General features: G+C 70.5%; 51 protein-coding genes and 1 pseudogene (1 of these 52 running past the window's edge). 35 read left to right on the top strand and 17 right to left on the bottom strand.

Features of this window, described 5'->3' with window-relative positions:
• The 4 genes from ACT3T9_RS14660 to ACT3T9_RS14645 form a co-directional block, all read right to left on the bottom strand.
• On the bottom strand, positions 1-223 hold the 5' end (the start) of the coding sequence (locus tag ACT3T9_RS14660) for a YwaF family protein (protein ID WP_441444293.1). 632 nt of this gene lie to the left of the window's left edge; 223 of the gene's 855 nt are visible here — the first part of the coding sequence; it begins with the start codon at positions 221-223; the stop codon falls past the left edge of the window.
• Between the two features lie 237 nt (positions 224-460).
• Positions 461-2,533, bottom strand: a complete 2,073-nt coding sequence (locus ACT3T9_RS14655; RefSeq protein ID WP_444606884.1) for a PTS fructose transporter subunit IIABC — start codon at positions 2,531-2,533, stop codon at positions 461-463.
• A 64-nt stretch (positions 2,534-2,597) separates the two neighbouring features.
• Complete coding sequence (locus ACT3T9_RS14650) at positions 2,598-3,554, bottom strand: 1-phosphofructokinase family hexose kinase (RefSeq protein ID WP_444606883.1); 957 nt, start codon at positions 3,552-3,554, stop codon at positions 2,598-2,600.
• The gene (locus ACT3T9_RS14645; protein ID WP_444606882.1) at positions 3,551-4,312 is read right to left on the bottom strand and encodes a DeoR/GlpR family DNA-binding transcription regulator; all 762 of its coding nucleotides are present in this window, start codon (positions 4,310-4,312) and stop codon (positions 3,551-3,553) included. Before ACT3T9_RS14645 ends, ACT3T9_RS14650 begins: the two co-directional genes overlap by 4 nt.
• 294 nt (positions 4,313-4,606) lie before the next feature.
• On the opposite strand from ACT3T9_RS14645, the gene ACT3T9_RS14640 reads away from it, so the two are divergent.
• Positions 4,607-5,119, top strand: a complete 513-nt coding sequence (locus ACT3T9_RS14640; RefSeq protein ID WP_441444297.1) for a phosphoribosyltransferase — start codon at positions 4,607-4,609, stop codon at positions 5,117-5,119.
• A gap of 179 nt (positions 5,120-5,298) precedes the next feature.
• Here ACT3T9_RS14640 and ACT3T9_RS14635 read toward each other — a convergent pair whose 3' ends face one another.
• Positions 5,299-6,354 carry a DUF808 domain-containing protein gene (locus ACT3T9_RS14635; protein ID WP_444606881.1) on the bottom strand — a complete coding sequence of 352 codons (1,056 nt, stop codon included), beginning with the start codon at positions 6,352-6,354 and terminating at the stop codon, positions 5,299-5,301.
• A gap of 225 nt (positions 6,355-6,579) precedes the next feature.
• Between ACT3T9_RS14635 and ACT3T9_RS14630 the strand changes: the two genes are divergently transcribed.
• Both ACT3T9_RS14630 and ACT3T9_RS14625 read left to right on the top strand, forming a co-directional pair.
• Positions 6,580-7,227, top strand: coding sequence for an SDR family oxidoreductase (locus ACT3T9_RS14630; protein WP_444606880.1), 648 nt, complete (start codon positions 6,580-6,582; stop codon positions 7,225-7,227).
• 270 nt (positions 7,228-7,497) lie between these two features.
• Positions 7,498-8,679, top strand: coding sequence for an MFS transporter (locus ACT3T9_RS14625; protein ID WP_444606879.1), 1,182 nt, complete (start codon positions 7,498-7,500; stop codon positions 8,677-8,679).
• Positions 8,680-8,751: 72 nt separating this feature from the next.
• Here the strand turns inward: ACT3T9_RS14625 and ACT3T9_RS14620 are convergent, their stop codons facing one another.
• Entirely contained in the window at positions 8,752-9,051 is a 300-nt protein-coding gene (locus ACT3T9_RS14620) for an acylphosphatase (RefSeq protein ID WP_444606878.1), read from the bottom strand.
• A 195-nt stretch (positions 9,052-9,246) separates the two neighbouring features.
• Between ACT3T9_RS14620 and ACT3T9_RS14615 the strand changes: the two genes are divergently transcribed.
• The gene (locus ACT3T9_RS14615) at positions 9,247-10,119 is read left to right on the top strand and encodes a GNAT family N-acetyltransferase (RefSeq protein ID WP_444599640.1); all 873 of its coding nucleotides are present in this window, start codon (positions 9,247-9,249) and stop codon (positions 10,117-10,119) included.
• A 16-nt stretch (positions 10,120-10,135) separates the two neighbouring features.
• Here the strand turns inward: ACT3T9_RS14615 and ACT3T9_RS14610 are convergent, their stop codons facing one another.
• Positions 10,136-12,601: a phosphoketolase family protein gene (locus tag ACT3T9_RS14610; protein ID WP_444606914.1), complete on the bottom strand. Its 2,466-nt coding sequence runs from the start codon at positions 12,599-12,601 to the stop codon at positions 10,136-10,138.
• Positions 12,602-12,862: 261 nt separating this feature from the next.
• Between ACT3T9_RS14610 and ACT3T9_RS14605 the strand changes: the two genes are divergently transcribed.
• Together ACT3T9_RS14605 and ACT3T9_RS14600 are read left to right on the top strand one after the other, a co-directional pair.
• Entirely contained in the window at positions 12,863-13,585 is a 723-nt protein-coding gene (locus tag ACT3T9_RS14605; RefSeq protein ID WP_441444303.1) for a PepSY domain-containing protein, read from the top strand.
• Positions 13,586-13,796: 211 nt separating this feature from the next.
• Positions 13,797-14,159, top strand: coding sequence for a GNAT family N-acetyltransferase (locus ACT3T9_RS14600; protein WP_441444304.1), 363 nt, complete (start codon positions 13,797-13,799; stop codon positions 14,157-14,159).
• 24 nt (positions 14,160-14,183) lie between these two features.
• Here ACT3T9_RS14600 and ACT3T9_RS14595 read toward each other — a convergent pair whose 3' ends face one another.
• Positions 14,184-15,356, bottom strand: a complete 1,173-nt coding sequence (locus ACT3T9_RS14595) for an amidohydrolase (RefSeq protein ID WP_444606877.1) — start codon at positions 15,354-15,356, stop codon at positions 14,184-14,186.
• A gap of 85 nt (positions 15,357-15,441) precedes the next feature.
• On the opposite strand from ACT3T9_RS14595, the gene ACT3T9_RS14590 reads away from it, so the two are divergent.
• The 4 genes from ACT3T9_RS14590 (at position 15,442) to ACT3T9_RS14575 (ending at position 18,328) form a co-directional block, all read left to right on the top strand.
• A complete protein-coding gene (locus ACT3T9_RS14590) occupies positions 15,442-16,338 on the top strand; it encodes a polyphosphate kinase 2 family protein (protein WP_444606876.1) in 897 nt (298 codons plus the stop codon).
• 87 nt (positions 16,339-16,425) lie between these two features.
• A complete protein-coding gene (gene tpx / locus ACT3T9_RS14585; RefSeq protein WP_444606875.1) occupies positions 16,426-16,923 on the top strand; it encodes a thiol peroxidase in 498 nt (165 codons plus the stop codon).
• 120 nt (positions 16,924-17,043) lie between these two features.
• Positions 17,044-17,424, top strand: a complete 381-nt coding sequence (locus ACT3T9_RS14580; RefSeq protein ID WP_444599635.1) for a DUF488 domain-containing protein — start codon at positions 17,044-17,046, stop codon at positions 17,422-17,424.
• Between the two features lie 79 nt (positions 17,425-17,503).
• Positions 17,504-18,328, top strand: a complete 825-nt coding sequence (locus ACT3T9_RS14575; RefSeq protein WP_444606874.1) for a sulfite exporter TauE/SafE family protein — start codon at positions 17,504-17,506, stop codon at positions 18,326-18,328.
• A 137-nt stretch (positions 18,329-18,465) separates the two neighbouring features.
• On the opposite strand, the pseudogene ACT3T9_RS14570 reads toward ACT3T9_RS14575, so the two are convergent.
• The 4 genes and pseudogenes from ACT3T9_RS14570 to zupT all read right to left on the bottom strand — a co-directional run bounded on the left by ACT3T9_RS14570 (position 18,466) and on the right by zupT (position 24,058).
• Positions 18,466-19,182: pseudogene (locus ACT3T9_RS14570) on the bottom strand (alpha/beta fold hydrolase).
• 285 nt (positions 19,183-19,467) lie between these two features.
• Positions 19,468-21,696: an NADP-dependent isocitrate dehydrogenase gene (locus ACT3T9_RS14565; protein WP_441444310.1), complete on the bottom strand. Its 2,229-nt coding sequence runs from the start codon at positions 21,694-21,696 to the stop codon at positions 19,468-19,470.
• Between the two features lie 143 nt (positions 21,697-21,839).
• A complete protein-coding gene (locus ACT3T9_RS14560) occupies positions 21,840-23,054 on the bottom strand; it encodes a hypothetical protein (protein WP_444606873.1) in 1,215 nt (404 codons plus the stop codon).
• A 176-nt stretch (positions 23,055-23,230) separates the two neighbouring features.
• Positions 23,231-24,058, bottom strand: a complete 828-nt coding sequence (gene zupT / locus ACT3T9_RS14555; protein ID WP_444606872.1) for a zinc transporter ZupT — start codon at positions 24,056-24,058, stop codon at positions 23,231-23,233.
• Between the two features lie 102 nt (positions 24,059-24,160).
• On the opposite strand from zupT, the gene hisD reads away from it, so the two are divergent.
• Positions 24,161-25,498 (top strand): histidinol dehydrogenase, encoded by a 1,338-nt coding sequence (gene hisD, locus ACT3T9_RS14550; RefSeq protein ID WP_444601367.1) that lies wholly within the window; start codon positions 24,161-24,163, stop codon positions 25,496-25,498.
• Positions 25,499-25,597: 99 nt separating this feature from the next.
• Here hisD and ACT3T9_RS14545 read toward each other — a convergent pair whose 3' ends face one another.
• Positions 25,598-25,990: a DUF3054 domain-containing protein gene (locus ACT3T9_RS14545; RefSeq protein ID WP_441444314.1), complete on the bottom strand. Its 393-nt coding sequence runs from the start codon at positions 25,988-25,990 to the stop codon at positions 25,598-25,600.
• A 207-nt stretch (positions 25,991-26,197) separates the two neighbouring features.
• Here ACT3T9_RS14545 and ACT3T9_RS14540 point away from each other — a divergent pair, with 207 nt between their 5' ends.
• The 7 genes from ACT3T9_RS14540 to ACT3T9_RS14510 all read left to right on the top strand — a co-directional run bounded on the left by ACT3T9_RS14540 (position 26,198) and on the right by ACT3T9_RS14510 (position 31,217).
• A complete protein-coding gene (locus ACT3T9_RS14540; RefSeq protein WP_441444315.1) occupies positions 26,198-27,331 on the top strand; it encodes a histidinol-phosphate transaminase in 1,134 nt (377 codons plus the stop codon).
• Entirely contained in the window at positions 27,328-27,966 is a 639-nt protein-coding gene (gene hisB, locus ACT3T9_RS14535) for an imidazoleglycerol-phosphate dehydratase HisB (protein ID WP_441444316.1), read from the top strand. The genes ACT3T9_RS14540 and hisB overlap by 4 nt, the downstream gene beginning before the upstream one ends.
• Positions 27,966-28,598 (top strand): hypothetical protein, encoded by a 633-nt coding sequence (locus tag ACT3T9_RS14530; RefSeq protein ID WP_442332018.1) that lies wholly within the window; start codon positions 27,966-27,968, stop codon positions 28,596-28,598. Before hisB ends, ACT3T9_RS14530 begins: the two co-directional genes overlap by 1 nt.
• Positions 28,595-29,290 (top strand): imidazole glycerol phosphate synthase subunit HisH, encoded by a 696-nt coding sequence (gene hisH / locus ACT3T9_RS14525; RefSeq protein ID WP_441444318.1) that lies wholly within the window; start codon positions 28,595-28,597, stop codon positions 29,288-29,290. The genes ACT3T9_RS14530 and hisH overlap by 4 nt, the downstream gene beginning before the upstream one ends.
• Complete coding sequence (locus ACT3T9_RS14520; RefSeq protein ID WP_441444319.1) at positions 29,287-29,445, top strand: hypothetical protein; 159 nt, start codon at positions 29,287-29,289, stop codon at positions 29,443-29,445. The genes hisH and ACT3T9_RS14520 overlap by 4 nt, the downstream gene beginning before the upstream one ends.
• A 153-nt stretch (positions 29,446-29,598) precedes the next feature.
• Complete coding sequence (gene priA, locus ACT3T9_RS14515) at positions 29,599-30,333, top strand: bifunctional 1-(5-phosphoribosyl)-5-((5-phosphoribosylamino)methylideneamino)imidazole-4-carboxamide isomerase/phosphoribosylanthranilate isomerase PriA (RefSeq protein WP_441444320.1); 735 nt, start codon at positions 29,599-29,601, stop codon at positions 30,331-30,333.
• A complete protein-coding gene (locus ACT3T9_RS14510) occupies positions 30,330-31,217 on the top strand; it encodes an SseB family protein (RefSeq protein WP_442332017.1) in 888 nt (295 codons plus the stop codon). Before priA ends, ACT3T9_RS14510 begins: the two co-directional genes overlap by 4 nt.
• Before the next feature lie 200 nt (positions 31,218-31,417).
• On the opposite strand, the gene ACT3T9_RS14505 is transcribed toward ACT3T9_RS14510, so the two are convergent.
• Both ACT3T9_RS14505 and ACT3T9_RS14500 read right to left on the bottom strand, forming a co-directional pair.
• Entirely contained in the window at positions 31,418-31,726 is a 309-nt protein-coding gene (locus tag ACT3T9_RS14505; protein ID WP_441444339.1) for a DUF1844 domain-containing protein, read from the bottom strand.
• Positions 31,727-31,928: 202 nt separating this feature from the next.
• Positions 31,929-32,915, bottom strand: coding sequence for a hypothetical protein (locus ACT3T9_RS14500; protein WP_442332016.1), 987 nt, complete (start codon positions 32,913-32,915; stop codon positions 31,929-31,931).
• A 307-nt stretch (positions 32,916-33,222) separates the two neighbouring features.
• Between ACT3T9_RS14500 and infC the strand changes: the two genes are divergently transcribed.
• Genes infC through ACT3T9_RS14475 form a run of 5 tightly spaced genes read left to right on the top strand, consistent with a single transcriptional unit; the run spans position 33,223 to position 37,608 of the window.
• Entirely contained in the window at positions 33,223-33,849 is a 627-nt protein-coding gene (gene infC / locus ACT3T9_RS14495; protein WP_442332021.1) for a translation initiation factor IF-3, read from the top strand.
• A gap of 25 nt (positions 33,850-33,874) precedes the next feature.
• Positions 33,875-34,069, top strand: coding sequence for a 50S ribosomal protein L35 (gene rpmI, locus ACT3T9_RS14490; protein ID WP_441444323.1), 195 nt, complete (start codon positions 33,875-33,877; stop codon positions 34,067-34,069).
• A 58-nt stretch (positions 34,070-34,127) separates the two neighbouring features.
• On the top strand, positions 34,128-34,508 hold the full coding sequence (gene rplT, locus ACT3T9_RS14485; protein ID WP_096802603.1) for a 50S ribosomal protein L20: 381 nt from the start codon (positions 34,128-34,130) through the stop codon (positions 34,506-34,508).
• Positions 34,509-34,537: 29 nt separating this feature from the next.
• Positions 34,538-35,482 carry a TrmH family RNA methyltransferase gene (locus ACT3T9_RS14480; protein ID WP_442332015.1) on the top strand — a complete coding sequence of 315 codons (945 nt, stop codon included), beginning with the start codon at positions 34,538-34,540 and terminating at the stop codon, positions 35,480-35,482.
• A complete protein-coding gene (locus ACT3T9_RS14475) occupies positions 35,479-37,608 on the top strand; it encodes a cytochrome c oxidase assembly protein (RefSeq protein WP_442332014.1) in 2,130 nt (709 codons plus the stop codon). Before ACT3T9_RS14480 ends, ACT3T9_RS14475 begins: the two co-directional genes overlap by 4 nt.
• A gap of 480 nt (positions 37,609-38,088) precedes the next feature.
• Here the strand turns inward: ACT3T9_RS14475 and ACT3T9_RS14470 are convergent, their stop codons facing one another.
• Both ACT3T9_RS14470 and ACT3T9_RS14465 read right to left on the bottom strand, forming a co-directional pair.
• Positions 38,089-38,709: an MBL fold metallo-hydrolase gene (locus ACT3T9_RS14470; RefSeq protein ID WP_441444326.1), complete on the bottom strand. Its 621-nt coding sequence runs from the start codon at positions 38,707-38,709 to the stop codon at positions 38,089-38,091.
• A complete protein-coding gene (locus ACT3T9_RS14465; RefSeq protein ID WP_441444327.1) occupies positions 38,706-39,806 on the bottom strand; it encodes an S-(hydroxymethyl)mycothiol dehydrogenase in 1,101 nt (366 codons plus the stop codon). The genes ACT3T9_RS14470 and ACT3T9_RS14465 overlap by 4 nt, the downstream gene beginning before the upstream one ends.
• Before the next feature lie 210 nt (positions 39,807-40,016).
• Between ACT3T9_RS14465 and pheS the strand changes: the two genes are divergently transcribed.
• The 12 genes from pheS to tyrS all read left to right on the top strand — a co-directional run bounded on the left by pheS (position 40,017) and on the right by tyrS (position 55,127).
• Positions 40,017-41,123 (top strand): phenylalanine--tRNA ligase subunit alpha, encoded by a 1,107-nt coding sequence (gene pheS, locus ACT3T9_RS14460; protein WP_441444328.1) that lies wholly within the window; start codon positions 40,017-40,019, stop codon positions 41,121-41,123.
• 1 nt (position 41,124) lies between these two features.
• Positions 41,125-43,728 carry a phenylalanine--tRNA ligase subunit beta gene (gene pheT / locus ACT3T9_RS14455; protein ID WP_444606871.1) on the top strand — a complete coding sequence of 868 codons (2,604 nt, stop codon included), beginning with the start codon at positions 41,125-41,127 and terminating at the stop codon, positions 43,726-43,728.
• The gene (locus ACT3T9_RS14450; protein ID WP_441444330.1) at positions 43,725-44,195 is read left to right on the top strand and encodes a hypothetical protein; all 471 of its coding nucleotides are present in this window, start codon (positions 43,725-43,727) and stop codon (positions 44,193-44,195) included. Before pheT ends, ACT3T9_RS14450 begins: the two co-directional genes overlap by 4 nt.
• Positions 44,196-44,312: 117 nt before the next feature.
• The gene (argC, locus tag ACT3T9_RS14445) at positions 44,313-45,437 is read left to right on the top strand and encodes an N-acetyl-gamma-glutamyl-phosphate reductase (RefSeq protein WP_441444341.1); all 1,125 of its coding nucleotides are present in this window, start codon (positions 44,313-44,315) and stop codon (positions 45,435-45,437) included.
• A gap of 94 nt (positions 45,438-45,531) precedes the next feature.
• Positions 45,532-46,701, top strand: a complete 1,170-nt coding sequence (argJ, locus tag ACT3T9_RS14440; protein ID WP_441444331.1) for a bifunctional glutamate N-acetyltransferase/amino-acid acetyltransferase ArgJ — start codon at positions 45,532-45,534, stop codon at positions 46,699-46,701.
• Complete coding sequence (gene argB, locus ACT3T9_RS14435) at positions 46,698-47,714, top strand: acetylglutamate kinase (protein ID WP_444606870.1); 1,017 nt, start codon at positions 46,698-46,700, stop codon at positions 47,712-47,714. The genes argJ and argB overlap by 4 nt, the downstream gene beginning before the upstream one ends.
• Positions 47,707-48,954: an acetylornithine transaminase gene (locus ACT3T9_RS14430; protein WP_444606913.1), complete on the top strand. Its 1,248-nt coding sequence runs from the start codon at positions 47,707-47,709 to the stop codon at positions 48,952-48,954. Before argB ends, ACT3T9_RS14430 begins: the two co-directional genes overlap by 8 nt.
• 1 nt (position 48,955) lies before the next feature.
• The gene (gene argF / locus ACT3T9_RS14425) at positions 48,956-49,939 is read left to right on the top strand and encodes an ornithine carbamoyltransferase (RefSeq protein ID WP_444606869.1); all 984 of its coding nucleotides are present in this window, start codon (positions 48,956-48,958) and stop codon (positions 49,937-49,939) included.
• A complete protein-coding gene (locus ACT3T9_RS14420; RefSeq protein WP_444606868.1) occupies positions 49,936-50,553 on the top strand; it encodes an arginine repressor in 618 nt (205 codons plus the stop codon). Before argF ends, ACT3T9_RS14420 begins: the two co-directional genes overlap by 4 nt.
• 129 nt (positions 50,554-50,682) lie before the next feature.
• Complete coding sequence (locus tag ACT3T9_RS14415) at positions 50,683-51,921, top strand: argininosuccinate synthase (protein WP_444606867.1); 1,239 nt, start codon at positions 50,683-50,685, stop codon at positions 51,919-51,921.
• The gene (argH, locus tag ACT3T9_RS14410) at positions 51,918-53,450 is read left to right on the top strand and encodes an argininosuccinate lyase (protein ID WP_444606866.1); all 1,533 of its coding nucleotides are present in this window, start codon (positions 51,918-51,920) and stop codon (positions 53,448-53,450) included. Before ACT3T9_RS14415 ends, argH begins: the two co-directional genes overlap by 4 nt.
• Positions 53,451-53,858: 408 nt before the next feature.
• Entirely contained in the window at positions 53,859-55,127 is a 1,269-nt protein-coding gene (gene tyrS, locus ACT3T9_RS14405; RefSeq protein ID WP_444606865.1) for a tyrosine--tRNA ligase, read from the top strand.
• Positions 55,128-55,850: the final 723 nt, after the last annotated feature.

Here is a 55,850-nt window from a genome sequence, read left to right as displayed (position 1 = left end):
AGCCCCACGACGTCCAGAACACGGCGTTGGCGAGCAGCACCCAGCCTGCGATGCGGAGCACCTGGTCCACGCGCTGCGGTGCTGAGCGGCGGGCCCAGAGGACCAGCGCGAAAGCGGCGAGCACGAGCAAGGCGAGCATGGTCAGGTGGGCCGCGCCGTAGGCGGGCATGTGCCCGAGGGGCCCCGCGGCCAGCAGAGCGCCTGAACTGTGGCTCTCCGGCATCTCTGCTCCTTGCGCTCCGGCGAGTGCTCCGGCCGCTCTCGAGGGCCGACGTCGTCGGTCTGTCGTCTTCGCTCCGCCACAATGGTGGGCCAGCACAGGCACTCTGTTCGAGCATACGGAAGCTCCCCGCCGCGGCGGGGAGCTTCCAGTCGAGAGAGGTGTGCACCGAAGGTCATGCTCGGTGGGCGTGCTCGGAAGAGGGGAGGAGTCCGGCTCAGCCGGGCATGGCCCGGAGGATTAGGCGGCAGCGCCCTGTCGGCGGCTGCCGAGCTCCTTGAGCACGGTGACCAGCGCCGCGGAGACCAGCGTGCCGGCGAGGATCGCCACCAGGAATCCCCAGATCGGGGAGATCGCGAAGGCGACGAAGATGCCGCCGTGCGGGGCCTGCGAGCCGACGCTGAAAGCCATGATCAGCGCACCGGTGACGGCGCCGCCGGCCATCGAGGAGGGGATCACGCGCAGCGGGTCCGCCGCGGCGAAGGGGATCGCGCCCTCCGTGATGAACGCCGCCCCGAGCAGCCAGGCAGTGGCGCCGTTCTCCCGCTCCACCGGGGAGTAGAGCTTCCGGCGCACCACGGTGGACAGGGCCATCGCCAGCGGCGGCACCATGCCCGCGGCCATCACGGCCGCCATGATCTGGAAGGATGCCTCGGTGCCCTGGGAGAGGCCGGCGGTCGCGAACAGGTAGGCGGCCTTGTTGACCGGTCCGCCCAGGTCGAAGCACATCATCAGGCCGATGATCACGCCGAGCAGAATCGCGGAGGAGCCGGACATCCCGGTCAGCCCGTCCTGCAGGGCGGTCATCAGGGAGGCCAGCGGGCGGCCCAGGAACAGCAGCATCAGACCGCCCACGATGAGGGTGGTCAGCAGCGGGATGATCACCACGGGCATCAGCCCGGCGAGCCACCGCGGCGGCTTCAGGGTGGTGAACCACAGGGCGACCAGGCCGGCCAGCAGGCCGGTGATCAGGCCGCCGAGGAACCCGGCACCGATCGCCAGGGACACGGCGCCGCCGATGAAGCCGGGGGCGATGCCCGGGCGTCCCGCGAGGCCGAAGGCGATGTAGCCCGACAGCGCTGCCACCAGGAAGCCCATGCCGAGGTTGCCGAGGGTGAACAGCACTGCGCCGAGGTAGAGGGCCAGACCTGCCCGATCGGTCTGCATCGCCCCGGTCGCACCGTCATAGGTCTGGTGGTCCGGCAGGGAGCCGAGCGAGAAGGTGGTCGCGACGTCCTGCGCGACGAAAGCGACGTCGAAGCCGGCGATGAGGAAGCCCAGCGCCATCAGCAGGCCGCCCGCGGCGACGAAGGGGATCATGTAGGACACGCCGGTCATCACGGCGCCCTGGATCCGTCGCGGCCAGGACTGCCGCGTCCCCGACTGCGAGGAGTCAGCAGAGCCGCTGCCGGACGCGCCAGCGGCCGGGACGCGCCGGGCCGACGGGTCCGAGGAGGCGGCGACGGCCTCGTCGATCATCTGCGGGCCGTGGGAGATGGCCCGCTTGACGGGATGCTCCACCAGCGGCAGTCCGGCGAAGCGCTCACGACCGGAGATGTTGACATCTGCGGCGACGATCAGTGCGCTCGCCGCGGCGATCTGCTCCTCGGTGAAGGGGGTGATCCCGCCCGAGCCCTGGGTCTCCACGTGCAGCTCGACGCCCTTCTCCTTCGCGGCGTTCTCGAGCGACTCGGCGGCCATATAGGTGTGGGCGATGCCGGTGGGGCAGGAGGTGATCGCCAGCAGCACCGGAGCTGCGTCGGCGTCGGGCTGCGCCACCGGTGTGGCCTCCGCAGTCGTCCCTGCGCCTGTGCTGGCGGCTGTCCCTGCTGCCGTCGCCGGGGCCGCCACGGGCTCCGGTGCGGGCTCGAGCACGGCCATGACCAGGTCGGAGACCTCATGGGGCTCCTTCACAGCACGCAGGTCCGCGAGGAACTCGGGGCGGATGAGCGCGCGCGAGAGCTGAGCGAGGAGCTTCAGATGCTGGTCGTCGGTGCCCGCGGGAGCAGCGATACCGATGATCAGATCAGCGGGCCCATCGGCGGAGCCGAAATCCACGGGCTCTGCGAGGCGCAGGAAACCCAGCGCCGCCTCATGGACCGCGTCGGTGCGGCAGTGGGGGATCGCGAAGCCGCCGGGCATGCCGGTGGCGAAGGACTCCTCGCGCTTGAGCAGCCCCGCCTCGAGGCCGTCGCGATCGGCGCGACCGGTGGCGGAGATCAGATCAGCCATCAGGCCGATCACCGCGTGCTTGTCGCCGGGAGGATCGACCTCGAGGCGGACCAGCTCTGGGGTCATCAGGGGAGCGGACATGAGTTCTCCTTCGAACGGGCTCCTCCGCGACTGCGGAGTGAGGGCGTGCAGGGTGAGGGCAGGTTCAGAGACGGACGACGCCGGTGGCGTCGATGCGCACCTGGTCCGGCCGGGGGATGGTGGTGCCGGGCAGGCCGACGGCGGCCGTCCCGTAGGCCAGGGCGCGGGCCAGGCGCTGTGCCGGTCCCTCCCCGAGATCGCGGCCGATCAGGTAGCCCGCGGTCGCGGAATCGCCGGCGCCGACGGTGGAGACCACCGGGCCCGCTGCGGAGGGGCAGTACCAGGCGGAACCCTCGGTGGCGAGCAGTCCGCCGGCTCCGCCGAGGGTCACCAGCACGGCGCCGACGCCGCGGTGGTGGAGGTCCAGGGCCGCCTCGTGCACTCCGGTGAGGTCACCGGCGGCGGCCTGCTGCTCGAGGGCATCGCCGTCGGTGCCGACGATCTGTCCGAGCTCCTCGGCATTGGGCTTGAGGAAGTCTGGCGCGACCTGCGGCAGTGCGGCGGCGAGCGCCATGAGCGGCGCGTCTGAGGTGTCGACCCCGACCCGGGCCCCCTGCGCGTGGAGCTGCTGCACCAGACGCACATACTCGTCGACCGGCAGGCCCGGCGCCAGCGAGCCGGAGAGCATCACGGTGTCCTGCGGACCCGCGGTTCCCAGCAGGAGCTGTTCGAGCGCGGAGACCTCGGAGAGGGACAGGGTCGCCCCGGGCTCGTTGAGCTTGGTGGTGAGCTGCGGGCTGGAGAGCACGGTGAGGTTCGTGCGCACCCGGCCCGAGATCGGGCTGGAGCGGACCGTCAGCCCTTCCGCGGCGAGCAGCGCGAGCAGCGGGTCCGCCGGTGCTGCCGGGAGCACCGCGGTGACGGGCAGGCCCGCCCGGAGCACGCCGAGCGCGACATTGATGCCCTTGCCGCCGGGCTGGGTGTGGTCCGCGCCGATGCGATGTACGCCCCCGGGGGTGAGGGGGCCACCCAGGTCGACCGTCCGATCCAGTGAGGGATTCGCGGTGAAGGTGATGATCATGCGCAGATCACCTCCACGCCGGCCTCAGCGAGGAGGGCGCGGAGCTCGGGAGGCGGTGGTCCGTCGGTGACCAGGGTGTCGACGTCGGTGAGGGTGGCGAACGTGATCAGGCGCGTGATGCCGAACTTCGAGGAGTCCGCGAGGACCACTCGCCGGTCGGCCGACGTCACCATCGCCGTCTTCACGGCGGCTTCGTCGGGGTCGGGGGTGGTGAATCCCTCGGGCCCCAGGCCGTTGCAGCCGAGGAACACGACCTCCGGGTGGAGCAGACGGATCGCGTCGACGGTGGTGACACCGACAGCTGCCTCGGTGGCGGGACGCACCCTGCCGGGAAGCACGTGCACCGCCAGATCGGTATGGCGCAGGGCGCCCTGCGCGATCGCGGGAGCGTTCGTGATCACGGGGCCACGGCGACCGTCGAGGTGGGGCAGGAGCTCACCGACCGTGGTGCCGGCGTCGAGCAGCACGGCGGCGTCGGGGTCGGAGGGCAGCAGACGTGCGGCGGCGAGGGCCAGGCGCCGCTTGGCCTCGATGTTGGTGATCCGGCGGGATTCGAGGTCCGGTTCCACCTCGCCGGGGTGACGCGTGACGGCCCCGCCGTGGACGCGATCCAGGAGCCGCTGTTCGGCGAGCTGGTCGAGATCGCGGCGGATGGTCTCGGTGGCCACCTCGAACTGTGCGGCGAGATCGGTGACGGTGACGCGGCCGGATTCGGTCAGCGCATCCAGGATCCGATGTCGGCGTTCTGGGGCGTACATGCATCCACCTGCTTCATCGACGGGGCGGGAGCGGAGAGCTCGGGGAGCCGTACCGCGTGAGGATCACAGTAGCCGGGAAAGCCACACAAAACAACAGTGGGAGTGTGTGGGTTTTTCTGGGTGTGCGGTGGGTCGAGCGTTGAATCTCGGAGCTGCCTGCCTGCGCAGCACCGGGCGTGAGAGAGCGAGCTGTGAGGAAGAGAGCAGACCCACGGCTCCAGCACCCGAGCGCAGGGCCAGGGGCGGCTACCATCGGAGCACTCTGCATCGCCCCTCCCGAGGAGAACCGAACCGATGTCCCAGGCCTTCCACGCCGATTCCTCCGACCTCGTCGTCAAGGAGGTGCTGAGCTGGGAGCTGTTCGGCACTGCCTCGCGCGAGTTGGCACAGAACATCGCTGACTCCGACTTCGAGCCCGAGATCGTGATCGCCGTTGCCCGCGGCGGGCTGCTGCCCGCAGGCTCGCTCTCCTACGCCCTCGGCCTCAAGCTGGCCGATGCGATCAACGTCGAGTTCTACACCGACGTCCACGAGACCCTGCCCGATCCGGTGCTGCTCGCGCCGATGCTCGACACCGAGTCGATCAAGGGCAAGCGCCTGCTGGTCGTCGACGATGTCGCCGATTCCGGCCGCACCCTCGCCCTGGTGCTGGACCTGCTGCGTGAGATGGGCGCCGACGCCCGCAGCGCCGTCCTCTACGCGAAGTCCGCCTCCGTGGTCTCCCCGGACTACGTGTGGCGCCGCACCGATGAGTGGATCGTCTTCCCCTGGTCCGCCGAGCCGCCCGTGACCCCGGCCGGAGCCTGACCCAGCGCCGGTTCCCCTGCCTGCGCTGGTTCCCCGGCCAGCGCCGGGACCCCGGCCGGCAGGGTCGCGATAGGACGAAAACGAGCCAGAATCCGTGAGGATCTGGCTCGTTTTCGTACGATCCTGCGTTGCCTGCGTTGCCTGCGTCCCGACGGGCGCGGTGGGGCCCGCGGGGCGCCTCAGCGCTGGGGCATGGGGGGCGTTGGGTTCCCTGAGTCGGTGGAGGAGCCGACGGCGGCATCCGTACCGGGGGTGTCGTCGGCGCTCGCCGCGGCGTGCTTGCCCTCGTCGTCGCCGTGCTCGTCGTCACCGTGATGCCCGAAGGGCAGGAAGTGCATGATGACGGCAACGATGCCGCCGACGATCAGGCCGAGCACGAACGAGAAGAAGGTGTTGATCAGCCAGGCGAGCACTCCGCCGACCCCGGCGACGCCAGCCACCAACCCCTCGAGGTGGTGGACGAAGCCATAGGGCTGGGCGAGCCCGAGCTCGTGGGTGCCGACCAGCAGGATGTGACCGCCCACCCAGAGCATCGCGACCATGCCCACATAGCTGATCACGGTCATGACCTTCGGCATCGCCTGGACCAGGCCGTTGCCGAACTTCTGCTTGAACTCCGAGTCCTTGTCGGCCGCCATGGCCAGGCCCACGTCATCCATTTTCACCAGGATGCCCACGGCCCCGTAGACCAGCACGGTGATGCCGATCGCGACCACCACGAGCACGGCGGCACGCGCCCACAGCGAGTCCGCCTCGATCGAGTTCATGGAGATGACCATGATCTCTGCGGAGAGGATCAGGTCCGTGCGTACCGCGCTCGAGACGATCTTGTCCTCGGCGTCGGCTCCCTTAGCTGCGGCCGGCGCCTTCTTCGGCTTCCCGCTGACCAGCTCCCAGATCTTCTCGGCGCCCTCGAAGCTCAGATACAGGCCACCGAGCATCAGGATCGGCGTCAGTGCCCAGGGTGCGAAGATGCTCAGCAGCAGCAGGACTGGCAGGATGAAGATGAGCTTGTTGCGGAAGGAGCCCTTGGTGATCCGCCAGATGATCGGCAGCTCGCGCTTGGGCTGGAGCCCCTTCACGTACTGGGGCGTCACCGCGGCATCATCGATCACCACGCCCATGGCCTTCGAGCTCGCCTTGACGGAGGCGGCGGCTATGTCGTCCGTGCTGGCTGCGGCCAGGCGCGCGATTGCGGCGACGTCATCGAGCAGTGCAGCGAGTCCACCGGCCATGCTGAGGTTCCTTCTCTCGAGGAGATTGCCGCACGCGCGGCGGTCCGGCTCAGGATAACGGGCGTGTGCACAGTGAGCCCGATGCCCGGCAGCACCGTGATGCGATCCGCAGGGCGTGACGTGCGCACGGCGTGCGTCCGGCGGCAGCGGAACCCGATGTCCACCCGCGGCGAACACCGCGAACAAGGCTCGACTCCTGGGGGCAGTGGTGACAGTGTGATGGGTATGGATATTGCACTTATCGGAGGACATGGAAAGGTCGCGCTGCTCGCGGCCCCGCTGCTCGTGGAGGCCGGGCACACGGTCCACTCGGTGATCCGCAACCCTGCCCATGCGGCGGAGGTCGAGGCCACCGGGGCCAAGGCGGTGCTCAGCGACATCGAGAGCCTCGACGCCGGAGGCTGGGACGAGCTGCTGCGCGGCAAGGACGCAGTGGTGTGGTCCGCTGGCGCCGGCGGCGGGGACCCGGAGCGCACCATCGCGGTCGATCAGCGGGCGGCGATCGCATCGATGGACGCCGCGCAGCGCGTCGGAGCGAGCCGCTATGTGATGGTCAGCTACTTCGGCGCGAGCCTGGAGCACGGCATCCCTGAGTCGGAGCCCTTCCACGCCTATGCGGAGGCCAAGGCGCAGGCCGACGCCCACCTGCAGGGAACCGAGCTGGCCTGGACGATCCTCGGCCCCTCGGGCCTCACCCTCGAGGAGCCGACCGGACGAATCGATCTCGGCGCGCCCGAGAGCGGCACCGTCTCGCGCGCCAACGTGGCCCGCACCATCGCGGCCGCCATCGAGCGTCCCGGCACCGCCGGGAAGTTCCTCCAGTTCAACGATGGGGAGCAGGAGATCGGCGCAGCTTTCGACACCGTGATCTGACGCGTGATCTGACGCCGCGAGCTGATCCCGCGAGGTGACGCCGCGAGGCGGAACTGCGGGATGGCCCCGCGGGAGATGCCGCCCCAGGCGGGCCCCGGTTGCCCCGACGCGACCGGGGCCCTCGTGCGTCGCAGGGGTCGGAGGGCATCCATCGGTTCGTCCGACCTGCGGTGATCGCGCGACCTGCGGTGTTCGTGCGACCTGCGGTGATCGTGCGACCTGCGGTGATCTATCGTGAGTGGACCGGACCGAGAACGAGGAGCAGCAGCAGTGGACAGCGCACGCCGTTGGGCCGGGATCGTGGCCCTCGCGGCCGGGATCTTCGTGCTCATCACCATCGAGGAGCTGCCCATCGGGGTGCTCAGCGTGATGGCACCGGATCTCGGGGTGAGCGAGGGCATGGCCGGCCTCACGGTCACGGTGCCCGGTGTCCTCGCCGGCATCGTCGCCGTCCTCACCCCCGTGATCGTGCGCGGGATGGATCGCCGCCTCGTGCTGGTCCTCGCCCTCGCCTCCGTCGTCGTCTCCAGCGCTCTGAGCGTCATCGCCCCGACCTTCGCGGTGCTTCTGATCTCCCGCCTCTTCGCCGGCATCTCGATCGGCCTGTACTGGGCGGTGATGGCGATCGTTGCCCTCGGCCAGGTCGGGAAGGAGCATGCCGCGCGGGCGCTGACCATCGCCTTCAGCGGCGCGGGGGCTGCGCTGGTGCTGGGCGTGCCGGTCGCCGCCTGGATCGGCACCCACATGGGGTGGCGGGCCGCCTTCGCGATCGTCGGAGCGGTCGCTGCGGTCGTCGCCCTCCTGATCCTGGTGCTGGTGCGTCCCGTGCGCTCGCCGGTCAACGTCACCCCGGCGATGATGCTCCTCGCAGCCCGCACTCGCGGGGTGCGCTACGCGGTGGCCCTCACCCTCCTGGTGGTGGTCGCGCAGTTCATCACCTACTCCTATGTCAGCCCCATCCTGCTGGAGCGGGCGGATGTGCCCGTGACCGATGTGGGCATGATGCTCCTGGCCTACGGCATCGCCGGACTGATCGGCAACTTCGCCGTGGCCCCGCTGCTGCGCCGCAGCGCCCCCTGGGGCGTGCTGGTGGTCTCCGCCGGGGTGGGGGTGTCGCTGATCGCGGTGTACCTGCTCATGGACAGCCCGGCCATGGCCCTCGCGATCCTGCCGCTGTGGGGATTGTTCGTCGGAGCGATCTCGGTGGCCATCCAGGCCTTCGTGGGCTCCGAGGCCGGTGAGGTCCTCGAAGAGGGCACTGCGCTGAACAGCGCGGTCTTCAACATCTCGATCGCCGCCGGTGCGCTCGTGGGCGGGCTGATCATCGACCGGGCCGGCCAGGGGGTCCTGATACTCACCTCGACTGCGATGGTGAGCGCCGGCGCCCTCCTGGCCGCGTACTACGTGCTCACCTCTCGCTCTCGCGGCCGACAGGCGACGCCCCTCCAGTAACACCGCCGGCAGCGGGATCCCGCAGGCTGCGCAACCTCCCGGCCCGCAATGCTGTTCAGCTCCGGACGCAGTTCAGCCCGTGACCCGGAACGAGTCCGCCCCGCGCGGTGCCTCCCGGCGTACGTCGATCCCGTCGACGCGGGCGCTCGAAGGACCCTTTCGCAGGTGCTCGATCATCGACTCCACGGCCTCCGGCGGGCCCTCGACGTCGGCTTCGACCGTGCCATCGAGCAGATTCCGCACCGTGCCGCCGACACCCAGCCGCGATGCCGCCGAGGCGGCATCCATCCGGAAACCGACTCCCTGCACCCGGCCCCGGACCCGCACGATCCGCCGCACAGACTCGATGCCGTCGGCTGCTGCGTCGTTCATGCCTGTCCCCTCCCGGTGGGCGTTGCGCGTGCCTGCGCGTCACCCGATCGTCCTCGCCCTGATCGTAGTGTCGGCCGTCGAGGGCACCTCTCGTGGCCCCCTCGACGCACCTCATCAGCACCCCAGAGCCAGAACACCGTCTGCGTGCGAAGAAAACCTCTGGACCGTCAGCCCCGACGATGATGGAATCCAGTCATGGCGACGACGCTGACCATCCCGACCCCGGACCTTCTCGAGCACGCGATCGGGACGCTGCGCACCTGGCAGCGGGAGGATGGCCCGTTCCATCTCCATCCCGGCGATCTCGGCTGGCACCACCTGCGTGGGGCCGAGGCCGCTACGGCGCACCTGCGCCTCTGGCACCGCGAGGATCGCCTGGTCGCCCTCGGTCTCTTGGACGGGCCGGACCTCGTGCGCACCGCTGTGGATCCTGCTCTGGCCGCCGACGAGGAGCTCGCCCGCTCCATGGCCGAGGCCCTCGCCCGGCCCGAGCATGCGGTGCTGCCGGAGGGCCAGGCCTTCGTGGAGGCGCATTCCGCGCATGGTCTTCGCACCGAGCTGCTGCGGCGCGGCTGGAGCGAGGGAGAGCCGTGGGTGCCCCTGCGCCGGGGCCTCGCCGCGCCGGTCGAGGAGCCCGGGATCGTCATCGAGCAGGTCGGCGCCGACACCATCGCGGAGTACACGGCCGTGCACCGCTCCGCCTTCGACAGCCCCGGCGTGACCGATGAGCGCTTCCGCATCATGACCACCTCACCGGCCTATCGCGACGCCGTCTCGCTGCTCGGCCGCGACCGTGACGGCACCGCAGTCGCGGTGGTCACCGTCTGGTCCGCCGGCGTCGGCCGCCCCGGACTCATCGAACCGATGGGCGTGCACGCGGACCACCGCGGGCGCGGCCACGGTCGTGCGATCTGCCGTGCCGCCGCCGCGCAGCTGCGCGACCTGGGAGCCTCGAGCGCGCTGGTGTGCACCCCGCGCTCCCAGGCCGGCGCCGTGGAGACCTATGTCGCGGCCGGATTCGCGCAGCGCGCAGAGGTCCCGGACCTGCAGCGCTGCGCGGTGACCTGAATCCTCGCCGCTGGCCTCAGGCGTTGTCTCCGCCGGTGTCCACCGCGGCCCCGCCGGAGACGGAATCGCCGCCGTCTCCCCACTGCCATTGGGCGATGTCCGGGGCGTCCTCCCCATGCTCGTAGGCGTAGGCCCGCGCCCACAGGCGGGAATCCACCATCTGCTGGCGCAGGCCGGCGTAGCGGATGCTGAGCCCCTCGACCCGGTCGATCACGTCCATCACCAGGTGGTAGCGGTCCGCGTCGTTGAGCATCAGCATGTCGAAGGGCGTCGTCGTGGTGCCCTCCTCCTTGTAGCCGCGCACATGGATCCGGGAGGTGCGGTCGTGGCGGTAGGCCAGGCGATGGATCAGCCACGGATAGCCGTGATAGGCGAACACCACCGGGATGTCCTGCCCGAAATACCCGTCGAAGTCCCGCTGCGAGAGGCCGTGCGGGTGCTCGGTGTCGTCCTGCAGACGCATCAGATCCACCACGTTCAGCACCCGCACCCGCAGCTCGGGGATCTCCGCACGGAGGATCTTCGCCGCGGCGAGCACCTCGATGGTGGGGATGTCCCCAGCGCAGGCGAGGACCACCTCCGGCTCCTGGCCGCTCTGCTCGGTGCCCGCCCAGTCCCAGATCCCCAGCCCGCGCGCGCAGTGGACGACCGCCTCGTCCATGCTCAGCCAGGTCGGGCCCGGCTGCTTGCCGGCGACGACGACGTTGACGTACTGCTTCGAGCGCAGGCAGTGGTCATAGGTGGACAGCAGCGTGTTCGCGTCCGGCGGGAGGTAGACCCGTACGATCTCTGCCTTCTTGTTGACCATGTGATCGATGAAGCCCGGGTCCTGGTGCGAGAAGCCGTTGTGGTCCTGCCGCCATACATGGGAGCTCAGCAGGTAGTTCAGCGAGGCGATGGGGCGGCGCCATTCGAGCTCACCTGACACCTTGAGCCACTTGGCGTGCTGGTTGACCATCGAGTCGACGATGTGGATGAACGCCTCATAGGAGGAGAACATGCCGTGGCGGCCCGTGAGCAGGTATCCCTCGAGCCAGCCCTGGCACTGGTGCTCGGAGAGCACCTCCATCACCCGCCCGGCACGGGCGAGATGCTCGGAGCGGTCATGCTCCTCGAAGTCCGCGTTCCACTGCTTGTCGGTGGCCTCATAGACCGTCTGCAACCGGTTCGACGCCGTCTCGTCCGGGCCGAAGATCCTGAAGTTCGACGGATTGTCCCGGACTACATCCCGCAACCAGGTGCCCAGCACCTTCGTCGCCTCCGCGATCACACCTCCGGGACGGGGGACCTCCACGGCGTACTCGCGGAAGTCCGGTAGTCGCAGCGGGATGAGCACCGAGCCGCCGTTGGTGGAGGGATTCGCGGACATCCGCAGCTCACCGGTCGGCGCGGCGGCGGCGATGTCCTCGTGCAGCCTGCCCTCCTCGTCGAACAGCTCCTCGGGCCGGTAGGACCGCAGCCAGGAATCGAGGTTCGCGAGATGCTCGTCGGTGTCCCGTGCGTTGGCCAGCGGCACCTGATGCGAGCGCCAGGAGCCCTCGGTCTTGTTGCCGTCGATCTCCTTCGGCCCGGTCCACCCCTTCGGGGTACGGAAGACGATCATCGGCCAGGCAGGGCGCTCGGTCTCGCGACCGGCCTTGGCATCCTCGGCCGCGTGCTGCTTGATCTCCGCGATCTGATCGAGCGCCTGATCCAGGACCTCCGTGAAGCGTCGATGGGTCTCCAGCGGGTCCTCATCGTCGAACCCGCCGGTGAAGAACAGCGGGGTGTGCCCGTATCCGCGCATCAGCGAGGCGAGCTCCTCGTCCCCGATTCTCGCGAGCACCGTCGGATTGGCGATCTTGTAACCGTTCAGATGCAGGATCGGCAGCACCACGCCGTCGTTCTGGGGATTGACGAACTTGTTGGAATGCCAGGAGGTGGCCAGCGGTCCCGTCTCCGCCTCCCCGTCCCCGATCACCGTGAAAGCGATCTGATCCGGGCTGTCGAACATCGCGCCGTAGGCGTGCGAGAGCGCGTATCCGAGCTCGCCGCCCTCATGGATCGAACCGGGCGTCTCCGGGGCCACGTGCGAGGGGATCCCGCCGGGGAAGGAGAACTGGGTGAACAGCCGAGCCAGCCCGTCCTCGTCCTCGCTCACCGCCGGATACACCTCGGAGTAGGTGCCTTCGAGATAGGTCGAGGCGACCAGTCCCGGGCCGCCGTGACCGGGGCCGGTGATGTACATGGCCTTCAGCCCGCGCTGAGCGATCGACCGGTTCGCATGCGCGTACAGGAATGTCAGGCCCGGCGTGGTGCCCCAGTGCCCCAGCAGCCGCGGCTTGACGTGCTCCCGCTGCAGCGGTCGGCGCAGCAGCGGGTTGTCCTTGAGGTAGATCTGGCCGACCGACAGGTAGTTCGCGGCCCGCCACCAGGCGTGGAGCCGCCGGAGGTCCTCCTCCGTCGGGGCAGTGGCAGGAGAGTCGGGCCAGCGAGAGTTCATGGTCATGGCGCCTTCCAAGGGGTCGGGAGACCTGCAGGAGCTCCGGCAGGGACGACATCCTCACTGTAGAGCCGGATCGCGGACCTGGAAAGGGGCCGACGGTCCCGACCCGGACCGTTCGGTCCACAGCCGATGAGAGGCGGATGAGAGTCTCCTCAGCATCCGCTCATGGCCCCTTCCCCGTTCTAGCCTGGGGTGACTGTTCGACATCGGGAGTCTGCCGCCGCGGGTGGCAGCACCCCTCCAGGAAGGTGGCACCCCATGAACCGCACCCTCATCCGTCCCCGCACCACCGCCCGCGCCGCGGCGCTCGGGGCACTCGTCGTCGCCCTCGCCGCCGGCTGCGGCGGCACTGATCAGAGCGAGGACGGCGCAGCGCCCAGCGAGGGGTCCGGCACCGCCCAGGAGGGAGGTGACGCCTCCGACGAGGGTGCTGCGACCGACGATGGCGCGGCCGATGACACCTCGACCGACGACAGCGCTGCGAGCGATGACGGCGGCGCGACGGGCTCCGCGCAGCAGGAACCCGCCGCGGCCGCACTGCCCGAGGACGCGGATCTCGCCACCGAGGAGCTGCCGATCACCGCCGAACGAGCACTCGAGATCGCCACCGAGACCGTGGGCGGCGGCGAGCTCGTGCAGATCGAGATCGACCACGATGACCGCGCCTGGGAGTGGGAGCTCGAGCTCATCGCGGACGGCACCCAGCACGAGCTCGACATCGACGCCACCACCGGCGAGGTCACCGCACACGACACCGATGATGACGACGACCAGGACCCCGTGGTCGACGTGACCTCCCCGATGGCCTACGCCGAGGCGATCGAGATCGCCCTCGGTGAGGAGCCCGGGCGCGTCAGCGGCTGGGACCTGGACTCCGACGACGGCAAGATCCGCTACCAGATCGACATCGACCGGGCCGACGGCGGCGACGTCGACGTGGAGGTCGACGTCGAGACCGGTGAGGTCAGGATCGACGACTGACGATCGCCGCGCGCTCGACGACTGATGCTCGCTGGGTACTGCGGTCGTGCGCTCGACGACTGGTGCTCGCTGTGCACTGCGGCTGTGCACTGCGACTGTGCGCCGCAGCCGAGCGCCCTGGCTGCGCACCCTGGCCGGGCATCATGACCCCGCACTACGGTGGGGACCGGGCACAGCACCCGCCCGGACCCCACCGTCGGCAGGAGACGCCATGGACACCGTTGTCATCGACAGCCCCGAGAACTCGCGCTACGAGATCCGCGTGGACGGGACCACGGCCGGATTCGTGGACTACCGGCTGCGCGGGGAAGTTCTCGCAGCGGTGCACACCGAGATCGACGAGGCGTTCCAGGGACAGGGCCTGGCCGGCCAGCTCGTCCGTGGCATGTTCGCCGACCTCCGCGAGCGAGGACTGCAGCTGCATCCCTACTGCCCGCTCGTGCACCGCCTGATCCGCAAGAACCTCGCGGAGCACCTGGACCTGGTGCCGGAGAACGCCCGGGAGCGGTTCCACCTGCCGCTCACGGCCGAGGAGCCCGCCTCCGAGGACGGCCCGCCAGCCTACGAAGGCTGAGCGCCGGGCGGGCCGCCCGCCTCCTCAGCGCGCGGCTATCACCGGCTCGCCGGCGTCGTCGCGATGCATGACCTCGCGGCCGCTCTGCCATACCCGCAGCGTCCGGTTCCGCACATCCAGCGGATCGCCCTCCCAGAGCACCAGATCCGCGTCCTTGCCCGGGGCGAGGGAGCCGAGCCGATCGGCGATCCCCAGCACCTCGGCCGGGTTCAGGGTGATCGCCCGCAGCGCGTCGGCCGAGGCCATGCCGTGCTTGACGGCGAGAGCCGCCTGGTCGATGAGGAACTCGATCGGCACCACCGGATGGTCGGTGATGATCGAGACCTTCACCCCTGCCGCGGTGAGGATCCCGGGCGCCTGCGGGGTGCGGTTCCGGACCTCCACCTTGGAGCGGGAGACGATCAGCGGTCCGTAGAGCACCGGCACCCCGGCGGCCGCGATCCGGTCGGCGATCAGGTACGACTCGGTGCCGTGGTCGAGCACCAGCTCGTAGCCGAACTCCTCGGCGAGCCGCAGGGCGGTGGCGATGTCGTCGGCCCGGTGCGAGTGCTGGCGCCACGGGATCTCGCGCTCCAGCACCCGGGTGAGCGCCTCGGAGACCAGATCCGCATTGCGCTCCTCGACGGGCTTCGCGCTCCAGGCGCGGGCCTTCGCGAAGGCTTGACGGATCGTGAGAGCCACGCCGAGTCGGGTCGAGGGGGTCTGGTTCCGCTCCCCGTAGACGCGCTTGGGGTTCTCGCCGAGCGCGGCCTTGAGCCCGGAGGGGCTGCGCAGCACCATGTCGTCCACCACGCGGCCATGGGTGCGGATCGCGACCGCGAGGCCACCGATCGGGTTCCCGGAGCCGGGATTGACGTTCACCGCGGTGATGCCGCCGATGATCGCGTCGTCGAAGCCGACCTCGACGGGGTTGATCGCGTCGATCGCGCGTGCCGCGGCCATCACCGGGTCGGTCATCTCGTTGGTGTCCTGGCCGGCCCAGCCCTCGCCCTCCTCCCACACGCCGAGGTGCACGTGGGCGTCGATGAACCCCGGCAGCAGCCAGCCGCCCGCCGCGTCGAGCACCTCGGCATCTGCAGGGATCTCCAGGTCGGGCCCGAGATCGGTGATCCGTCCGTCCTGGATCAGGAGCGTCCCGTCGAAGGGCTCGCCCTCGATGGGGACGATATGGGCATTGGTGATGGCGGTGAAGGTCATGCGACGACATTCCGCCGACCGGACGGTGGAGTCAAATCGGCGGCGAAGCCCCACCTCGGGGAGCCGCCCGGGCTACCCTGCGTTCATGTCGAAGAAGCCCAAGACCTCGAAGACACCGAAGCAGTCAGCGCCCAGTGACCAGACGCCCACCGGCTTTCTGATCGAATCCGGGTGGAAGGGCGAGGTCACCGAGCTCGACCCCCGCGCCACCCCCGGCTTCGACGGGAAGAAGGACGACGGCAAGGAGGTGCTCGCGGACCGCGATGGCGAGCTCGACGAGCTCCAGGAGCGCCTGTACGCGGCCCACCATGGTCAGGAGGGCGGCCGCTCCGTGCTGCTGGTCGTCCAGGGGATGGACACCTCCGGCAAGGGCGGCATCATGCGCCATGTGGTGGGGAACGTGGACCCGCAGGGCGTGGACATCGCCGCTTTCAAGGCCCCGACCCCGGCGGAGAAGCGCCATGACTTCCTCTGGAGGATCCGCAAGCGCACCCCAGCTCCGGGGATGATCGGGGTCTTCGACCGCTCGCACTACGAGGATGTGCTGATCCATCGCGTGCACGGCTGGGCCGACGCGAAAGAGATCCGCGAGCGGTACACCGCCATCAACGCCTTCGAGCGGGAGCTCACTGAGGCGGGGACGACGATCGTGAAGGTCATGCTGCACATCTCCCGTCAGGAGCAGGGGGAGCGGCTGATGGAACGGCTCGAGCGCCCGGACAAGCACTGGAAGTTCAACCCGGGTGATGTCGACGAGCGCCAGCACTGGGATGACTACATGCAGGCGTACACACGGGCGCTGAGGGCGACCTCGACGGTCGCGGCCCCCTGGAACGTGATCCCCGCCGACCGCAAGTGGTACGCCAGGATCGCAGTCCAGCAGCTGCTGCTGAACGCCCTCGAGGGCATCGACCCGCAGTGGCCCGTCGCCGATTTCGACGTCGAGGAGCAGACCGAGCGGCTGCGGGAGACGATGGACTGACCTGGCGGTCCCGGCCTTCGCGCTGTGCCGAGGCCGGCTCCCAGGAAGCGGCTTGTGCCGCTCAGCTCCGAAGAAGATGATGGAGTCATGGCTTCCATCACCTTCAAGAACACTCCCATCAGCACCGTCGGCGAGCGGCCGGCCACGGGTTCTGCCCTGCCGGCCTTCGAGCTCGTCGGCCAGGACCTCGGTGCCGTCTCGAGCGCCGACCTCGCCGGCAAGCGCGTGGTCCTGAACATCTTCCCCTCGGTGGACACCGGCACCTGCGCGATGAGCGTGCGGAAGTTCAACGAGCTCGCTGCGGGCTTCGAGAACACCGTGGTCGTCTGCGTCTCCCAGGACCTGCCCTTCGCCCAGGCCCGCTTCTGCGGCGCCGAGGGCATCGAGAACGTCGTCACCGGCTCCGCCTTCCGCTCCTCCTTCGGTGAGGACTTCGGCGTGACCATGAGCGATGGACCGCTCGCCGGGCTGCTCTCCCGCGCGGTGATCATCACCGACGAGACCGGCAACGTCCTCTACACCGAGCAGGTCGGCGAGGTCTCCGAGGAGCCCGACTACGAGGCAGCGCAGGCCGCGCTCGCCTGAGCGCTCCCCTTCGACCAGCCCGCGCCCGCGTGAGCGGCTGCTCGCCCCCTGACCTCAGGGCCCGGCTCGCCCTCGGCGCAGACCGGGCCCTGTCTGCTCCACCACAGGAAGGATCGGATCATGAGCACCCCCGAGATCACCCTGGAGCGCGTTCACGACGTGCTGGACGACGAGGGCTCCGCCGCTCACGAATACCGGGTGCTGGTGGATCGGCTGTGGCCCCGAGGCATCAAGAAGGAGCGGCTCGCGCACGACGACTGGGACCAGGACGTCGCCCCCAGCTCCGAGCTGAGGACGGCATTCCACGGCGATGAGCTGGGTTTCGAGGAGTTCTCGGCCAGGTACCGCCACGAGCTCGAGACCAGCGACGCTCCTCAGGCGCTGCTGGACCGGGCGAACGAGGCCGAGGCCCGGAGGATCGTGCTCCTGTTCGCCGCGAAGGACACCGAGCACAACCATGCCCAGGTCCTGCACGAGGTGCTGGAGGACCTGACCCGCTGACGCGCCGCGCCTCTCCGCGCGCGCGCCACCGGGCGGACGTCCGCTCGCCGCGGCTCCGTGCGCAGTAGGGTCGACGCCCGTGGAACCCCTCTCGCTGATCCTCCTGCTCGCCCTGGGCACCCTCGCCGGTGCGATCAACGCGGCAGTCGGCTCGGGCTCCCTGCTGACCCTCCCCGTGCTCCTCGCCCTCGGCATCCCGCCCGGGGTCGCCGTGCGCACCAACACCATCGGGATCCTGTTCTCCACCATCGGCTCCACCTACGGGTACCGCCGGGAGATCGCCCAGGAGAAGGGGAACCTTCGGCCGCTGCTGCTCGTCACGGCGGTGTGCGCGACCCTCGGAGCGCTCCTGCTGCTGATCTCCCCGGCACAGGCGCTTGACGTCGTGGTGCCGGTGCTGATCATCGTCGCCCTGGCGATGGTGATCTTCCAGAAGCGCCTCACCGCGTTCCTGCGCGATCGGCAGGATCGCCGGTCGGCCCGCCGCCGGACCGTCGCCGAGGGGCCAGCAACGGAGGCAGCCGAGCAGCGCAGCCCATATCGGTCTCCGGGGCTGATCGCCGCGATGGGCGGTGCGTCGGTCTACGGCGGCTACTTCACCGCAGCGCAGGGGGTGCTCTATCTGGGCATCCTCGGCATCTTCACCGGCCGGCCGATGGGTTCGGTCAACAGCATCAAGAACCTGCTCAGCCTTGTGGTGAACCTCGCCGCGGCAACCGTCTACGTCATCGCGCACTTCGTGCTCGGGGTGGAGATCCTGTGGCTCGCCACCGCAGCCATCGCTGTGGGGGCTCTGCTGGGCGGGTACTTCGGTGCCCACCTGGCCAAACGGATGCCCGAGTGGCTGCTGCGCGGCATCATCGTCGTCGTCGCCCTGGTGGCGCTGCTCCGCCAGGTCCTCTGACCAACGCGAGCCCCCGGGGACCAGCGCGAGCACCGGGGACTAGCGCGAGCCCGGGGACCAGCGCGAGGCCCGGGACAGCGCGATCGCCCGGCGGACCGGGAGCGGAGCAGGAGCTCCAACTCTCACTGCAGGAACTCTCAGCGCAGGAACGGCAGGGCGTGCGCGAGCACCTCATCCGAGGGGAACAGCGTGCCGCCGTGGTCGCGCCCGGGCAGCGGCACGAACTCCGCGTCCGGCATCAGTGCGGCAGCCCGCTGGGAGTCCTCGAAGCGCGGGTGGTCCTCGGTCCCCGCCACCCACAGGGCCGGCACCATGCACTCCTCGAGCACGTCATCGGGCACCCCCGGGGTGTCATCGGTGGCGCTGAGCAGTGCCGCGACCGCGAGATGGTCGGCCGCGAGGAAAGCGGTACGTGTCGCGCGGGCCCGCCGAGAGGTGACGTCGGGGCTGAGGCCCTGACCGATGCAGAACGACTCCATCCCCTCCTGCCGCACAGCCTCGATCACCCCGGGAAAGAACACGGAGTCGACCTGACCCTGCTGCGCCGAGGCGGAGCCGCCGAGGCTCACCAGGCGGGTCACCCGCCCCGGATGCGCGAGTGCGGCACTCAGCGCGATCCGAGCGCCCAGCGAATAGCCCATCAGCGCGGCGCGTCAGTTCTCCTCGGCGTCGAGCACTGCCAGCAGATCCGCCACCAGCACCTGCTGGGTGTAGACGGCAGGGTCGTGCGGCGCCCCGGAGCGTCCGTGGCCGCGGATGTCCACCCGGATCACGGTGTGCTCGGCGGCGAGCGGCGCGAGATAGCCGAGGCCCCGCCAGATCGCCCGGGAGAGCACCGAGCCGTGCAGCAGCACGAGCGCCGGGCCGGAGCCGGTCACGTCATAGCGCAAGTCGATGCCATCGACGGGGGAGGGGATGACGGGCACGGCAGGCCTTTCTCGGGCGGGGTGGAGCACGCTGCTCCGCGCGCCCCAGAGTACGCAGGCAGCAGCGGCGCTGCGGGTCACGCCGCAGGGTGCATCGCGGATCGCGTCGCAGGGTTCGCCGCAGGTCGGGCTGCAGACGCCGGACGCCGGCCCGGTCCGCACAGGGCGGTCCGGACCGGCGTCTGGTCTGCGGGGCTCAGGGAACCAGCGGGCTCAGAGCGCCGCCGAGATCTCCTCGAGGATCCGGTTGAAGGTCGCCGACGGGCGCATCACCGCAGCGATCTTCTCGGCATCGGGGCGGTAGTAGCCGCCGATGTCCGCGGGCTTGCCCTGCACCGCGAGCAGTTCCTCGGCGATGGTCTGCTCACTGTCGGTGAGCTTCTTCGCGATGGGACCGAACGCCGTGGCCAGCTCGACGTCCTCGCTCTGCTGCGCCAGCTCCTGGGACCAGTACATCGCCAGATAGAAGTGGCTGCCACGGTTGTCGATGCTGCCGAGCTTGCGCTGCGGGGACTTGCCCTCGCTGAGCAGTGTCTCGGTGGCGCGATCCAGGGCGTCGGCGAGCACGCGGGCGCGGTCGTTGCCGGCAGTACGAGCCAGGTGGCGCAGCGACTCGGCCAGTGCCAGGAACTCCCCGAGAGAGTCCCAGCGCAGGTAGTCCTCCTCGATGAGCTGCTGGACGTGCTTCGGGGCGGAGCCGCCGGCGCCGGTCTCGAACAGGCCGCCGCCGTTCATCAGCGGCACGACCGAGAGCATCTTGGCGCTGGTGCCGAGCTCCATGATCGGGAACAGGTCGGTGAGGTAGTCGCGCAGCACGTTGCCGGTGACCGAGATGGTGTCCTCGCCGCGGCGCACCCGCGCCAGGGTGTGCTCGGTGGCCTCGATGGGGGACATGATCTGGATGTCCAGACCCTCGGTGTCCTCCTCCGCCAGATACTTCTCGACCTTGGCGATGAGGTTGCGGTCATGGGCGCGGGACTCGTCGAGCCAGAACAAGGCGGGCATGCCCGACTCGCGCGAGCGGCGCACCGCGAGCTGGACCCAGTCGCGGATCGGGGCGTCCTTGGCCTGGCAGGCCCGGAAGATGTCGCCGGCCGCGACCTCCTGGGTCATGAGCGCGGCGCCGGAGGCGTCCCGCACCTCGATGCGGCCGTCGGCCGCGACCTCGAAGGTCTTGTCGTGCGAGCCGTACTCCTCGGCCTTCTGCGCCATCAGGCCCACGTTGGGGACGGTGCCCATCGTGGTCGGGTCGAAGGCGCCGTTCTGCTGGCAGTCCGCGATGGTCGCCTGGAAGACGCCCGCGTAGGAGGAGTCGGGGATCACCGCGAGGGTGTCCTGCTCGGCGTCGTCCTTGTTCCACATGTGGCCCGAGGTACGGATCATCGCCGGCATCGACGCGTCCACGATCACGTCGGAGGGGACGTGGAGGTTGGTGATGCCCTTGTGGGAGTTCACCATCGCGAGGTCCGGGCCGTCGGCCAGGTCCTGCTCGATCGCGGCCTTGACGCCCGCGCGAACGGTCTCCTCGAGGCCCTCGACCCCGGCGAGGATTCCTCCCAGGCCGTTGTTGGGGGACAGGCCGGCCGCAGCGAGCTGGTCACCGAACTGGGTGAACAGGGTCGGGAAGAAGGCGCGCACGGCGTGACCGAACAGGATCGGGTCGGAGACCTTCATCATGGTCGCCTTCAGGTGCAGGGAGAACAGCACACCCTGCTCCTTCGCAGTGGCGACCTGCTCGCGCAGGAAGGCCTCGAGCGCCGCAACGCGCATCACGGTGGAGTCGACGACCTCACCGGCGAGCACCGGCAGGGAGGCCTTGAGCACGGTCTCGGTGCCGTCGGCTGCGATGTGCACGATCGAGAGGGTGTCTGCGGCCTCGAGCACCACGGACTGCTCGTTCGCCCGGAAGTCGTCCTGGCCCATCGTGGCCACGGAGGTCTTCGAGTCCTTGCTCCAGGCGCCCATGCGGTGCGGGTGCGCCTTGGCGAAGTTCTTCACCGCGGCGGGGGCACGACGGTCGGAGTTGCCCTCGCGCAGCACCGGGTTCACGGCCGAGCCCATGACGGAGTCGTAGCGGGCCCGAACGTCCTTCTCCTCGTCGGTGGAGGGGGACTCGGGGAAGTCGGGCAGGGAGATGCCCTGGGCCTGCAGCTCGGCGACGGCGGCCTTCAGCTGCGGGACCGAGGCGGAGATGTTGGGCAGCTTGATGATGTTGGCGTCCGGTGCCTTCGCCAGCTCGCCCAGCTCGGCGAGAGCATCCGCTTCGCGCTGGTCCTCGGGCAGGAGGTCGGAGAAGGCCGCGACGATGCGGCCGGCCAGGGAGATGTCACGGGTGGTGACGTCGATCCCGGCCGTGTCCGAGAAGGCATCGAGGATCGGCAGGAACGATGCGGTCGCCAGCATCGGCGCCTCGTCGGTGTGGGTGTAGATGATGCGCGCCATGTGTCGCGGTGCTCCCTCGGGTCGGTGCGGCATTTGTCTTGACGTCAAGACTAATCGACGACGGGCTCGGCCCGCCCCATCGATCAGGATGCCTCCACGGTACGTGAGATGGTGCTCGTCCGCTCGGCTCCGGGACCTGGGTCTCAGGCGGCCGGCTCCTCGTCGACTACCTCGACCTCCCAGGGGTCCGAGAGCACGATCTGGGTCGCACCCTCCGCATCGACCGTGACCGCGAAGCCATGCGCCCGGTAGGAGCCGGGGGAGAGGGCGCCGCGGCCGCAGGTGGAGCGGCTGACCCAGGCGCGATCGACGCGGGTCACCCCGTCTTCGTCGATCCACTGCAGGCCGACGTCCGTCGCATTGCGGGCGCCGGTCACCACCGTGCCCGTGGCGGGATCGACCACCACAACTCCCTGCAGCAGGGCGCGGGTGCCGAGCTCCTGCGCCGTGACCGTGACCTTCGCGGTGATGGCCGTTCCCGGCTCGTCCTCCGGGACCAGGGTCGAGACGCTGGTGGTGGGATCCTCGACATCGACGGTCAGGCCGTCGCCGTCGCCCACCGCCTCCAGCGGCGCACGGCAGGCCAACTGCGAGAGATCCACGGGAACCTCACCGGTCGGGGCGCTGATCGCACCGGGCACGACCTTCAGCCGGCCGCCCACCACGTCGACCAGCACATCCTCGCTCGCCCTCCAGCCGGAGTCGTCCGTCCCGCGGCCCGGCCCGTCGATCCCGCCTCCGCTGAGTCGCAGCAGGAACTGGCCGTCGGGCAGGGGCGCGTCGTCGCAGGTGCCCAGCGTGAGGTGCGCGGTGGCGGCCGACGGGGCCGGCTCGCCCTCCGCTGCGGCGATCTCGACGCGTTCGCGCACCACCATCGGCGGGACCGGTGCGCCCTCGACGCCCAGCTCGCCGTCGTACCCCGGCGCGGGGACGCCGCGGTTCTCCGGATGGGCCGGCAGCAGCACCCCCTCGGGGACGAAGCCGGTGTAACTGTGGTCCGCCGCGTGGCGGAACGGTCCCGTGAGCGTGAGGTCGTTGCCCTCGGTGCTCATCGATTCGGGGGTCAGCACCCCGCCCTCGGTCGAGGCGGGCAGCGGGCTGTCCTCCTCGCCGGGACGGCACAGCCAGGACGGGTCCGTCGCCGTGCTCGCGGTGCTCATGACCTGCTCGGGGTCCATCGGCTCCGCGGCAGTCGACGGCGCATCCGGGGTGGAGGGGCCGCTTCCGGGCAGCGCAGGGAGGGCATCGCAGGCGCCGAGCGAGAGGATCAGCAGCCCGGTGGCGAGCGCACTCGCCCTACGGCGCCGCGGCAGAGGACGACTCTTCTCCGTGTCGCCCCGACCCTCCGCCGTGACCATCGTGTCCCCTTCCGGTCCCCCGACCCTCCACCTCGGGCCCCTGCGCCCGCACGCCGTCATCAGTACACGTCATCAGTACACGTCATCGGTACAGGGGAGAACGTACCGGAGCGCGCCTTGATTGACAGCCCCGACCCGAAACGCAGCCCCGACCCGGATCACAGCCCCGACCCGGATCACAGCACCAGCAGCGTCACCGCCATGACCGCCATGCCGGCCACCAGTGAATAGATCACGGTGTGGTGCTCGCCGGTCTCCTCCGCCGCCGGCAGCAGCTCGTCGAGGGACACGAAGACCATGACTCCGGCCACGCCGGCCAGGATCGCTCCCATGGCATCCCCGCTGAGCAGGGGAGAGAGCAGGAGGAATCCGAGCACCGCCCCGACGGGTTCGGCGAGTCCGGTCATGGATGCGAGCCAGAAGGCCTTGCTCCGGGAGCCGGTGGCCCGACGCACCGGCACCGCGACGGCGAGACCCTCGGGGATGTTGTGCAGCGCGATCGCGGCGACCACCGGGATCGCGACCTCAGGCGCCTGCAGCGCGGCCACGAAGGTCGCGAAGCCCTCGGGCACGTTATGCAGCGCGAGGGCCAGGGCGGTGACGGTGCCGGTGCGCAGCAGGCGGGCGCGCAGGGCCAGATCGGCGGCCTGCTCGTCCGGAGCGCGGTGCTCGTCCTCACCGTGGCTGCCGTCCATCCGGCCCGCGAACTCGTGGGGGCTGACCGCGCTGGGGACCAGCCGGTCGAGCACGGCGATCAGTGCGATGCCCACGAAGAAGGCGAGCACGGCGAAGGCGGTGCCGCGGGCATCGGCCTCGCCCCCGGAGAGCACCCGGATGCCCTCGGGCAGCAGCTCCATGAAGGAGACGTAGAGCATGACCCCGGCGGAGAGCCCGAGACCGCCGGCCAGGACCTTCACGTTGGTGCCGCGCCCCAGCACTCCGAGGGCGGCACCGATGCTGGTGGCGCCACCGGCGACGAGAGTGAGGAGAAAGGCGACGAGCACGAGGACGACTGTAACCCTGCGACCGGGTCGATCCGGGAGGGAGGTCCTTCCGTGGGATGGGCAGAACATGCCCGGTCCCCGCCGCCCTTCTAGACTGACGCCATGCCTGATCCCGCCCCGTTCCTCTCCGTGATCGACCTCCGCGCGCGGCGCCTGAGTGCGGCCGAGCTCACCGCGGCGCTGCCGCGAGCCGAACTGGACGTCGAGTCCGCGGTCGCGGCCGTGCGCCCGGTGGTCGAGGACGTCGCCGCGCGGGGTGCCGCCGCGGTGCGCGATGCCTCCGAACGTTTCGACGGGGTGCGGCCGGAGCATCTGCGGGTCCCCAAGGAGGAGCTGGAGCGCGCGCTCACCGAGCTCACTCCGGAGATCCGCGCCGCTCTGGAGGAATCCGCGGCCCGGGTGCGTGCCGTCGATTCTGCGCAGTCCAGGCCCGACGAGACGGTCCAGGTGGTGCCCGGGGGCATCGTGACCCAGCGCTGGGTGCCGGTGCGCCGAGTCGGACTGTACGTGCCCGGCGGGCGAGCCGTGCTGCCCAGCTCGGTCGTGATGAACGTGGTGCCGGCGCAGATCGCCGGAGTGGAGCAGATCGTGCTCGCCTCGCCGCCCCAGAAGGAGTTCGGCGGCCTCCCGCACCCGACGATCCTTGCGGCCTGCGCGTTGCTGGGGGTCACCGAGGTGCTCGCCGTCGGCGGCGCCCAGGCGATCGCGCTGCTCGCGCACGGTGCCGAGGATCTGGGTGACGGCCGTGGCCTGGAGGCCGTGGATCTCGTCACCGGTCCCGGCAACGTCTATGTCGCAGCCGCCAAGCGCCTGGTGCGCGGGCAGGTCGGGATCGACGCCGAGGCCGGGCCGACGGAGATCGCGATCCTCGCCGACGCCGATGCCGACCCCGCCTTCGTCGCGGCGGATCTCATCTCCCAGGCCGAACATGACCCGTTGGCCGCGAGCGTGCTGGTCACGGACTCCGCCGAGCTGGCCCACGCGGTCGAGGCCGCGCTCGCGATCCAGGTTCCCGCCGCCGCGCATCAGGCGCGCATCGAGGAGGCGCTGCGTGGTGAGCAGAGCGGTGTGGTGCTCGTCGACGACCTCGAGCAGGGGCTGGCGGTGGTCGACGCCTACGGTGCTGAGCACCTCGAGATCCAGACCGCCGATGCCGCCGCCGTCGCCGCCCGGGTCACCAACGCCGGTGCGGTCTTCGTCGGACCCCATAGCCCGGTGAGCCTCGGCGACTACGCCGCCGGGTCCAATCACGTGCTCCCCACCGGCGGCACCTCACGCTTCACCGGCGGGTTGGGCGTGCAGACCTTCCTGCGCGGCATCCACGTGGTCCACTACGACCGCGACGCTCTCAAGGGTGCCCGCACGGCGGCGACCACGCTCGCCGATGCGGAAGGGCTGCCGGCTCACGGCGCGGCGATCGACATCCGCTTCGCGGACTGACTCCCCGCGGCGGAGCTGCCGGCAGTGCCGGTGACCACCCTGACGAGACCACCCTGACGACGTCGAGGCCCGTTGAGGGCCGGGGCATCACCCCGGTGATCAGCGTCCGGAGGTGAGTTCGACCGGCTGCGGAGTGCGCTCGTGGCGGGTGACGTACAGCGCCACCGCACGCCAGCCGAGCATCAGCACGCCGGTCACCACGGCGGTGACGATGATGAAGGACACCTCGGTCCCAGCGGTGAACAGGGTGCGCAGCGCCATCGTGGTCGCGAGCGTGATGCCCCACACGAACACCCCATGCGGCCAGATCCGGAAGGGCGCGCGCCAGGCCCGGATCGCGAGATGGCCCAGCAGCACTCCGAGGGCGAACGGCCAGCCCACCAGGAAGAGGTTCTGTGTGGTCAGCGGCGTGCCGTGCTGCACGAAGCCGATCGCGACGAAGAGCAGGACGACCAGCAGGTCGCCGACCAGGGCACCCAGGGAACGGAACATCGCCCCAGGATACTGACGGACCCCGGAGGCGCCCGTCGTCGCCGCCCGCTCTGTGAAGGGCGCCACGCCGCAGGGAATGCCGCCATGCCCGCGGGGAACGGCGTCATACATGCCGCCGGGCACCTGCAGCGCCTGTCGTCGGCATGGGACACCTCAGCGAGCGGACGACACGGTCGCCAGCAGCCGGTGCGAACTACCATGGAGGCCATGTCCGTGAACCCTGCTCCGACCCTCGACAGCTCCGTGCTGCCCGCCCCGCGGGACGGCATCGCGGGAGCCGCCCCGTACGGCGCTCCCCAGCTCGAGGTCGCGCATGCGCTGAACGTCAACGAGAACCCCTACGGCCCCTCGCCGGAGCTCGCCGCCGCGATCGGCCGCGCCGCGGCGGAGGCCGCCGTGGGCCTGAACAGGTATCCGGATCGGGAGGCGCTGGACCTGCGCGCCGACCTCGGTGCCTATCTCGCCGCAGAATCCGGGATCCCCGCGCCGGACGCCCACGCCGTCTGGGCCGCCAACGGGTCGAACGAGATCATGCACCAGCTGCTGCTGGCCTACGGCGGCCCCGGCCGCACCGCGCTGGGCTTCACCCCGCACTACTCGATGTACCCCGAGTACGCGCGGGACACCTACACCGACTGGGTCACCGCCGAGCGCGGCCCCGCCCCCGACTTCACCCTCACCGCGGAGGCGGTCACCGCGGCGATCGCCGCGCACCGGCCCAGCATCGTGGTACTCACCAGCCCGAACAACCCCACCGGCACCGCGCTCGATCTCGACGTCGTCGAGGCGGCGGCGACCGCGCTCGCAGCGACCCGGGGCCTGCTGGTGGTCGACGAGGCCTACGGGGAGTTCCGCCGGGACGGCGTCCCCAGCGCGCTCACGCTGCTGGGGCGGCACCAGAACCTGGTGGTGGCCCGCACCATGTCCAAGGCCTTCGCACTCGCCGGCGCCCGGCTCGGCTACCTGATCGCCGATCCCGCGATCGTGGACACCGTGCGAGTGGTGCGCCTGCCCTACCACCTCTCCGCCGTCACCCAGGCGGTCGCCCGCACCGCCCTCGCTCACCGTGAGGAGCTGCTGGGCAAGGTCGCGCTGCTGCGCACCGAGCGTGATGCGCTCGCCGAGCACCTTGCCTCGCGCGGCCACGAGGTGGCACCGTCCGACGCGAACTTCATCCTGTTCCGCAGCTTCTCCGACCGTGACTCCGTGTTCGAGGCGCTCCTCGCGCGCGGAGTCCTCATCCGAGCCGTCGGCCCCGCCGGCTGGCTGCGCGTGTCGATCGGCACGCCCGAGAACAACGCCGCATTCCGTACCGCCCTCGAGGAGGCCGACCCCCGATGACCAGCACGCCCAACACGCCCAGCGCCGCCGCCCGCCCGTCGCGCACCGCGACCCTCAGCCGCACCACCCGCGAGTCCTCGATCGAGCTCACCCTCGACATCGACGGCACCGGCCAGGTCGATGTCTCCACCACGGTGCCCTTCTTCGACCACATGCTCACGGCGCTCGCCACCCATGCCCGCTTCGACCTCACGGTCAAGGCGACCGGTGACACGCACATCGACGCCCACCACACCGTGGAGGACACCGCGATCGTGCTCGGCCAGGCGCTGCGCGAGGCCCTCGGCGACAAGCGGGGCATCGCGCGCTTCGGCGACGCGCTGGTCCCGCTGGACGAGTCCCTCGCCCAGGCTGTCGTGGACCTCTCCGGCCGGCCCTACTGCGTGCACTCGGGGGAGAGCGAGGCCCAGGCCACGCACCTCATCGGGGGCCACTTCACCGGCTCGCTGACCCGGCACGTCTTCGAGTCCCTCGCCCACCACGCCGCGATCTGCCTGCACATCCGGCTGATCGAGGGCCGCGATCCCCACCACATCGTCGAAGCCCAGTTCAAGGCCCTCGCCCGCGCGCTCCGTGCTGCGTGCGCGTACGACGACCGCGTCCTGGACGTCCCCTCCACCAAGGGAGCACTGTGATGAGCGCCGTCGATCCCGAGGATCCGCGTCAGGACCGTCCCGGAGAGCAGCCGGAGGGATCCGGCCGTCCCGCCGATGACATCGACGCGGAGTTCGCACGCCTCATGGAAGGCATCTCCCTCGAGGACGATGCCCCGCTGACCGTCGAGGACGTGCTCACCGACACCACGGGCGAGGAAGAGGTGCCCAGCGTCGCGGTGATCGCGACCTCCGTCGCCTCCGCGAAGGCGCTGGCAGGCGTGGTGCGGCTGGGCCGGGAGGCCCGCACCGACGGGATCGACATCCCCGTCGGGACCCGCACCCACGACAGCAGCACCGGCGCGATCGCGATCGGTCCGCTCGCCGAGGCCGCCGCTCATGATCTCGCCGCGATCGCCTCGACCGCCCTGCAGCGCAACGGGATCGTGCTGTTCTGGCGCCGCGGTGACCGCATGACGGCGACCCGGTACAAGAACGGCGAGCGGGGCGAGGACATCTCGCCCGCGATCGTGCTCGGTGCGGTCGACGACCTCGTCGAGGAGCTGCTGCTGGGCGCGACCACCCTCGAGGAGCTGGGGGAGGGGCTGGACCCGTCCGCCCTGAGCCGCTCCGAGGCGCTCGCTTGGATCGCCTCCGGGAAGAAGCGCAAGTGACGGAAGAGACCGCCCCCAGCGCCGCCCCGGTCCCCGCAGCCCATGTGGTGGTGCTCGATCATGGCTCCGGCAATGTGCGCTCCGTGGTTCGTGCGCTCGAGGCGGCCGGAGCCGAGGTCGAGCTGACCGCGGACCGTGACCGCGCGCTCACCGCGGATGGACTGGTCGTCCCCGGGGTCGGCGCCTTCGCCGCCACCCTCGAGCAGATCAAGGCCGTCGGAGGGGACCGCATCATCGAGCGGCGCCTCGCCGGGGGCCGCCCGGTCCTGGGCATCTGCGTGGGTCTGCAGGTCATGTTCGAGACCGGCGCCGAGCACGGTGAACGCACCCGCGGGCTGGGACAGTGGCCCGGAGAGGTGACCCGCCTGGAGGCGGCGGTCGTGCCCCATATGGGCTGGAACACCGTCGATGCCGCCGAGGGCACCGCCCTCTTCGAGGACATCACCGAGGAGCGCTTCTACTTCGTGCACTCCTACGCCGCGCGGCGCTGGGAGATGGAGCAGATCGGCTCGCTCGCCGCACCCAAGGTGAGCTGGTCCGAGCACGGGGGCGACCGCTTCATCGCCGCCGTCGAGAACGGTGCGCTCACCGCCACCCAGTTCCACCCGGAGAAGTCCGGCGATGCCGGAGCGAAGCTGCTGGCCAACTGGCTCCGCACCCTCCCGCGCTACGAGAGGGAGACCGTCTCATGATGGTCGCGTTCCTGACCCTGTTCGCCGGCGGCATGCTGCTCGGCGGCGCCTGGTCGTTCTACCGCTCGAAGAAGCCTTGGTGGTCGAGCGTCGGCCTGCTGCTGCTCGGACTGATCTGCTTCGGCATCTCCATCTGGCGCATCCAGACCGGTTGAGCCGGAGACCCTCATCCGGCTCCGCTGCACCTGCGCCAACCCTTTCTCTGGGATCACTTCCTCCGAGATCACTTCCCCTGAGATCGTTTTTTTCTGAGACCACTTCACCACCGTCCGGGCCGTCGCCCGACCACCGCTTCCAGGAGACACCCCATGACCGCTCCCGTGCTCGAGCTGCTCCCCGCCGTCGACGTCCAGGACGGCCAGGCCGTCCGGCTCGTCCAGGGCGAGGCCGGAACCGAGACCGCCTACGGTGCCCCGCTGGACGCGGCACTGACCTTCCAGGAGGGCGGCGCGAGCTGGCTGCACCTGGTGGACCTCGACGCCGCCTTCGGCCGCGGCACCAATGCCGCACTGCTCGCCGAGGTGGTCGCAGCCGTCGACATGAACGTCGAGCTCTCCGGCGGGATCCGCGATGACGAGTCGCTCGCCGCGGCGCTCGCCACCGGCTGCCGCCGCGTCAACCTCGGCACCGCTGCGCTCGAGAACCCGGAGTGGACCGCAGAGATCCTCGCCGAGCACGGCGACCGCATCGCCGTCGGCCTCGACGTGCGCGGCACCACTCTGGCGGCCCGCGGCTGGACCCGCGACGGCGGCGACCTCTGGGAGACCCTCGAGCGGCTCGACGAGGCCGGCTGCCAGCGCTACGTCGTCACCGACGTCACCAAGGACGGCACCTTGCGCGGACCCAACCTCGAGCTGCTGGCCGAAGTGTGCTCGCGCACGGAGGCGAAGGTGGTCGCCTCGGGCGGGATCTCCTCCCTCGACGACCTGCGCGCCCTGCGCGAGCTGGTCTCGGCCGGCGTCGAGGGCGCGATCGTCGGCAAGGCCCTGTACGCGCAGGCGTTCACGATGGGCGAGGCGCTCGACGTCGCGGGCCGCCCATGAGCCCGGCGCAGGATCACGACCGTTCAGGGTCCCCGGCCGGGGCCCCGGAAGGGGCCCTGCCCGATGCGTCGGCGGAGCCTGCCGACCGCACCGAGCAGATCCACCGGACGCTGCCCGCCCATTTCCGCGAGAAGTCCCCGCTGACGGACACCGCCGGAGTCTCCTGGGAGGGACGGGACTACACGGTCAGCCCCTTTCCCGCAGATGACGGCAGCGCACCCGCGGCAGTGACCGCGGCCCTCGCCGCGCATCGGGCCGGCCAGGATCCCCACCGGCAGGGGCTGGTCTCCGCCCTCGCCGCAGCCCGGGTGCTGGTGCCGATCATGGCGGTCGCCACCGAGACCGGGACCACGGTCCACGGGCTCACCGGTGACAACGGCGCCGACATGGCGATGGTCTCGATCACGGCGCCCGACGGCACGACGGTGCTGCCGCTGTTCACCTCGGTGGCGGCCCTCGCCGCCTGGCGCTCCGACGCCAGGCCGGTGCCGGTCATCGCCCCGCAGGCTGCGCAGGCAGCGGTGCAGGAGGGCTGCACGGCCCTGCTCCTCGACCCCGCGACGCCGGCGGCGGAGGGCGGACCGGTGCTGCTGCCGCGCTCGGTGCTGTGGGCGCTGGCCCAGGGGAGGGAGTGGATCCCTCCGCACCAGGATCCCGAGCTGGCCGAGGTGCTGGACAGGGTTGCCTCCGACTCCTCTGACGAGGTGCTCGCATTGACCGCGCGGGCCGGGGAACGGGCCGAGGTGGATCTCCAGCTCCGACTGCGGCCCGGGCTCACCGCGCCCGCGGTGCGTCAGGCAGTCGATGAGGTCACGGCACGCCTCGGCGCCGAGCAGCTGGTCGCCGAGCGGATCAGCTCGCTCCGCCTCGTCCTCGGCTCCTGACCCCAGGGTCTCCTCGAGCCCTGCAGACTCCTAGGGTCTCCCCGGGCCGTGCGGGCTTCTAGGAACTCCCCGGGCCCAGCGGGGCTCCCAGAAACCCCAGGGGCCCGGGCCCCCGCAGCTCCCGGGAACCCCTTGCAACTCTTCGCGTTCCAGGCACGACGCACTCGCGGTCGACGACGCGTGGTCAGGAACCCTCGAGGTCAGGAGACGCGGCCGGTGTACTTCTCGCCCGGCGCCTCACCGGGGGCGTCCGGGAAGGGGAGCGCCTCGGCGAAGGCCAGCTGGAGCGAGCGCAGGCCGTCACGCAGCGAGCGGGCATGCTCGTTGCCGATCTCCGGAGCCGCGGCGGTCACGAGACCGGCCAGGGCGTTGATCAGCTTCCGGGCCTCGTCGAGGTCCTGGTACTGACCGGTCTCCTCGTCCTCCGCGAGCCCGACCTTCACGGCCGCAGCGCTCAGCAGGTGCACGCAGGCGGAGGTGATGATCTCCACCGCGGCGACGTCGGCGATATCGCGGAGCTCCTCAGCGCCCGTGGCGGGAGCCTCGGCGTGACCGGCATGGTCCGCATGGTCCGCATGGTCGGCGTGGCCGGCATGGTTCGCGTGGTCGGAGTGGTCGTGGTGCTGGTGATCGTTCACGTCTGCAGAGATCCTTCGTGGTCGGTGGTGCACGCCCGGTGCGGGCGCGCGGGGTGGTGGTGTGGGGCGGTGATCAGCTTCCCAGAGGAAGGGTCCCGGCCTCGTCCACCATGCTGAAAGTGAAGTGCAGGCCGGTGGGCTGGGTGCCGATGGGGACGTCGTAGACCTTGTGGAAGGTGGCGGTGCTCTCCGGGGAGACCACTCCGAAGGGTCGGCTGTCCGCGACGAAGTTCGCGCTCGCGTCTGAGTCGGGAGCGTAGGTCTGGCCGTCGCCCGCCTCGAGCTCCACCAGCTCTGCAATGTCCACGCTCGTGTCGCGCGGGTTCTCGACCTCGAAGATCACGACGATGTATTCACCCTCGGGCTCCATGGTCGAGCCCGGAGTGCCGACCTTGCGTACACCGATCTCGGTGCTCACCTCCGTGATGGTCACCTCGCCGATCTGCACCTGCCCGGGGCCGGCTGGATCCTGCGCCGTCCCGGTCGCGGGCGCCGACGGGGCCGACGAACCGGCTGCGGGTGCGGCGGGCGAGAGCGCCCGGAAGGCGAGCACCCCGCCACCGACGATGACCACCAGCAGCAGGACGGCGATCACCGAGATCCCTGCGATGAGCAGGCCACGCCGGCTCCTCCCGGCGGGCAGGGCTTCCTTCGGCGGCGCAGGCCGACGGTTGGGCCTGGCCGGCCGCGGCGGTGGCGTGGGGAATCCCTCGGGAACAGGACGGAGCACTGCTCGTGGCGCCGTGCGCAGAGCGGTCACCGGCCGGATGCCGGTGGCGGGGACCTGCCCGGTGCCGCTGTCGGCGGGGGCCCCGGGTACCGCGGCGGAGGTCTCCTCGCCGGCGGAGAAGTCGGCGGCGGGTGCCTCATCCGCGTCGAATGCTGCGGAGGGTGCATCGTCCTCCGCGATTCCGGAGTCGGCGGCGCGAGCACCGCCGGTTCCCGCGGCATCGAGCGGTGTCTGCCCGTAGCCGTAGTCATGGGACTCGGGGGAGGGCGTGCTGGGGACGGGACGACCGGGGAGGTCGTCCCCGCCGGACGCATCGCGGTCGGTCTCCACCAGCACTCCTTGTTGTCGCAGCATGCGGGCGCGACGCACATCACCTGGACTGCGGCCGCACTCCTGCTAGGATAGACGATTGGAACAGGTCGAGACCCTCGTCTTCAGTTCCTTCAAGTGGAGTCCCTTCCCACCTCGTGGCGATCAGCCCGTGAGCCTTCCGGCCCGCGAGCGCACAGCTGCTGGGTCAGTATCGCAGTCAGGCAGCAATGCCTGTACCGCGCTGTGGCGCGTGCACCTGGGGCCTCCGCATGATAATGCGGGGGCTTTCGTCGTCTTCCGACTCGAATCAAGGTGAGGAGCCAACATCAGCGAACAGCGCATCAATGGTCAGATCAGGGTCCCCAAGGTCCTCCTGGTCGGGCCCGCCGGCGAGCAGGTCGGTGAGGTCCGTGTCGAGGACGCCCTGCGTCTCGCACAGGAATCAGGCCTCGATCTCGTCGAGGTCGCGCCCGGCGCGAATCCGCCGGTCGCGCGTCTGATGGATTACGGCAAGTACAAGTACGAAGCCAACCTGAAGGCCCGTGAGTCGCGCAAGAACCAGGCGAACACGGTCCAGAAGGAAATCCGTATGGGCCTGAAGATCGATACCCATGACTACGACACCAAGCGCCGCAATGTTGAGAAGTTCCTTGACGGTGGCGACAAGGTCAAGGTCATCATTCGCTTCCGTGGTCGTGAGCAGTCCCGTCCCGAGAGGGGCGTCAAGCTTCTCGGTCGTATGGCCGAGGACGTCGCCGACTACGGCTTCGTCGAGTCGCATCCGCGGCAGGACGGCCGCAACATGGTGATGGTCTTCGGGCCTCACAAGAAGAAGGCCCAGGCCATGGCCGAGGCCCGCAAGCGCAAGACCGATGCTGAGAAGGCTGCTGCTCGGAGCGAGGACGAGAAGTCCGCTCCCACGGCTGAGGCCGACACCAGCGCCGAGTCCTGAGAAACGTCACAAGGAGAACAGGCAGATGCCGAAGAACAAGACCCACTCGGGTACCAAGAAGCGCGTCCGCGTCACCGGCTCGGGCAAGCTCATGCGCGAGAAGGCCAACGCCCGCCACCTGCTGGAGCACAAGTCCTCCACCCGCAAGCGCCGTCTCGGCAACGACACCTCTGTCGCCAAGGCCGATGTCAAGCGTATGAAGAAGCTGCTGGGCCGCTGATCGCCCACGTGGGAGCACTGCTCCCGCGCCCCTGAATTTACGATCGAAGGAGTATCACGTGGCACGCGTGAAGCGGGCGGTAAACGCCCATAAGAAGCGTCGGGAAATCCTGGAGCAGGCCAGCGGCTACCGCGGTCAGCGCTCTCGCCTGTACCGCAAGGCGAAGGAGCAGGTGCTGCACTCGCAGACCTACAACTTCCGCGACCGCAAGAAGCGCAAGGGCAACTTCCGTCAGCTCTGGATCCAGCGCATCAACGCTGCGGCCCGCGCCAACGGCATGACCTACAACCGCCTCATCCAGGGCCTCGGCCTGGCCGGCGTCGAGGTCGACCGCCGCATGCTCGCAGAGCTCGCCGTCAACGACGCCCCGGCATTTGCCGCCCTGGTCGAGGTCGCGAAGAACGCCCTCCCCGAGGACGTCAACGCCCCGGCAGCCTGACATCGCGGCATCTGTTGCGAAGAACCGCAATGCCTGAGCGCCCGGATCAGTCTCCGCTCACCTCTGCCCGCTCCGAGCGGGTGAAGAAGGTGGCGGCGCTGACCGGGCGCTCTGCACGTCGTAAGCAGGGCAGGTTCCGGGTCGAGGGGCCGCAGTCGGTCCGCTCGCTGCTGGCGCATCGCCCCGAGCTGGCGCTCGAGGTCTTCCTCACCGAGCGTGCGGCCACGGGCCACCCCGAGCTGATCGAGCTGGCCCGCGCCGCCGGGGTACCCGTACGCACCGTCGATGAGCAGATCCTGCGCGCCCTGGTCCGTGACACCGCAGCGACCAGCTCAGCGGGGGCCACGGACGCCCCCGGCGCCCCGGAAGCACTCGGTGCCTCCGGTACTGCCGGTGTTGCCGGTGCCTCAGGCTCCCTGGTCTCCCCGCAGGGGGTCGTCGCCGTCGGCGCCCTGCCCGCCGAGGACCCGTCGGCCGCCGCAGCAGCCCTGGGCGCGCTGCCACCCGAGGGTCCCGTCACCGTCGCAGTGCTCCACGAGGTTCGCGACCCCGGCAACGTCGGCACCCTGATCCGCACGGCGGACGCCGCCGGCGCCGACCTGGTGCTGCTGACCCGCACCAGCGCCGACCCCTACGCACCCAAGGCGGTGCGCGCCGCCGTCGGCAGCCTGTTCCACCTCCCCGTGCTCACCGGCGCCGAGATCGAGGACGTGCTCGCGCAGCTCGCCGCCACCTCCATCGCCGCCGCCGCCACCAGCGGGTACGCCGACTCCGAGCTCTTCACCGCGGCGCTTCCCGCGCGGATCGCCTGGATCTTCGGCAACGAGGCACGCGGCCTGGACGAGGCCACCCTCGCCGCCGCCCCGTTGACCGTGCGGATCCCCCTGGCCGGGCACGCCGAATCGCTCAACGTCCACACCGCCGCGACCGTCTGCCTCTTCGAGACGCTCCGGCGCCGACAGGCAGGGGCATGAACGCCGTCTCCCAGCGCGCCGGCGCCCTCGCACTTCCTATCCTCCTGCTCCTCACCGTCGCCGCCGCCCTGGCGGGCATGGCAGCCACCGGAGCCCTCGCCCCTGCCGAACTCGTCCCCGCCTCTCCGCTGGTCACCTGGGGCCTGCCGGTCGTACGTGCACTGCACCACCTGGGCCTGCTGCTCGCCATCGGGGCCGGTGGAACCGCAGTGCTGCTGCTGCCGGGTCCCGGTCGCCGCCAAGTGACCACCCTGGATCCGCTGCGCCGCCGGACCGTGCGCCTCGGCGCCGCGGGAGCGCTGCTGTGGGCGGCGGCCTCCCTCGCCCTGATCCCGCTGGTCGGACTGGAAGCCACCGGCGCCGGCAGCGACCTCAACCTCTGGGACGTGGCGATGGGTGGTGAGCTGGGCCGGATCCAGCTGAGCATCACCGTCTTCGCGGCGCTGTCCGCTCTCGCCTATGCGCTCGCGCGCTCCACGGTGCTGGCCAGCTGGGGGCTGGCCTTCGCCGGGGTCGGCGCCGCCGCGCTGGGGCTCGCCGGGCATGCCGGCTCCAGCCTCGACCACATCAACGCCGTCAATGCGATGTCGGTGCACCTGGTGGCGGTCAGCGTCTGGGCCGGGGGGCTGCTGGTGCTCTTCCTGCTCGATGCCCGCATGGACGAGACGCAGATGGCCACCGCGATCCGCCGGTTCTCGCCCTGGGCGCTGGCGGCCGTGGCAGCCCTCGCGCTCAGCGGGCTGATCAGCGCGTGGATCCGGATGTCCCACTGGTCCGAGCTGCTCACCACCGGCTATGGCCGGGTGGTGCTGATCAAGGCGCTGGGCCTGCTCACTCTCGCCGTGCTGGGTGCTCTGCAGCGGCGACGGCTGGGGGAGCGGATCCGATTCCGTCACCTCGTCGCGACCGAGGGCCTGGTGATGGCCGCGGTGATCGGTGCGTCGATCGCCCTGGGCCGCTCCGCTCCGCCGGTCCCGCAGGAGATCCCCGCCGTGGGGGAGCTGCGGGTCCTGGCCCTGGTGGGCTACCTCCCGCCGGAGCGCGAGTTCTCGCCCGGCACCCTGTTCACCGTGTTCCAGCCCGACTGGATCGCTCTCGCCCTGGCCGTGACGATGGCCGGCCTGTACGTGACCGGCGTGGTGCGTCTGACCCGTCGCGGGGATGTCTGGCCGTGGATCCGGACCGCGTGCTTCCTGGCGGGCTGTCTCGCCTTCGCCTGGGTGATGAACGGCGGCGCTGCGGCCTGGGGCAAGTTCCGCTTCGACGCGCACATGATCCAGCACATGGCGATGATGATGATCGTGCCGCCGCTGTGGGTGCTCGGCGGCCCGGTCACGCTGCTGTCCCGCGCGGTCGCGCCCCGCACCGACGGCTCCCGCGGCGTGCGCGAATGGGTGCTGGCCGCTCTGCACTCCAGCTATTCCCGGCTGGTCTCCTCCCCGCCGGTGGCCGGGTTCCTCTTCGTGGGCTCGTTGATCGTCTTCTACTTCTCGCCCCTGTTCGAGCTGGCCATGGAGCACCACGTCGGGCATCTGCTGATGACGGTGCACTTCCTCGCCTCCGGCTACCTGTTCGCCTGGGTGCTGATCGGCGTCGACCCCTCCCAGAAGCCGATCAACCCGGTGCTGAAACTGATCACCCTGCTGGTCACCCTCGCGTTCCACGCCTTCTTCGGGGTGGCCATGGTCTCGGCGACCTGGCTGGTCGCGGAGGACTGGTACACCCAGCTCGGGATGTACCCGTTGGATCGGCTCGAGCTGATCCAGGTGCGCGGCGGCACCATCATGTGGGCGATCTCGGAGGTCCCGACCGTCGGCTACGCGATCATCGTCGCGGCGATGTGGATGAAGTCCGACGATCGCCGGGCCCGCCAGTACGACCGCAAGGCGGAGCGGGACGGCGGCGCCGAGCTCGCGGCCTACAACGCCTATCTGGCGCAGCTGCGGGGTGAGAGCGATCTGGACCCGGCGGAGGAGCCGGCGGCCACAGCGGAGTCCGGCGTCGCGTCCGTCGCTGACGCCGACGAGGCGGGCTGCGCTGAGCGCGGGGACGCGGCCGACGGCGAGGCGGTCCGGCCGTCCGCTGAACAGGGGACCCCTCCCACGAACGGCCCGCAGACCGCATGAGCCACGATGCGCGGGGTCGGGTCCTCCGCTTCAGCCCCATGACTCTCGACGCGGCCCGGGTTCGTCAGCGCGGACCCCACCGAGGACGGTGAGGCCTGTGAGATCAGCCTGGGTCTGCACCCGGATCTCACGGGCTGCGGCCGCGGCTCCGCCTTCCTCGCCGCCGGGCTGCAGCAGCCCCGTCGCTCGGAGATGCCTGATCGCATCGTGCTGAGCGTCGCCGCGTTCAACATCCGGGCGAACAGCGCGTAGGAGGGTGCCGGATTCGAGGACATCGAACGGCATGCCCCGCGCACCGATGGCGGGTCCATGACGTCGTCCGCACGGAGCTGCGGAGACGCTGAGCACCGCTGACGCGAGGGCAGACAGAGCTCGGATGCACGCGCGCCCGACGCAGAACGGCGGCGATCGTCCGGAGATGATCGCCGCCGCTCCCGTGCTCAGCCGGGTCAGCTCAGCGAGGGCCCGTCAGTGCGGGACTCAGAGCCAGTCGCCCTGGGCCGCCCGCTTCTCTGTGCCGATGGTGGTGTCGGGGCCGTGGCCGGTGTGCACCACCGTGTCCTCGGGCAGCGCGAACAGCCGCTCCCGCACGGACTCCTCGATCGTCTCCCGGGAGGAGAAGGAGCGCCCGGTGGCACCGGGACCGCCCTGGAACAGGGTGTCGCCGGTGAACACGGCGCCCAGCTCCTCGGAGTAGTAGCAGGTCGAGCCGGGGGAGTGGCCCGGGGTGTGCAGCGCCTCGAGGTTCACCCCCGCGATCGTGAACATGTCGCCGTCGGCGACGTCGTCGTCCCAGGGCAGGTCGCCATGGGTGAGCTGCCAGACCTCGCGGTCCGCGGGGTTCAGCAGGATCGGTGCCTCGAGCGCCTCGGACAGCTCGGGGGCCATCCGCACGTGGTCGTCGTGGGCGTGGGTGAGCAGGATGCCCACGCACTCCCGGTTGCCGACCAGATCGAGCACGGTGTCGAGATCATGCGGGGCATCGAAGACCACGCACTGCTCGTCATCGCCGAGCACCCAGACGTTGTTGTCCACCTGATGGGTCTCGCCGTCGAGGCTGAAGGTTCCCGAGGTGACGGCGTGCGCGAGCCGGGCGGTCATCGGCCGATCACCGCCACGGTGCGCAGGGTGTCGCCCTCGTGGAGCGCATCCAGGGAGCCGTCGACCCCGGCGAGGTCGGTGCGACCGGTGACGAAGCGGTCCAGGGGGAGTCGTCCCTGCAGGAAGAGGTCGATGAGATACGGGAAGTCCCGCTCGGGGAGGCAGTCCCCGTACCAGGAGGACTTCAGCGACCCGCCCCGGCCGAAGACATCCAGCAGCGGCAGGGTGAGCTCCACCCCCGGGCGCGGCACGCCCACCAGCACCACGCGGCCGGCGAGGTCTCGGGAGTAGAAGGCGGTCTCGTAGGTCTGCGGAATGCCCACGGCGTCCACGACCACGTCAGCGCCGAAGCCGCCGGTGAGCTCCTGGACCTTCTCGGCCACCTGCTGGGGGGAGAGGCCCTGGGTGAGCACGGTGTGGGTGGCGCCCAGCTCCTTCGCGGCGGCGAGCTTCTTCTCGTCGACGTCGAGCCCGATGATCGTGGTCGCGCCGGCGAGCTTCGCCCCGGCGATCGCGGCGCAGCCCACGCCGCCCAGACCGATCACCGCGAGGGATTCGCCCCGCTGCACGGCGCCGGTGTTGATCGCGGCGCCGATGCCCGCCATCACGCCGCAGCCCAGGAGGCCGGCGACCTCGGCAGGGGCGTCCTCGGAGACCTTCGTGCACTGTCCCTCATGGACCAGGGTCTTCTCCGCGAAGGAGCCGATGCCCAGCGCCGCGGTGAGCTCGGTGCCGTCGGTGAGGGTCGTGGGCTTGGAGGCGTTGTGGGTGTCGAAGCAGTACTGCGGTACGCCCTTCTTGCAGGCACGGCACTGCCCGCAGACGGCCCGCCAGTTCAGCACCACGTAGTCGCCGACCTCCACGTGGGTGACGTTCTCACCGATCACGGAGACGCGGCCGGCGGATTCGTGCCCCAGCAGGAAGGGGAACTCGTCGTTGATCCCGCCGTCGCGGTAGGCGAGGTCGGTGTGGCAGACGCCGGTCGCCTCGATGTCGACCACGACATCGTTCGGGCCGGGGTCGGGGATCACGATGTCGAGCAGCTCGGCGGGCTGCTTCTCACTGCGGGCGACGACGCCCTTCACGGTCCAGGTCATGCTGGCCTCCTTCGAGGTCGGGGTTTGCCCACCAGCCTATCCGCGCTGATCACCCGATGACTGGATCCGTCCCGATGAGGTGCGTCGCGTCGTCGGCGGTTGTGCTCCCCGGGCAGTCGCCGCACCTCCTAGAATGGCGTGCGGTGCCCGCGCGGCAGTTCCCGCACCTTGGTGCCCGTGCCCTCCTGCCCCCGGACGAAAGCGATACCTGTGTCCGAGTCATCCTCGACTCCCGCCGCCCCGGCCCTCGACGAGGCGACCATCGGTGACGCCATCGATGCCGCGCTCTCCGCGATCGCCGCGGCCGCCTCCACCGCCGAGCTCAAGCAGGTCCGCATCGAGCATGTCGGTGACGCCAGCGTGCTCTCGAGCGCGAACCGCGCCATCAAGGACCTCCCCAAGGAGCAGAAGGCCGCCGCCGGCAAGCTGGTGGGCCAGGGCAAGGGTCGCGTCCAGAAGCAGCTCGCCGCCCGCCAGCAGGAGCTCGCCGCCGCCGAGGAGGAGGCCGCGCTCGCCGCGGAGACGGTCGACGTCACCCTCCCCACCGACCTGCGCCCCCGCGGGGCCTCGCATCCGCTGACGGTGCTGCAGGACCGGATCAACGACTTCTTCGTCGGCATCGGCTGGGAGATCGCCGAGGGCCCGGAGATCGAATCCTCCTGGCTGAACTTCGATGCCCTGAACGCTGACCCGGAGCACCCCTCGCGTTCCCTGCAGGACACCCTGTACGTCGCGCCCGAGGGCTCCGGCATGCTGCTGCGCACCCAGACCTCGCCGGTGCAGATCCGCGCCATGCTCGAGCGTGGCGCTCCGCTGTATGTCGCCTGCCCCGGCACCGTCTACCGGGCCGACGAGATCGACGCGACCCACTCGCCGATGTTCCACCAGGTCGAGGGCCTCGCGATCGACAAGGGCCTGACGATGGCGAATCTCGTGGGCACCCTCGACGCCTTCGCCGCGCACATCTTCGGCGGGGCGCCGATCACGCGCCTGCGCCCGAACCACTTCCCCTTCACCGAGCCCAGCGCCGAGATGGACTTCCGCTGCTTCAGCTGCGAGGCGCGCGAGGGCCTGGACCACGAGGCGGACCCGAACTGCCGGGTGTGCGGCGGTACGGGCTGGATCGAGATGGGCGGCTGCGGCATGGTCCACCCGAACGTCCTGCGCGCGGCCGGCGTGGACCCCGAGGAGTACCAGGGCTTCGCCTTCGGCCTGGGGATCGAGCGCATCCTCATGCTCCGCAACAGCGTGGCGGACATGCGCGACATGGTGGAGGGCGACGTCCGCTTCTCCCAGCACTACGGTACGGAGATCTGAGATGCCCCGCATTCCCCTGACCTGGCTCGCCGAGCACACCGAGCTGACCGCCGGCGCCTCCGCCCAGCAGGTCGCCACCGACCTCTCCCGCGTGGGACTCGAAGAGGAAGCGATCTTCGGCGCCCAGGTGTCCGGTCCGCTCGTCGTCGGCCGCGTGCTGGAACTCGTCAAGGAGCCCCAGAAGAACGGCAAGACCATCAACTGGGTGCGCGTGGACGTCGGCCCCGAGCACAACGAGGACGCCGACAACCCCAAGGACCCCCAGCCGGGCGAGGAGCGCCCCAGCCGCGGCATCATCTGCGGCGCGCACAACTTCGTCGAGGGCGACCTGGTGGTGGTCTCCCTGCCCGGCACCGTGCTGCCCGGCGACTTCGCGATCGCGGCCCGCAGAACCTACGGCCACACCTCCGACGGGATGATCTGCTCCGGCGACGAGCTGGGGCTGGGGGAGGACCCCTCCGGCGAGGACGGCATCATCGTGCTGGGCCGCGGCCACGCCGAGGGCCTGACCGGGGAGCCCGGGGACGACGCGATCGCCCTGCTCGGTCTCGCCGACGAGGTCGTCGAGATCAACGTGACCCCGGACCGCGGCTACTGCTTCTCCATGCGCGGCGTGGCCCGCGAGTACTCCCACGCGACCGGCGCGAGCTTCACCGACCCGGTCACCAGCGTGGACGTCCCGCAGGCCGAAGCGGGCGGAGTCGCCGTCCAGCTGCGCGACCAGGCCCCGCTCCGTGAGGTCGCGGGCTGCTCGCGCTTCGTCGCCCTCGAGGTGCGCGGCGTGGACCCTGCCGCCCAGACCCCGCGCTGGATGGCCCGCCGCCTGACCCTCGCGGGCATGCGACCGATCTCGCTGATCGTCGACGTCACGAACTACGTGATGCTCGATCTCGGACAGCCGCTGCACGCCTACGACGCCGACAAGGTCGTCGCCCCGATCGTGGTGCGCCGCGCCCGCAAGGGCGAGAAGCTCACCACGCTGGACGACGTCACCCGCACCCTGGATCCGGAAGACCTGCTCATCACCGACAGCGAGGGCGGCGAGGGCGAGCGCCTGCTCGGCATCGCCGGTGTGATGGGTGGAAAGTCCACCGAGGTCTCCAGCACCACCTCGAACATCGTGCTCGAGGCGGCGACCTTCCACTCCATCTCGGTGGCCCGCTCCGCGCGCCGTCACCGCCTGCCCTCGGAGGCGTCCAAGCGCTTCGAGCGCGGCGTGGATCCGCAGCTGCCGCTGGTCGCGGCCTACCGTGCCGCACAGCTGATCGCCCAGTTCGGCGGCGGCGAGATCGCGCCGACGGTCACTGATGAGGGCTCGGTCCCCGCCCCGGCCGCGGCGATCACCCTCCCGCTCGGCGACGCCGAACGCGTGGTCGGCATCGCCTACACCCCGGAGCAGGTGCGCGGCAGCCTCGAGATGATCGGCTGCCAGGTCGAGGACGCCCGCGACGGCTCCCTCGCCGTCTCCCCGCCCTCCTGGCGCCCGGACCTCACCATCCGGGAGGACCTGATCGAGGAGATCGCCCGTCTCGTCGGCTACGAGACGATCCCGTCGATCCTGCCCACGGCGCCCGGCGGACGGGGCCTCACCCGCGCCCAGCGAGCCCGTCGTGACGCACACCGCGCACTCGCCGAGGCAGGGGTCATCGAGGTCACGTCCTATCCCTTCGTGGGCGAGGGCATCTTCGACGCCCTGCGCTATGAGGCCGACGACACGCGGCGCGACGCCGTGCGCCTGCTGAACCCGCTGGCCGACGACGAGCCGCTGATGCGGACCTCCCTGCTGCAGACCCTGCTGCCCGTCGCCCGGCGGAACCTCGGCCGCGGCGAGGAGTCGGTGGCGATCTTCCAGCTCGGCACCACCTCCCGCTCCCGCGGTGAGGGCGCCCGCTCACCGGTCCCGGCGGCTGGCCAGCGGCCCACCGACGCCGAGCTCGAGGAGGTCCTCGCCGCACTGCCGGTCCAGACCCGCACCCTCGCCGCCGTCGTCGGTGGGGCGTCCGGCCCGGGCTCCTGGCAGGGCGAGATCGCGCCCTGGAGCTGGACCGATGCCTTCGACCTCGCGCGCCGGGCGGCCGCCGCCGTCGGCACCGAGCTCGAAGTGCGCCAGACCGAGCATGCTCCTTTCCATCCCGGCCGCGCCGGGCAGCTGCGGGTCCTCACCGCTGACGGGGAGAGCACGGTGATCGGCCATGCCGGTGAGCTCCACCCCGCCGTGGTCAAGGAGTTCGGTCTCCCCGCCCGCACCAGCGCTTTCGAACTCGATCTCGAGGCGCTGATCGCCGCGGCCCCGGCCGTCGTCACCGCGACCCCGGTGCCCACCTATCCGGTGGCCAAAGAGGACTTCGCCTTCGTGGTCGATCAGGACGTCCCCGCAGCGGCCGTCGAGGCCGCGATCATCGTGGGCATCGGCGACCTCGCCGAGAACGTCCACCTGTTCGACGTCTTCACCGGTGAGCAGATCGGCGAGGGGAAGAAGTCGCTCGCCTTCGCGGTGCGGCTGCGCTCCACCGAGGGCACTCTGAGCGCGGAGCAGATCGGTGAGGCGCGCAAGCGCTGCATCGCCGCCGTCGACGCCGCCGTCGGAGGAGTGCTTCGCGCATGAGCTCGACGCCTCCGGCCACCGGTCCCGCGCCGACACCGCCCGTGCCGGTGCGGAACGGGACCATCGCCTGGGCGCTGGGCTTCCTCGCGTACTTCCCGATCCCCTTCGTGGGGCTGCTGATCGCCGGGATCACCCAGCTCATCGTCGGCCTCCGCCAGCGCAAGCATGGCGGACTCGCCGGAGTCAACGGCGTGCGCGCCGCGAACTGGGGCCTGACCCAGCTGTGCTGGCCGGTGCTGATGGCGCTCACGATGCTGATCGCGGTGCTCACCGGAGCTCCCTCTCCCACCGGGGACGGGATGATGTTCCACCCCGTGATGAACGTGCTCGTCTTCACGGTGCTGGGACTCTTCTTCATCGTGTGCCTGCTGCAGGCGGTCTACGCGATCGTCGGCACGGTGGTGGCGTCCAAGGGTCGGCGGGTGGGGCTGCCCGTGATCCCGTTCCTGCGCGCCCCGCGCGGCTGAGGATCCGCAGGAAGAGCGCACAGGTCGCCCAGAACCGGGCACGCGCCGGAGATATCGTCCCGGTCACGTCGACCTGACTGGCTGTTCATGCATTCGGCTGTATATACTTCCGGCATGATGTCCGTAACCGGTGACGCCGTCCGCTCCTCGCTCCAGGGCGATCTGTCCGTGGGGAACAGCGCGCGGCGACCCCGCGTCGCCGTCGTCGGCGCCTCCGGATACGCCGGGGGAGAGACCCTCCGACTGCTCGCCTCCCACCCGGGCGTCGAGATCGCGACCGTGGCGGCGCATTCGAGCGCGGGCAAGCACCTCAGCGAGGTCGCCCCGCACATCGACCTCGGTCACGACCCCGTGCTGGCCGAGACGAGCGTGGACACCCTGCGCGGCCATGACGTGGTCGTGCTCGCGCTGCCCCACGGCCAGTCGGGACAGATCGCCGCCGCGCTGCGCGCCGAGGACCCCGATGTGCTGGTCCTCGACCTCGGCGCCGACCACCGGCTCGAGAACTCCGAGGACTGGAGCGAGTACTACGGCAGCGAGCACTCCGGCACCTGGACCTACGGCATGCCCGAACTGCCGCTGGCAGACGGCACGCGCCAGCGCGATCTGCTGGTCGGCGCCCGGGAGATCGCAGTGCCCGGCTGCAACGCCACCGCCGTCTCCCTCGCGCTCGCACCGCTGGTGCGCGCCGGGCTCGTGGACGCCGCGCAGCTCAGCGCTGTGCTTCCGGTCGGCTACTCCGGCGCCGGCCGCGCGGCCAAGCAGCACCTGATGTTCGCCGAAGCCTCCGGCAACGCCGCCCCGTATGCCGTCGGCGGCAGTCACCGGCACGTCCCCGAGGTGCTGCAGAACCTCCGCCGCGCCACGGGTGAGACGGGCCAGCGCCTCACCTTCACCCCGGTGCTGGTGCCCATGAGCCGCGGGATCCTCGCCGTGTGCACCGCGCCCGTCGCAGAGGGCGCCACCACCGCCGATCTGCTCGGCGCCCTGCAGGCCGACTACGCGGACGAGCACTTCGTGACCGTCCTGCCGGAGGGAGTCTTCCCCGCCACCGGCGAGGTGACCGGCGCGAACACGCTCCGCATCGGCGCCGCAGTGGATCGCCACAGCGGCCAGGCCACCGTGATCTCCGCATTGGACAACCTCGTCAAGGGCACCGCCGGAGCGGCGATCCAGTCGATGAACCTCGCGCTGGGCCTGCCTGAGGGCACCGGCCTGACCCGGACCGCGCTCGCCCCCTGAGCGCGAACTTCAGAACTCCCGTCGCACGCTCGTTGGACCGTCAGGTTCCCGCAGCGCGCCCGCCGCAGCACCCCCAGACCTCCCAGGAGCTCGCATGTCGATCACCCGTCCCCGCGGCTTCCGCGCCGTCGGCCTCGCCGCCGGTATCAAGTCCACCGGCAAGGATGACCTCGCCCTCATCGTCAACGACGGTCCCCGTGACATCGCCGCCGCGGTGTTCACCAGCAACCGGGTCCAGGCGGCGCCGGTCCTCTGGTCCCGCCAGGCCATCTCGGACGGCCGCGCGCGGGCCGTAATCCTGAACTCCGGTGGCGCCAATGCGTGCACCGGCCCGGAGGGGTTCGCCGACACCCACCGCACTGCCGAGCACCTCGCCGGCCTGCTCGACGTCGCCGCTCAGGATGTGCTCGTCTGCTCGACCGGCCTGATCGGGGAGCGACTGCCGATGGAGCCGCTGCTGGCCGGGGTCACCACCGCCGCAGGACGGCTCGAGGCCGGGGCCGAGGCTGATGCCAGCGCCGCTGCCGCGATCATGACCACCGACACCGTGCCCAAGACCGCGGAGGTCACCACGCCCTCCGGTGCGATCGTGGGCGGGATCGCCAAGGGCGCCGGGATGCTCGCACCGCAGCTGGCGACCATGCTGGTGGTGCTCACCACCGATGCCGACGTCGACGCGGAGACCGCCGACGCCGCACTGCGCGCCGCGACCGCCACCACCTTCGACCGCGTCGACTCCGACGCCTGCATGTCCACCAACGACACCGTCATCCTGCTGGCCTCCGGCGCGAGCGGGACCGCCCTCGGGCTCGAAGAGCTCACCGAAGCGGTCCGCGCCGTCAGCGCCGACCTCGCCCGGCAGCTGGTCGCCGATGCCGAGGGCGCGAGCCACGACGTCCAGGTGATCGTCCGCTCCGCCACCACCGAACAGGCAGCCCTCGCGGTCGCCCGGGAGATTGCCCGCTCCAACCTGGTCAAGGCCGCGATCTTCGGCAACGACCCCAACTGGGGCCGCATCGTCTCCGCAGCCGGCTGCGTCCCCGAAGCCGTGGCCCCGTTCGACGTCGCGAACCTCTCGGTCACCGTCAACGGGGTCGAGGTGTGCCGCGCAGGCGGCGCCCACCGCGACCGCTCCGAGGTGGACATGACCCCTCGGGAGACCCTCATCGAGGTCGATCTCGGCGCCGGCGAGGCCACCGGCGACATCTGGACCAACGACCTCACCCACGACTACGTCGAAGAGAACAGCGCCTACTCCTCATGAGCACCGCACCGAACTCCCCGGAACCCGCAGCCGCCGGCGGTGGCGCGGACGGCACCGACCCGTCGGCAGACGCCCCGCTGGTCGGCAAGAACCCCCTGGCCCAGCTCGACGCCGCCCGCAGCGAAGCCCGCGAGAAGTCGGAGGTGCTGATCGAGGCGATGCCCTGGATGCAGCGCTTCCGCGGCAGGATCGTCGTGGTCAAGTACGGCGGCAACGCGATGGTCGACGAGGAGCTGCGTCGCGGATTCGCCGCGGACATCGTCTTCATGCGACTCGCCGGCATCCGGGTCGTCGTCGTCCACGGCGGCGGACCGCAGATCAACGCGATGCTGGAGCGGGTGGGCAAGGAGTCCACCTTCCGCGGAGGCCTGCGTGTGACCGACGCCGAGACCATGGACATCGCCCGAATGGTGCTGGTGGGTCAGGTGGGACGGGAGCTCGTGGGACTGATCAACCATCACGGCCCCTTCGCGATCGGCATGTCCGGCGAGGATGCCCGGCTGTTCACCGCCACCCGCCGCGGCACCGTGGTGGATGGCGAGGATGTCGACCTCGGCCATGTGGGAGCAGTGGGCGCCGTCAACATCGACGCCATCAGCGATCTGCTCGAGAACGGCAGGATCCCGGTGATCTCCTCGATCGCCCCCGAGGTCGACGCCCACGGCAACCCCACCGGGGACGTGCTGAACATCAACGCGGACCTCGCGGCCGCCGCGCTGGCCGAAGGGCTGGACGCGGAGAAGCTGGTGATGCTCACCGATGTCGAGGGGCTCTACCGTGACTGGCCCGACCGCGCCTCGCTGATCCCCGAGATCTCGGCTTCCGAGCTGCGGGAGATGCTCCCCGGCCTCACCGCCGGGATGATCCCGAAGGCTGAGGCGCTGCTCGGAGCCGTCGACGCCGGTGTGCGCACCGCCGCGATGATCGACGGCCGGATCGAACATGCCGTGCTGCTGGAAGTGTTCACGACCAAGGGCGTGGGCACCATGGTGAGGAGGGATGACTATGTCTGAGCAGGTGAAGCCCGCGCAGGGGAAGCCCGCGCAGGAACAGCCCGGGCTGGATCTCGCCCAGCGCTACGGGGAAGCGCTGCTGCCCGTCTTCGGCACCCCGCAGCGGATCCTCGCCCGCGGTGAGGGCGTGCATGTCTGGGACACCGACGGCAACCAGTACCTCGACCTGCTGGCCGGGATCGCCGTCAACGCCCTCGGCCACGGCCACCCGGCGCTGCTCGCCGCGATCACCAAGCAGGCGGAGACCCTCGGGCACGTCTCGAACTTCTTCGCCTCCGCACCGCAGATCGAGCTCGCCGAGAAGCTGCTGCAGCTCGCCGAGGCTCCGGCGGGCTCCGGGGTGTTCTTCGCGAACTCCGGCACCGAGGCGAACGAGGCCGCCTTCAAGATCGCCCGCCGCACCGGACGGCCGCGCATCCTCGCGCTGCAGAACTCCTTCCACGGCCGCACCATGGGCGCCCTCGCCCTCACCTGGAAGGAGGCCTACCGGGCCCCCTTCGAGCCGCTGCCCGGCGGCGTCGAGTTCCTCCCCGTCGGGGACGAGCAGGCTCTTGCCGAAGCCCTCGCCCCGGGAGACGTGGCCGCAGTGTTCGCCGAGCCGATCCAGGGCGAGGCCGGGGTGCGCCCGCTCGGCACCGACTACCTCCAGGCGCTGCGCCGTCTCACCCGCGAGCACGGCACCCTGCTGATCCTCGACGAGGTGCAGACCGGCATCGGCCGCACCGGCCACTGGTTCGCCCACCAGGCGATCGAAGGCCTCCAGCCCGACGTGATGACCCTCGCGAAGGGACTGGGCGGCGGCTTCCCGATCGGTGCCGTGATCAGCTATGGCCCCGCCGTGCACGATCTGCTGCAGCCCGGCCAGCATGGCACCACCTTCGGGGGAAACCCGCTGGCCTCCGCCGCCGCGCTCGCCGTGCTCGGCACGATCCTTGAGGACGGGCTGCTCGAGCACGTCCGCGAGGTCGGCGCGGGATTCACCCGTGACGTGCTCGCCCTCGACCATCCTTTGATCGAAGAGGTTCGCGGCGCCGGTCTGCTGCTCGGCATCGGCCTGCGCGCACCGATCGCCCCGCAGCTCGCGACCGCTGCGCTCGAGGCGGGGTTCATCGTCAACGCCCCGGACGGGACCACGCTGCGGATCGCTCCGCCGCTGCTGATCACCCCGGCCGAGCTCGGCACCTTCACCGCCGCCCTGCCCGCCCTGCTCGAGGCCGCTGCGCCCGAAGGAGAGAACTGAGATGCCCCGCCACTTCCTGCGTGATGACGACCTGAGCCCCGCCGAGCAGAAGGAGGTCCTGGCCCTCGCGCTGGCCCTTGCCGAGGATCGTTTCGCCAAGCGCCCGCTGGACGGGCCGCGCACGGTCGCGATCATGTTCGACAAGTCCTCCACCCGCACCCGGGTGTCCTTCGCGACCGGCGTCGCGGAGCTCGGGGGCAGCCCGCTGGTGATGGAGGCCGGCAGCAGCCAGCTCGGCCGCGGCGAGTCCATCGCCGACACCACCCGGGTGCTGACCCGGATGGTCTCCGCGATCATCTGGCGCACCTTCGGCCAGGAGCGCATCGAAGAGATGGCCGCACACTCGACCGTGCCGGTCATCAACGCCCTCACCGACGAGTTCCATCCCTGCCAGATCCTCGCGGACCTGCAGACCATCGCCCAGCACACCGGGGGACTGGCTGAGGGGGACGCGGCGCTGGCGGGTCGGTCCCTGGCCTACCTCGGCGACGGGGCGAACAACATGGCCCACTCGTACCTGCTCGGTGGCGTCACGGCCGGTATGGACGTGCGGATCGCCTCTCCGGCCTCGCACCGCCCGGACTCGGAGATCGTGGCCCGTGCCGAGGAGATCGCTGGCGCCACCGGCGGGAGGGTCACCCTCACCGATGATCCTCGGGTCGCGGTGGCGGACGCCACCGCCGTCATCACCGACACCTGGGTGTCGATGGGCCAGGAGGGTGAGGACGGCCGGGGTGAGGAGACCTTCGCGCCCTTCCAGGTCACGGAGTCGCTGATGGAGCTCTCGGGCGGGCTGTTCCTGCACTGCCTGCCGGCCTACCGCGGCAAGGAGGTCACTGCCGCCGTGATCGACGGCCCCTCCTCCGTGGTGTGGGACGAGGCCGAGAACCGCCTGCATGCCCAGAAAGCGCTGCTGACCTGGTTGCTCGAGCACCCTGATCAGAGCACCGCTGGGCACGCCCTCCCGCGGGGAGCGCGCCGATGAGCGATTCCCGCCGCGCGCTCGCCCAGACCAAGACCTCCCGTCAGCAGCGCATCGTCCAGCTGCTGACCCACCAGGAGGTGTCCTCGCAGTCCCAGCTCGCCCAGCTGCTGACCGCTGAGGGTATCGAGGTCACCCAGGCGACCCTCTCGCGGGACTTGGTGGAGTTGCAGGCGGAGAAGATCCGCGGCTCGGCGGGCAGCCTCGTCTACCGGCTTCCTCCGGAGGGTGGATCCGCCCGCCCGGCGGCAGCCCCGGAGAACGAGCTGCTGGAGGCGAGGCTGCCGCGGCTCGCGGAAGGTCTGCTGGTCTCGGCGGAGGCCAGCGGCAACCTGGTGGTGGTGCGCACCCCGCCCGGGGGTGCGCAGTATCTCGCTTCCGCCATGGATCGCTCGGTGATGCCGGATGTCCTCGGTACGATCGCAGGTGATGACACCGTGCTGCTGGTCTCCCGGGACCCTGCCGGCGGTGACCGGCTCGCCGAACGACTGCTCGATCTCGCGGATGGCCGACGGGACACCGTCGACCCCGCGACGTCGCTCCGGCCCCAGCCCGCACCGACGGAGCCTGCCGGTCGCACCGCCTCGTCGGCCCCGGATGCGCCACGCAGCGCCTGACTGCTTCGACCCCAAGACCTCAAGATCCCAAGACCCTGAGACCCCAAGGTCTCTCGACCCCATGACCTCGGGCACCGGCCCCGCTGGACCCGCCCGATCACTCTGTGAATCACGACTAGGAGCATTCCTGTGACCGAAAAGATCGTCCTCGCCTACTCCGGCGGCCTCGACACCTCCGTGGCCATCGGCTGGATCCACGACGCCACCGGCGCCGATGTCATCGCCTGCGCGGTGGATGTCGGCCAGGGCGGAGAGGACCTCGAGGTGATCCGCCAGCGCGCCCTGGACTGCGGCGCCGTCGAAGCTTATGTGGCCGATGCCCGCGACGAGTTCGCCAACGAGTACTGCATGCCCGCGCTCCAGGCGAACGCGCTGTACATGGACGCCTACCCGAACGTCTCCGCGATCTCGCGCCCGGTGATCACCAAGCACCTGGTCAAAGCCGCCAAGAAGTACGGCGCCTCCACTGTCGCCCACGGCTGCACCGGCAAGGGCAACGACCAGGTCCGCTTCGAGGTCTCGATCACCTCGCTGGCCCCCGAGCTCAAGTGCATCGCTCCGGTGCGTGACCTCGCGCTGACCCGTGACAAGGCGATCCAGTACGCCGAGCGCAAGGGTCTGCCGATCGAGACCACCAAGCACAACCCCTTCTCGATCGACCAGAACGTGTGGGGCCGCGCCATCGAGACCGGCTTCCTCGAGGACATCTGGAACGAGCCCACCAAGGACGTCTTCAGCTACACCGACGACCCGGCCTTCCCGCCGGTCGCCGACGAGGTCGTCATCTCCTTCGAGCGCGGCATCCCGGTCGCCATCGACGGTCGCAAGGTCTCCCCGCTCGAGGCGATCCAGGAGCTCAACCGCCGCGCCGGCGCACAGGGCATCGGCCGCATCGACATCGTCGAGGACCGCCTGGTGGGCATCAAGTCCCGCGAGGTCTACGAGGCCCCCGGCGCGATGACGCTGATCACCGCTCACCAGGAGCTCGAGCGCGTGACCCTCGAGCGCGAGCAGGCCCGCTTCAAGCGCACCGTGAGCGACCGCTGGACCGACCTGGTCTACGACGGCCAGTGGTTCTCCCCGCTGAAGAAGTCCTTGGACGCCTTCATCTCGGACACCCAGCGCTACGTCAGCGGTGATATCCGCATGACCCTGCACGGCGGCCGCGCCACCGTGACCGGGCGCCGCACCGAGACCGGTCTGTACGACTTCAACCTCGCCACCTACGACGAGGGCGACACCTTCGACCAGGCCAGCGCCCGCGGCTTCATCGACATCTACGGCCTGGCCGCCAAGCAGGCCGCGGCCCGCGACGTCGCCTTCGGCAACGGCGAGGACCTCGACGCCGCACCCGAGGCGAAGGCATGAGCCAGAACGGCTCCCAGTCGGACCACAACGGCTCCCTGACGAACTCCGCCGCGTCGCCGGGCCCCACCGCGTCGCCGACCGCACCCGACCCGTCGGGCGCTGCGGACCCGTCGGCCGCGAAGGAGAACGCCTCCCTGTGGGGCGGGCGCTTCGGCTCCGGCCCTGCGGCGGCGCTGGCCGCCCTGTCGGTGTCCACCCACTTCGACTGGCGGCTGGCGCAGTACGACCTGCGCGGCTCGAAGGCGCACGCCAACGTGCTCCACACAGCCGGCCTGCTGAGCGATGACGAGCTCACCGGCATGCAGGCCGCGCTGGACACCCTCGCGGCCGACGTCGCCTCCGGCGAGTTCGCCGCCGCGCCCGAGGACGAGGACGTGCACACCGCCCTCGAGCGCGGCCTCATCGAGCGGGCCGGTGCGGATCTCGGCGGCAAGCTGCGCGCCGGGCGCTCCCGCAACGACCAGATCGCCACCCTGATCCGGCTGTTCATCCGCGATCAGGCTCGCGCCATCGGTGACCAGGTCCTCGACCTCGTCGATGTGCTGGTGGCCCGGGCTCGTGAGGTGCACGGCGCTCCGATGCCGGGCCGCACCCACCTCCAGCATGCCCAGCCGCTGCTGCTCAGCCATCACCTGCTGGCCCACGCCTGGCCGCTGCTGCGGGACGTGGAGCGGCTGCGGGATCTCGATGCCCGCACGGACATCTCCCCGTATGGCTCGGGGGCGCTGGCCGGTTCGAGCCTGGGCCTGGATCCGCAGGCGGTCGCTGCGGAGCTGGGCTTCTCGGACTCGGTGTGGAACTCGATCGACGGGACCGCCTCACGCGACCTCACCGCCGAGTTCTCCTTCGTGCTCGCGATGATCGGGATCGACCTCTCGCGGCTCGCCGAGGAGGTCATCCTGTGGAACACCAAGGAGTTCTCGTTCATCACCCTGGACGACGCCTACTCCACCGGCTCCTCGATCATGCCGCAGAAGAAGAACCCGGACATCGCCGAGCTCGCACGCGGGAAGGCGGGCCGCCTGATCGGCGACCTGGTGGGACTGCTGGGTACGCTCAAGGCGCTTCCGCTCGCGTACAACCGCGACCTGCAGGAGGACAAGGAGCCGGTCTTCGATCAGGTCGATTCGCTGGACCTGGTGCTGCCGGCGTTCACGGGCATGATGGCGACCCTGGTCTTCCATACCGAGCGGATGGCCGAGCTCGCGCCGCAGGGCTTCTCGCTCGCGACCGACATCGCGGACCACCTGGTGCGTCGCGGGGTTCCCTTCCGCATCGCCCACGAGATCTCGGGGGCCTGCGTGAAGGTCGCCGAGTCTCAGGGCAAGGAGCTGTGGGACCTCACCGACGAGGAGATGGCCTCCATCTCGGAGCACCTGGACGGCTCGGTCCGTTCAGTGCTGACCGTCGAGGGCTCCATCGCATCCCGTGACGCGAAGGGCGGGACCGCGCCGGTGCGGGTCGCGGAGCAGGAGGAGGCCGCCGCCGAGGCGATCTCCGCGTTGCGCGCCTTCACCCGGGACCGCTGAGCGGCGGCCACGCCCGTCACACGGTGCCGTCGACTGCCCGGCTCGTCCGGTCACCGGATTCTCCCGGCCACCTGTTCACCGGGCCACCGGTTCACTGGGCCGCCGGGTTCACTGGGCCGCCGGGTCCTCCCGGCCACCGGATATCTGTCTCCTCTGAGGATTGAACAGCTATACGGCTTTCAATCCTCACCAGGGACAGGAATCTGGTGGCCGGAGGCGGATGCGACGCCGTGGGCCCGGGATCTGTGACAATGGCGCTCGGGCACGCACAGCGTGGGCTCCACGCACACCGAGGGCTCACCGGGCAGCTCGCTCGAACTCCGGTCCGTGCGCGCCCCGACCAGTCAGACCCCGGCCTCTCCCGGCCGGACCATCGGCACCCTGTGCCCCTCCGAGAGGAACCGATCGATGCATTCCGTCCTGGACGAGCTCGCCTGGCGAGGACTCGTCGTACAGACCACCGGGCGCGAGGCGCTCGGCAGCGCTCTGGCGGACGGACCGGTCAGCCTGTATTGCGGCTTCGACCCGACGGCGTCGTCCCTCCATGTCGGTCATCTGACCCAGGTGCTCACGATGCGCCGGCTCCAGCTCGCCGGCCACCACCCCTACGCGTTGGTGGGTGGGGCGACCGGCCTGATCGGTGATCCGCGCATGTCCGGGGAGCGGGTGCTCAACGATGCCGAGATCGTCGCGACGTGGGTCGACAGCCTGCGAGGGCAGATCTCCCGCTTCCTCGACCTCGAGGGCGAGTTCGCGGTGACCATGGTGAACAACCTCGACTGGATCGGGCAGATGAGCGCCCTGGACTTCCTGCGGGACATGGGCAAGCACTTCCGCATGGGCACCATGCTCGCGAAGGACACCGTGGCCCGCCGCTTGCAGAGCGACGAGGGGATCAGCTACACCGAATTCAGCTACCAGGTGCTCCAGGGCATCGACTACCTCGAGCTGTATCGCCGCCATGGGGTCTCATTGCAGTTCGGAGGCAACGATCAGTGGGGGAACCTGCTCGCCGGTGTCGACCTGATCCACAAGGTCGAGGGTCACGACGCGCACGCCCTGACCACACCCCTGGTCACCAAGGCGGATGGCACCAAGTTCGGGAAGAGCGAGGGGGGCGCGGTCTGGCTCGACGCAGACCTCACCAGCCCCTACGCCTTCCACCAGTTCTGGCTCAATGCGGCCGACGGCGACGTCGTGAACTACCTGAAGTACTTCACCTTCCGGTCCCAGCAAGAGATCGCCGAGCTCGAGCACGCGACCATCGAGGCCTCCCATCAGCGCGCAGCCCAGAAGCTGCTCGCGGACGATCTCACCACGATGGTCCACGGTGAGCAGGCCACCACGCAGGCCAAGGCTGCGGCGACGGTCCTGTTCGGACGCGGTGATGTGCGGGAGCTCGATGAGCAGACGATCGTGACGATCGCCCGCGAGCTGCCGGGTGCGGAGGTCTCCACGACCATGCCGCTGGTCGATGCCTTCGTGGAGTCCGGCATCGCGGCGTCGAAGGGTGCCGCACGGCGCGACGCTGAGGGCGGAGGCCTCTCGGTGAACGGAGAGAAGGTGACTGCTGAGGATCTCGCCCGAGAGGTGGGGGACCTCGAGGCGCTGCCGGGCAGGCACCTGCTCCTGCGCCGCGGACGCAAGAACGCCGCGATGGTCCGCCTCGCCGGCTGACCTTCGTCCACACCGGAATTACGACGAGCCCCGTGCCCTGCAGCCGCAGAGCACGGGGCTCGTCGTGAATCCGGGGCCGGACGTCGTGGAGTGGGGAGACCCGGGGCGCAGGGGAGAGCCAGGGGGCGGGGAGCGTCAGGACGGAGCACGGCGTCCGGCCGGCAGCAGCGTCACCAGCTCCGTGGCCATGCCCGCCAGCGCCCGCCAAGTACGGCCTGCCACCGAAACTGTCAAGCCGACGATAAGTTCCGGTGACGCCCCTCTCAGACGCGGGTCACATCGCGATGAACGAGCGCTTTCCCTGAACAGAAAAACCCGGTTGACCTGCACGGACGCGCTCAGAAGTGGGTGAATGGGAGGTGAATCCTCCGGTTTGACGACCCTCGCCCGGACCCGTAATGTTCTTTCTTGTCAGCAGGAACAACGCAGACATGAAGGGCCGGGAGCATCCCATAGGGAAGCGAACGGAACGGAGTGGAGCGGGGCAGCTGCAGGACTGCCGGACCGAGAGATCGGGATGGTGAACGTCGGCAGGTCAGAGGGAAGATCGCGAGTCGATCCGAACGAGACCGGGAGCACACGGAGCGGAGTTGGACTGGGCCGCGAAGAACTGCTAGAGTAGTGATTCGCGCCGGAACGACGACGTAGAACGTCAGTCGGTAGGAAGTTTCCGCCGGCGCCACCGAGCCTCTGACTCGAACCGCTCTGCGGGGAGAGAATGAT

Source organism: Brachybacterium sp. AOP29-B2-41 (genome assembly GCF_052378395.1).
Lineage (GTDB): Bacteria > Actinomycetota > Actinomycetes > Actinomycetales > Dermabacteraceae > Brachybacterium.
The sequence above is the reverse complement of the archived record's forward strand: the minus strand, read 5'-3'. Positions and strand labels throughout refer to the sequence as shown.

Excerpts from the sequence above, each read along its gene's own strand:
- ACT3T9_RS14645 (WP_444606882.1), bottom strand. The coding sequence starts at position 4,312 with ATGTACGCCCCAGAACGCCGACATCGGATCCTGGATGCGCTGACCGAA.
- ACT3T9_RS14475 (WP_442332014.1), top strand. The coding sequence starts at position 35,479 with ATGAACGCCGTCTCCCAGCGCGCCGGCGCCCTCGCACTTCCTATCCTC.
- ACT3T9_RS14615 (WP_444599640.1), top strand. The coding sequence starts at position 9,247 with ATGGCGACGACGCTGACCATCCCGACCCCGGACCTTCTCGAGCACGCG.
- ACT3T9_RS14580 (WP_444599635.1), top strand. The coding sequence starts at position 17,044 with ATGAGCACCCCCGAGATCACCCTGGAGCGCGTTCACGACGTGCTGGAC.
- ACT3T9_RS14450 (WP_441444330.1), top strand. The coding sequence starts at position 43,725 with ATGAGCTCGACGCCTCCGGCCACCGGTCCCGCGCCGACACCGCCCGTG.
- ACT3T9_RS14420 (WP_444606868.1), top strand. The coding sequence starts at position 49,936 with ATGAGCGATTCCCGCCGCGCGCTCGCCCAGACCAAGACCTCCCGTCAG.
- ACT3T9_RS14610 (WP_444606914.1), bottom strand. The coding sequence starts at position 12,601 with ATGAACTCTCGCTGGCCCGACTCTCCTGCCACTGCCCCGACGGAGGAG.
- tpx (WP_444606875.1), top strand. The coding sequence starts at position 16,426 with ATGGCTTCCATCACCTTCAAGAACACTCCCATCAGCACCGTCGGCGAG.
- argJ (WP_441444331.1), top strand. The coding sequence starts at position 45,532 with ATGTCGATCACCCGTCCCCGCGGCTTCCGCGCCGTCGGCCTCGCCGCC.
- ACT3T9_RS14560 (WP_444606873.1), bottom strand. The coding sequence starts at position 23,054 with ATGGTCACGGCGGAGGGTCGGGGCGACACGGAGAAGAGTCGTCCTCTG.
- tyrS (WP_444606865.1), top strand. The coding sequence starts at position 53,859 with ATGCATTCCGTCCTGGACGAGCTCGCCTGGCGAGGACTCGTCGTACAG.
- hisB (WP_441444316.1), top strand. The coding sequence starts at position 27,328 with ATGACCAGCACGCCCAACACGCCCAGCGCCGCCGCCCGCCCGTCGCGC.
- argB (WP_444606870.1), top strand. The coding sequence starts at position 46,698 with ATGAGCACCGCACCGAACTCCCCGGAACCCGCAGCCGCCGGCGGTGGC.
- ACT3T9_RS14600 (WP_441444304.1), top strand. The coding sequence starts at position 13,797 with ATGGACACCGTTGTCATCGACAGCCCCGAGAACTCGCGCTACGAGATC.
- ACT3T9_RS14640 (WP_441444297.1), top strand. The coding sequence starts at position 4,607 with ATGTCCCAGGCCTTCCACGCCGATTCCTCCGACCTCGTCGTCAAGGAG.
- ACT3T9_RS14590 (WP_444606876.1), top strand. The coding sequence starts at position 15,442 with ATGTCGAAGAAGCCCAAGACCTCGAAGACACCGAAGCAGTCAGCGCCC.
- ACT3T9_RS14470 (WP_441444326.1), bottom strand. The coding sequence starts at position 38,709 with ATGACCGCCCGGCTCGCGCACGCCGTCACCTCGGGAACCTTCAGCCTC.
- argH (WP_444606866.1), top strand. The coding sequence starts at position 51,918 with ATGAGCCAGAACGGCTCCCAGTCGGACCACAACGGCTCCCTGACGAAC.
- ACT3T9_RS14630 (WP_444606880.1), top strand. The coding sequence starts at position 6,580 with ATGGATATTGCACTTATCGGAGGACATGGAAAGGTCGCGCTGCTCGCG.
- ACT3T9_RS14565 (WP_441444310.1), bottom strand. The coding sequence starts at position 21,696 with ATGGCGCGCATCATCTACACCCACACCGACGAGGCGCCGATGCTGGCG.
- ACT3T9_RS14595 (WP_444606877.1), bottom strand. The coding sequence starts at position 15,356 with ATGACCTTCACCGCCATCACCAATGCCCATATCGTCCCCATCGAGGGC.
- argF (WP_444606869.1), top strand. The coding sequence starts at position 48,956 with ATGCCCCGCCACTTCCTGCGTGATGACGACCTGAGCCCCGCCGAGCAG.
- pheT (WP_444606871.1), top strand. The coding sequence starts at position 41,125 with ATGCCCCGCATTCCCCTGACCTGGCTCGCCGAGCACACCGAGCTGACC.
- ACT3T9_RS14655 (WP_444606884.1), bottom strand. The coding sequence starts at position 2,533 with ATGTCCGCTCCCCTGATGACCCCAGAGCTGGTCCGCCTCGAGGTCGAT.
- ACT3T9_RS14635 (WP_444606881.1), bottom strand. The coding sequence starts at position 6,354 with ATGGCCGGTGGACTCGCTGCACTGCTCGATGACGTCGCCGCAATCGCG.
- ACT3T9_RS14480 (WP_442332015.1), top strand. The coding sequence starts at position 34,538 with ATGCCTGAGCGCCCGGATCAGTCTCCGCTCACCTCTGCCCGCTCCGAG.
- ACT3T9_RS14620 (WP_444606878.1), bottom strand. The coding sequence starts at position 9,051 with ATGAACGACGCAGCAGCCGACGGCATCGAGTCTGTGCGGCGGATCGTG.
- argC (WP_441444341.1), top strand. The coding sequence starts at position 44,313 with ATGTCCGTAACCGGTGACGCCGTCCGCTCCTCGCTCCAGGGCGATCTG.
- rpmI (WP_441444323.1), top strand. The coding sequence starts at position 33,875 with ATGCCGAAGAACAAGACCCACTCGGGTACCAAGAAGCGCGTCCGCGTC.
- ACT3T9_RS14520 (WP_441444319.1), top strand. The coding sequence starts at position 29,287 with ATGATGGTCGCGTTCCTGACCCTGTTCGCCGGCGGCATGCTGCTCGGC.
- ACT3T9_RS14465 (WP_441444327.1), bottom strand. The coding sequence starts at position 39,806 with ATGACCTGGACCGTGAAGGGCGTCGTCGCCCGCAGTGAGAAGCAGCCC.
- ACT3T9_RS14540 (WP_441444315.1), top strand. The coding sequence starts at position 26,198 with ATGTCCGTGAACCCTGCTCCGACCCTCGACAGCTCCGTGCTGCCCGCC.
- ACT3T9_RS14545 (WP_441444314.1), bottom strand. The coding sequence starts at position 25,990 with ATGTTCCGTTCCCTGGGTGCCCTGGTCGGCGACCTGCTGGTCGTCCTG.
- ACT3T9_RS14605 (WP_441444303.1), top strand. The coding sequence starts at position 12,863 with ATGAACCGCACCCTCATCCGTCCCCGCACCACCGCCCGCGCCGCGGCG.
- ACT3T9_RS14650 (WP_444606883.1), bottom strand. The coding sequence starts at position 3,554 with ATGATCATCACCTTCACCGCGAATCCCTCACTGGATCGGACGGTCGAC.
- ACT3T9_RS14430 (WP_444606913.1), top strand. The coding sequence starts at position 47,707 with ATGTCTGAGCAGGTGAAGCCCGCGCAGGGGAAGCCCGCGCAGGAACAG.
- ACT3T9_RS14510 (WP_442332017.1), top strand. The coding sequence starts at position 30,330 with ATGAGCCCGGCGCAGGATCACGACCGTTCAGGGTCCCCGGCCGGGGCC.
- hisD (WP_444601367.1), top strand. The coding sequence starts at position 24,161 with ATGCCTGATCCCGCCCCGTTCCTCTCCGTGATCGACCTCCGCGCGCGG.
- ACT3T9_RS14530 (WP_442332018.1), top strand. The coding sequence starts at position 27,966 with ATGAGCGCCGTCGATCCCGAGGATCCGCGTCAGGACCGTCCCGGAGAG.
- priA (WP_441444320.1), top strand. The coding sequence starts at position 29,599 with ATGACCGCTCCCGTGCTCGAGCTGCTCCCCGCCGTCGACGTCCAGGAC.